Genomic DNA, 57,671 nt, shown 5'->3' on the forward strand with positions numbered 1-57,671 from the left:
GGAAGTGAGCCGTGCCATTCGGACATTGGAGATTGGCCGTGACCGTCCCGATGAGCAAGAAGGCTTGCCGGAAGAAAAACTGGCAAATCTGACGGAAGAATTGGGCGATGTACTGGATAACTTATTTATTCTCGCCGATAAATACGATATTTCTCTGGAAACAATCATGCAAAAACACAAAGAAAAGCTTTTGTCTCGCTATCAAATGAACCAAGAGACAGAAAAAAACAGCTAACGGGCTACTTGTTGCGTAACGGGCAGCGGCAAAGGTTGCTTTTCCCAAATACAAAAAACCAACGTTTCTGTGGTCAATCGGCCAGTGAAACGTTGATTTTCTTCTATTATATAAAAAGTTGGTTCTCCTTTTTATGGGAATAGGAGGTGTTTATTGTGCCATTTGCTCTACCAGTTCTTCCAAACCAGTCAAGGCTTGGTAGCCGTAGCCAAAGAGATAATTGTAGTCCATGCTGTAGACTTGTTTGTTTTTGATGGCTTTCATGCTAGAGAGTTTGTCGTTTTTGTATAAGCCTTCAATGATTTCTTGACCGGAAACACTGCCTTCGATCGTTGACCAGTCGCCGACGATCAAGACATCGGGATCCGTTTCGATCAAAGTTTCGACACTGACTTCCCCTGAATAGTCTTGAAACACATTGTTCAGTTTGATCATATCAAAGTTGCTATTGAAAAAAGACTCATCTTGAGCGGCATAGACACTGACAACACTAGGATCAGACATAAAGAGATGGGCAAAGGTTTGCTCTTCTTTGTCTGCTACTTTTTCTTCCAAAGCACTCTGGCGATCCTTTAATTCTTTTTCAAAAGCAGCGGCTGCCTCGGGGACATTGAAGAGCTTGCCAAGGTTTTCAATGTCTTGATAAACGGAATCAAATGTTGCTCCAGTGACAGAGGTTTCTTGGACATAAGTCGGAATGCCCATCTCGTTCAAGGAATCAACGGTGCCGACGCCCCAATCTTGGTTATCGAAAAGTCCCCCGCGACCAAAAATCAAATCTGGATCCACACTGAGCGCCGTTTCTTTACTGATATAGTCACTGCCCAGGTCGTTGAGTTCTGCATAATCAGCAGCAACTTCCTCATCGGCGGCACCAAAGGTTGCACCGACACCCGCAATCTGATCCTTGAGGCCGAGATGCAGCAGCAATTCCGCTGCTGGTCGTGTGTTGGCAACGACTTTTTTTGGTGCCTCATTAAAGGTTTGATCCTTGGCGGTCCATTGCGTGCCGCCTTCTGCTTTGGTGTAGTTGCTGATGGTTAAGGGATACGTACTTTCTGCCTGTGAGGAAGAAGCCGAAGTTCCTTCATCCTTCGTATTGCCGCAAGCGCTTAATGTAAAAACTGCCAATCCTACCCCAATCATTTTTCCCCATTTATTCATCTGTTTGCTCCTTTTCAAAATAATAATGAAACCCTAATCCGCCTGTGATCGGATGATGGTAAATACTGCATTTCACGCCATAGATTTCTTCGATCAGTTCCTCTGTCAGCAGCGTTTCTGGTTCGCCATACCCTACGACCCGACCATCTTTTAAGGCATAGATGATGTCGCAATAGTTGGCTGCTTGTTCCAAATTATGCAGCGCCGCCAACAAGCCAATCTTCAGATGCTTGACGGTCTCTAAGGTTTCCAGCTGGTAACGGATATCCAAATGATTGGTCGGCTCATCGAGAATCATAAATTTCGGTTCTTGGGTGATGGCACGAGCAAGGACGACCCGCTGTTTTTCGCCTCCTGATAATGAGAGGTAGCTGCGTTTTCTGTAGGCACTTAACCCTGTTTTGGCTAAGGCTTCGGTGACCAGCTCATGATCGGCTTTGGTGTCTTGTTCCAACAACCCCTTGTGGGGCGTGCGGCCTAAAAGCACCATCTGTTCTACTGTTAAATCAAAGCTCAACTCATTGAACTGACTGACGACGCTGACTTGCTGGGCGACTTTTTTTTCGGAACTTTTCAAAATATTCATCTCACCCAGATAAATTTCGCCGCTGTCTGGTTTCAACGTTTTGTAGATGGCTTTTAACAACGTGGACTTACCACTGCCATTAGACCCAATCAAACCGACAAATTGCCCTTGTGCGGTTTGAACGGAGATGTCTTTTAGAATCTGCTGATCCCCGATCGTCAGATTGAGCTTTTCAACTGCCAATTTCATCTCGTCACCCCCCAAAGTTGTATTGTCGTTTGACAATGATATAGATAAAGATCGGTGCGCCAATCAGCGCTGTAATGATCCCGATCGGCAGTTCGACTCCTTGCAGGGTCGAGCGGGCGATCACATCCGCCCAAATCAAAAACAACGCGCCTGTCAAAGCGGTCAAAGGCATCAACAGGCGATGATCCGAGCCGCTGACTCCACGTACGATATGAGGAATGATCAAGCCGACAAAGCCGATCATCCCAGAATTCGCAACGATGATACTAGTTAATAGCGCTGCTAGCAGCATGTAAAAACGCCGATAGAAGGTCAGCTTGACCCCTAAGGTGGAAGCAACTTCATCCCCCAGCAAAAGCGTATTCAAAACACGGTATTGCGTCAGGAAGAACAGCGTGATCAAAGAAACCAGAACCACGATAAAGCCCAATTTGTTCCAAGAAGCCGAGGCTAGGCTGCCCATCGACCAAAACGCTACGGTCTTCATCCCTTCTGCATTGCTAGCCAGATAGATGATCAAGTTTGAAACAGAGCTACATAAGGCACTGACGATCGTCCCCGACAGCACAAGTTTTGTGGAAGTCATTTTCCCACCGATACTGGCAAGCAGCAGCACCAAAATAGTCGCAATCCCCGCTCCTGCAAAGGCGCCAAACGATAAGCCCAGCTGCAAGACTAGCGCCGAGCCGCCAAAACCGACTAAGATGGCAAAGGTCGCCCCTAAGGATGCGCCGGAAGAGATCCCTAGGATATATGGATCTGCCAGCGGATTTTGGACCACTGCCTGCATCACCGCCCCACTGATCGCTAACCCCATACCCACAAAAATAGAGAGCAAGACCCGCGGTGCCCGAACAAACCAGACGATATTGATGTTTGCGTCTGAAATACCTGAAAGATCACCAACCAACCCATGGCTGATTTTATAGAAGAGAATTTGGTAAACTTCGCCAAGGGTGATATTGGCTTGGCCGTTTGCCAAAGCAACTCCTACAGATAAGAGAATGGCGACAACTAAAACACAGCAAATGATTGTCGACACCATCCAACGATTTGATTTAATCAACCCTACCGACATGTGATTCTCCTTTATTCAGCACGACTCCCTCCTGATTTCACAGCAAAAACAACCTTGACTGTTGCCTCGCCGCCATCATAAAAGAAGCATCTGTGCGTTTTTTCGCTTATAACAGTTCTTCTCATGAAAAGCGCCAAAGCCATGTGCTACTTTGACATCTATTTGCAAATGAGAATCACTCTCAATGAATAGAGTCATTATAAGGAACCTTTTGTGAAATGTAAATAATTTTCTGAAAATTTCCTTAAATAAGAGTTATTCTAATGTTCGGGATTGATTGGGCGTTTTCCTCTCCATTGACCTATCGAAAACACGGTACCCTTGAAGAAGCGAATCCTTTGGTAAAATGATCCATTTTTTTTAATGATGAAAAAAAGACAGACTTCATTTTGTACGAAGTCTGTCTCCAGTATGAAGCCTATGCTTAGGCAGGCTTGTTCTTGTAGCTTCCCTTTGTTCGAACGTGAAACCTATGCATTGCCAAGGATTTGCTGATTCAACGAAATCATCTCCAAAAGACCTTGAGCGGCTTCACTGCCTTTATTGCCGGCTTTGGTTCCCGCCCGTTCAACGGCTTGTTCAATCGTTTCAGTCGTCAACACACCAAACATGATCGGAATGTCGGCATTCAGACCAATTTGGGCTACGCCTTTCGCCACTTCATTTGAGATCAATTCATAGTGGGTCGTTGCTCCGCGAATCAAGGCACCTAATGTCACGATCCCATCGTATTGTTTGTGGTCAACGATTTTTTTGGTAATATACGGAATCTCATAAGCCCCTGGTACCCAATACACATCGATGTTTTCTGCTTTGACTCCATGACGCACCAAATTGTCTTTGGCGCCTTCCACTAACTTGGAAGTGATAAACTCGTTGAATCGTGAAACCACGATCCCTACTTTGACTGCCTCTCCCTGAAACGTTCCTTCAAATACTGTCATCGCTCATTCTCCTTTGGTTGATTAAATAGATAGGTAATGGTGAAACTTTTCTTTCTTCGTTTTCAAGTAGCTGCTGTTTTCTTTATGCGCGGGCATCTCCAGCGGAACCCGTTCTGCTACCTTGATCCCTAAGCTTTCTAATTCCTTCACTTTGTCAGGGTTATTGGTCATCAGTTGAATCTCCTGCACTTCTAAGGAACGTAAAACATCGGCAGCAAACGTGTAATGACGAGCATCTGCTGCAAAACCCAATGCAATATTTGCTTCATACGTATCCAATCCTTGTTCCTGCAACTGGTAGGCACGGAGCTTGTTCCGCAAGCCAATACCGCGGCCTTCTTGGCGTAGATACAAAATCGCACCACGGCCTTTTGCTTCGATCTGCCGCATCGCTTCTTGCAGCTGTTCGCCACAATCACAGCGATGAGAGCCGAAGACATCGCCTGTTAAACACTCTGAATGGATCCGTAGTAACAGCGGCTCGGTAGTATGTTGAATCTCGCCTTTGGCTAGTAAAAGGTGTTCATTGCCGAATTCATCTTCAAATAAGGTCAATTGGAACGCCCCATAAGCCGTTGGCAGATCCACCGTGATAGGTGCAGTTCCTCGTAGATATTCCGCCATCTCATCAATGGTCAAAAACGGCAGCTGCCATTTTTCTGCTAATTTTTTCAATTCTGGGACCCGAGCCATCGTGCCATCTTCATTTAAAATCTCACAAATGTAGGCTGCTTCCACGCTGCCAGCAAGCTTCGCTAAATCCACAGCCGCTTCTGTATGTCCTCTGCGTTCCAACACGCCGCCAGGTTGAGCGGTCAATGGGAAGATATGTCCAGGGCGATAAAAATCCGCAGCCTGTGACGCAGGATCAGCCAACTTTTCAATCGTCACTGCCCGGTCTTTCGCAGAAATTCCTGTACTCGTCATCACGTGATCGACACTGATGGTAAACGCGGTACCAAAGGCATCCGTATTATTGGCGGTCATCTCAGGCAATGCCAGCTTTTCAGCGATCGCTTGTGAGATGGGTGCACAGATCAAGCCACGGCCATAAGTCGCCATAAAATTGACAGCTTCTGGCGTTGCGTATTCAGCAATCCCAATCAAATCTCCTTCTGATTCCCGATTTTCATCATCGGCGACAATCACTAAGCCGCCTTTTTTTAACCATTCCACTGCTTGTTCTACTTTATGCATCGTCTGCCTTCTTTCATTTTCGTTGGTATTTGACATATTTCCCAATCATATCCGTCTCGATATTGACCCACTCCCCTTGTTTCAACTGCCCCAGCGTCGTCTGGTCTTTGGAATGGGGAATCAAGCTAACGGAAAATGTCTGTGCCGTCGTCTGGGTGACCGTCAAACTGACGCCATTGATCGCAATCGACCCTTGCGGAATGATTTCCCCTTGCACACTGACAGGGTAAGCAAACGTCAAGATCAAGGCATTTTCCAACTGCTTTTTCTGGATCAAACGGGTCGTTACATCAATGTGGCCTGCGACAAAGTGGCCTTCAAAACGCTGCGTTGCTGCCATCGCTCGCTCCAAATTGACTTCGGCACCCACCGAGAGTTGTTTAAAGGTCGTTCGTTGAAAGGTTTCCGGCATGATATCCACCGTAAACGTCGTCGCTTGTTTGGCGATCGCCGTCAAACACGTCCCGTTGATCGCCATGCTGTCTCCGATCTGGTAATCCGCCAGCAAGCCTTCCGACGCACTGCAGGTTAGCTGGATCGTGCGGCTTTGCTTGCGGATCTCTTTGATGCGGCCTTTTTCCTGAATCAATCCTGTGAACATTCCTCTGGTCTCCTTCCTCGGATGCAAACATCTTCCCCAACTGCCGTCACCGTCACCTCTGTTAGCTGCTGCAGCTGTTTCGGGGTACGCTCACTGGCAAAACTAGCGAGACTATTGCCCCCAAGAAATTTTGGCGCCACATAGGTAATGCTTTCTTGCCACAGTCCGCTGGCTAAAAAGGCATCATGGATCGCAGCGCCTCCCTCCACGTAAAGCGATTGGACCTGTCGTGCGGCAAGCTCCTTCAACAATGCAGCGATCGTCAATTCTTCCAGTTGGATCACTGAGACATGCGCTGGCAAATCATTGACAGCTGCCTGCTGCGTAAAAATCCACACCGGTGCCGAATCGTCGGCAAACAGTGCCAATTGGGGTTGCGACAGCGTTCGTCCCCGACGGTCTACCACGATGCGAATCGGCGGAAAGCTGGTTTCAATCGTGGTCAATAAGGTGGGATCATCCGTCAACACCGTCTGACTGCCCACTAAGATCCCTTGGTAGTCCCCACGTTCTTGATGAACGTTTTGCCAAACCGCTGAACCAGTGATCGCACTGCGGGTCTGCGCATCATGAGCGATCCGACCATCTAAAGTGATCGCTTGCTTCAATGCCACGTAAGGTAGCTGATGCTGATGGTAAAAATTATAGTGTGGATTCAAACGGCGCACTTCTGTTTCTTCGATACCCACCAACACGTCGATGCCCTGATTTTCTAAAAAGCGCTTGCCTTGTCCAGCCACGATCGGGTTAGGGTCTAACTGGCCGACGACTACTTTTTTGATGCCGCTGTCGATGATCAGCTGGGTGCAAGGCGGCTGTTTTCCTTGATGGTTGCAAGGTTCTAATGTCACGTATAAAGTCGAATTGATTAGGTCTTCGGAGGAATGGCATTGTTCGATGACGTTTCGTTCCGCATGGGGCTGCCCATAGACTAAGTGAGCCCCTTTGGCAATGACCCGTTGCTCTTTGACGATCACGGCGCCCACTAGCGGATTAGTAAAGGTTTGGTAACGCCCTTTTTTGGCTTCTGCGATCGCCAAACGCATGTATTCGTTATGCATCTTCCTTCCTCCTTTCAATAAAAAAATGCCTCGTGAGAATCTCACGAGGCATAGACAAACAAGACCGGCAAAAAATCAGTTTTAGACGCACTGCGCCCCTTGAAATTTTGTGGTTTTTCTTCTCCCATCCAGACTTTCACTGTCGGTGCCAGATTCACACTGGCTCCACCGCATAGCTATGCGGGTCACGGACTTCAAGCATTGTACTTGTCACCGTCGGTCGGGAATTACACCCTGCCCCCGAAGAATACTATTCAATTCATGTGCATTTTAGCCCGACCATTTTTGTTTGTCAATAGGCCTGATTACAAGCCAATAGGAATTCCTCTTGGTTTTTTCTTTTGGCAACCCCAAAACAACGACAGCAGAAATCCCTTGTCGTTCCGCCATTTTCCTAAGCTGCAGCAAGGCGATTTTGCCTGAAAAAAAATACAAGAAAACCTAGGTTAAATATTTTTTCTTGAGCGAAGCCATTTATCGAACTCCGTCACGAGTAAGACGACCATCCCGGAAGCTGCTGAGATGACCCAGCCGATCAAGGACATGTCCTCCGTATGAAAGGCGCTTTGCATAAATGGAACATAGGTCAATAACAGTTGCAGAACCAGCATCACACCAATGATCACGAACGCTTTTGGATTGGTGAAGGAAGCTTTAGAAAACGCTGGTGCACTGGTACGGATGTTGAACAAATAAAAAATCTTACTTAAGACCACGATATTGACCATCATGGTACTAGCAACGGCTTCGCTGACGCCTTGCAGCAAGAGCCAGTCATGAGCGATCAAACTGATGACTGCCATCAAGATCGATACATACGCCATCTGCCAAATATCGTGGCGATTCAACAATTTATTGCCTGTCTTTCGCGGTTTGCGGCTCATGATCCCAGACTCTGCTGGTTCAAAGATAAACGCAAACTGGATCGTAATAGCAGAAACCATGTTGATCCACAGCAGTTGCGTCGCCTGCAACGGCAATTCTTTTTGCATCATGATCGTAAAGGCAATGATCAGCCCTTCGGCAAAAGATGTCGGCAACAGAAACAGAATGCTCTTTTTGATGTTGTCATAGATTCTGCGTCCTTCGCGAATCGCTAAGGACATGGTACCGAAATTGTCATCGGTCAAGATCATATCAGCAGAGTCTTTGGCTACATCCGTGCCGCTGATCCCCATCGCTACACCGATATCCGCCCGCTTCAACGCAGGGGCATCGTTGACCCCGTCCCCTGTCATCGCCGTGACTTTACCTTTGGCTTGTAGCGCTCTGATAATGTCCAATTTATTTTTCGGCGTGGTTCGTGCAAAGACTTGATTCGTCAAGGCAGCATCCTGAAATTCGGCTTCACTCATCTGATCCAACTCGGCACCAGTCACGACGTGAATCTCATCCGCTAAACCAAGCTTTTCCCCAATCGCTTTGGCAGTCAGAGGGTGATCCCCCGTGATCATTTTTACTTGAACACCGGCTTGGTTCATTTCCTTCAGGGAAGCGATCACTTCTTCTCGCGGCGGATCGATGATCCCGGCGATCCCTAGTAATTGCAGCCCTTGCTCAAAAATCGTTTCATCAATGTGATCAATCGAGACTTTCTGATAGCCCACCGCTACCACCCGTTTGCCTTCTGCCGACAAGCGGCGGACATGGCCTATCCAATAGGCTTCATCAAAAGGCGCCGCTTGTTTTTGCACCATTTCAAACAATTTATCTGGGGAGCCTTTAACAAATAACAAGCGCTCCCCCGCAGGGTTTGCCACTAGTTTCGCCATGTAGCGGTTGTCCGAATCAAAGGGCAGCATATCCAGTTCTTGGTAAGCGGGTGCTTGCGGATAGGCAAATTGCTTATGATACAGCGTCAAAAAGGAGCCGTCTGTTGGTTCCCCATTGATCGTCCAGTGATTTCCTTCTGGCACCAATACCGTATCGTTGGCTTCGTAGCCAGCTTCCAAAAACAACTGCAAGATGTCTTGCGTGCGAACGTCCTCCTGCTTTGGACGAATCACGCCCACCGGCGCATAGCCGTCACCCGTCACTTCATATTCCTGCTCAGCCAATACGATGTCTTTGACCGTCATTTCATTTTTGGTCAGGGTACCGGTCTTATCCGTCGCGATCACATCCACTGAGCCTAGCGTTTCAACCGCCGGCAGTGTTTTGATGATGGTGTGCTTGTTTTTTGCCATGTCGCTGACACCCATCGCCAAAACCACCGAGGTCGTTGCTGGCAATCCTTCTGGGATCGAGCCGACGATCATGGTGACGACGGCTAAGGACAAGACAGAGATCGCGTAGGTTTGCTGGAACAAACTGACGATAAACAGCAAGACCGCCACGCCCATGATCACATAGGTGATGCCTTTCCCCAGCCCATCGATTTCTTTCATCAACGGCGTTTTTCGTTCTTCCGTTTGATTGACTTCTGTGGAGATTTTCCCGATCTCAGTCGTGGCGCCGGTAGCGATCACGATTCCTTTCCCGCTTCCTGACGTCACGGAAGTCGAAGCAAACGCCAAATTCCGTTGTTCTGCTAATGGGGTTGCTTCATCCACTAAGGCATCTGTTATTTTTTCCACCGAATCGGCTTCACCAGTCAAGGCGGATTCTTGGATACGCAAGTTGTCGGCTTCGATGATCCGCAGATCCGCAGGCACATTGTCACCGGCTTCTAAGAATACAACATCCCCCGGAACGACTTCGGCAGCTGGAATGTCTTGCCGAATCCCATTCCGATAGACCGTGGCTTCTGCTGATAGCATCTCTTTGATCCGCTCTAACGCATCGGAAGCATTTGCTTCTTGGTAATAACCGATCAACGCATTGACCAGTACGACGATGCCAATGATCACGGCATCAGAGAAATGCCCCATCAGCAGCGTTAAGATGGCGGAGAAAATCAAAATGTAGATGATGGTGTTATGAAATTGCCGCAGCAGCAACCGCCACTTGGCGGTTTTTTTGATCGCTAATTGGTTCAATCCGTAGGTTTCTAACCGCTCGGTTACTTGTGCCTCAGTCAATCCTTGATCGATAGAGGGCACCTGATACTGTTCGATTGTTTCTGACACTGATAACTGAAACTCTTTTTTATTCATTTTTTTTCTTCCTTTTCTTTTTCATTGATGGATAACACAAATAAGCCCCTTATTTAGAAACTGCTCCTAAATAACGCGCTGTTGTTGGTCTCCTATTCAATTAAAAAGTAAGGCAAGTCAAAATAGTGTTTCTGCTCACCGTCACTCGAGTCGCTTGACATTCGTTTACCACCCCCTCTAAAGTTAGCAATAAGCGTAACAAACTATTTTTCCAAAGTCAAGAGTCATCGCTTTCATAGAAATGAAGGGGCATCTCAAAGTTTTTACGAAAAAAAGCCGCACGACAACGATTCGCTGCCGTGCAGTTCCTTCAGTACATTCTCTTCAAGCCCAAAGGCACGCCTTAAAGCTGATCCAGTGCCTCGCTGATCGGTGTTTCTCCTGCTTGGACTTTGATGACTTTTTGATAAGTTGCTGGACGTTCCAGCATTTCACCTAACAAGACGGCGACATCCTCGATCGGGATCGCACCAGAGGTCGTTTCACTGATCTCGATCAAACTAGATCCTGGTGTTTCTTTCAACGCACCCGGCTGCAAAATCGTATAGTCTAGTGCGGTATTGTCGATCAGCCAGCGATCAGAGAAAAATTTGGCGATCGTGTAATCCATCAATGACGCCATGCCTTCCCTTTGCCACTGTTCAGGTTCTAAGGCATAGGCTGAGCTAAGGTGGATGTAGCGCTTGATTCCTTTTGATTCAGCGGCTTGCATCACTTTGACCGCACCATACAGATCAGATTGCAGCAAGTCTTTGCCTCGGGAACCCGCCACGAAGTATACCGCTTCCGCATCTGCGAATTTGGCCGCCATCTCTTCCGGTTCCGTGTGTAAATCAAAGAACACGGGCTTGATATTCTCCGTTTCTGTGATTTTCTCACTGCTGCGCGCACCAGCATAAACGATGTGTCCTTGTTTTTCTAGAAAGGCGATCAATTTTTGGCCCACCCGTCCGGTAGCACCAACGACAAAAATTTTCATTTTCTTTACTCCTCTCGATTCTTTTTCCAACTCTTGCTAGTATCATCGTAGGACAAAAACTTAGATCCAACAACTATTCTGTTTCTAAACGAAGGAGAAAAAGGCACAGCACAAACCAATTCTTGCTATTTTTCCCCATAGAAACTCATGTTTTTAAAAAAACACCCAAAAAAATGAAAAAAATTTTCTCAAACGATTGACAAAGCCTTGACTCTTTTGTAGACTAGGTAGAAATAATTTAAATATTTAGAAAATTCCAAATAAAGAAAAGGACGGTGGCGTATATGACCCGCACCAATGTTAGCAAACGAATTATTTTATTATTATAGTCGGGACTGTTTGATTTTATACATTCAAAGAGTCCCTATTCACATTGCATCCAAAAAGAAGATCAGCTTCTTGAGATGGAGTGTTTTTTTATACCCATTTTCAAGGAAGCGGCCTTTTGCAAGCTGACACATTGATGTCAGATAGATCCGAAAACGCTCGTTGAACAACTGCTGCCGATTCCCCACGGTTATGCACTGCACTTATTCTAAAGACCCCTTCTGTTTGAACACTTGATTGGTCATGCAGAAAAAGGAAGGATGATTTTTTCTTATGAAAACCGTCAACACGATCGCTGCTTTTGTAAACAAGTATTTGATCTATATCATGATTTTATTGATGATCGTCTCTTATTTTTTCCCGCAACCCTTCTTATGGATTCCGCCTCGTACAACGATTCTTCTGAGCATCATCATGTTTTGTATGGGGATGACTTTAAACGTTGCTGCTTTTAAAATGGTCGTCTTACAGCCTAAAGCATTCATCTTAGGAGTGCTTTTCCAGTTCACCATCAGTCCTTTGGTGGCTTACGGCTTAGCGCAGCTGTTTGGTCTTTCTTCCGGTTTGATCATCGGGTTTGTCCTACTAGGTTGCGTTTCTGGTGGAACCGCCAGCAATGTCATGACCTTTATCGGCAAAGGCGATGTCGCCCTCACCGTTTCTATGACCACGGTATCGACCTTGTTAGCGACCGTCGTTACACCCTTTTTGGTTTACGTCTTGGCTGGTCAGTATACCGAGATCTCCTTCTGGGAAATGCTCTTGTCTGTCTTGCAGATGGTGCTTTTGCCGATCATTTTAGGGGTGATCGTCCACAAACTCATTGCCAAGCACATCGAGCGATTCCTACAATCATTTGTGTTGATTTCTTCCGTTAGTATCTTATTGATCGTTGCCGGCACTGTCGCTCGCAACGGTGCCGTCATCGTCCAATCTGGCTTGATCGTGATTTTCTTAGTCTTGCTCCATAACTTGATCGGCTACGGTGCAGGCTATGGTCTGAGCCGTGTGATGGGCGTCAGTGCCACCCAAGCCAAATCCATCATGTTTCAATTAGGAATGAAAAATACCGGCCTAGCGATCTCGTTAGCCAATGCCCACTTTGCCGCCATTGCTGCAGCCGTTACCCCTGCCGCAGTCGGCATGGTGATCCATCAAATTACCGGACCAATTTTAGCCAATCTCGTGGCCAAGAAAGAAGGAAAACAGTATGAGTCAAAGTATCTTTTTGCCAAACTACACAATCGGGGCGGACGCCTACGAAAAAGTAAATGACATCGTAAAACCATACGGCACCAATGCCGTGATCATCGGCGGAAAAACCGCCCTTGAAAAAGCCGAAGACAAGATCAAAGCCGGTTTAACGTCAGAAGTCAAAGTGACGGATACCTTGTGGTACGGCGGCAACTCGACCTATGAAAACGTCGATCAGCTGTTAGCCAATCCAAGCGTCCAAGCCGCCGATGTTCTATTCGCCGTTGGCGGCGGCCGCGTTTGCGATACCGTCAAAGTGGTTGGAGAAAAAGCAGGCAAACCAGTCTTCACCTTTCCAACGATCGGCTCCAACTGCTCACCAGTCACCGCGGTCTGTGTCATCTATAAAGAAAACGGCGAGATGCAAGGGCTGTTTTTCCCTTCGCAACCACCGACCCATGCCTTTATCGACAGTGAGATCATCGCCCAGGCCCCCGATAAGTACTTATGGGCAGGAATCGGCGATGCCCTCTCCAAAGAGATCGAATCGACGTTTTCAGCGCGGGGCGATGAGTTAGACTACACCGATGGATTAGGCATCCAAATCGGCAAAATGTGCACGGAACGATTATTGCAATACGGCACACAAGCCTTGAAAGACAGTGCCGCCAATCAGCCGTCTTATGCCATTGAGCAAGTCGTCTTGGATATCATCGTGACCACCGGCTTAGTTTCCGTCTTAGTCATCAATGATTACAACTCCGCCCTTGCCCATTCCTTTTACTACGGAACGACCGTTTTGGAAAAAATGGAAGACTATTTACACGGCGCATCCGTTAGTTACGGCGTTTTGGCCTTGTTGCAGCTCGATCAGCAAGATGCCCTCTTCCAGCGCATCTACGCCTTTATGAAGGAAAACAAACTGCCGGTTTGCCTAGCGGATATGGGCCTTAACGACACCAGCGATCTTGAGGCAATCTTAGACAAAGCAATGACCACCAATGACATCGTCCACGTGCCTTATGAGATCACGCGAGAAATGTTTAAACAGGCAATCCTAGACGTGGAAGCCTATCATGCCAAACAAAACCAAGCAGCATTGGCAACTGCGAATTAAATGAAGCCCTCCAGCAATTCGTTGCTGGAGGGTTTTTGTATGGCCTTTTTTTCTCTTACGTTTGATTGCAGTCGGTTTGGATTTCATAAAAAATATTCATAGCAAGTTCATACGATACTACTCATTATCTAGGTCTTTAGAAAATATTAAAAAGCACAATCAGCCTATGATACGACTGAGAGACTGCTTACCTCCCTAATTATCTACTTGTGAATAAAAGCGCATGAAAAAGCAATCCTTGTTATACTTATAAATAACACGAAGTCCTTAGGAAAAGGAGGAACCCTCATGACCCGTTACCAACGATTTCGCTTTGCTCATTTAGGCGCTCTTTGGATGCTAGGCTTACTCCTCACTGGCTGCAGTGCGGATACAGCACCGATTGAAGAACAACCGACTACCAACACCGCCACTTCTTCTGAACCTGCGGTTTCCTATGAAACCTTTCCACTGCCGCAACCGATCTTAGACGGGGAAACCAGTGTGGCGGAAGCTCTCTTCGAGCGGCGCTCGCAACGAGATTTTCAAGACACTGAGCTAACACAAGAACAGCTGGCACAGCTTTTATGGGCCGCTGCCGGTCTCACTACAGAAGATGGTCGCCGGACAGCGCCTTCGGCTGGTGCCTTGTATCCCTTAGACCTCTATGTCGTGGTCACACAGGTAACGGGGCTTGAGCCAGGGCTTTATCTGTATCAACCTGAGCAACATGCCTTAGAAAAAATCCTTGCTGGTGATTTTCGGACCTCATTGGCGGAAGGTTCGTTGGATCAGCAAGCGATCCAACAGGCACCTGCCACATTGCTTTATACAGTGGTTTATGAACGACTGATTGAGCGCTATGGGGACCGAGGAATCGAACGCTATGCCTATATCGAAGTCGGTCATTCCGCCCAAAACGTCCTTTTACAAGCCCAAGCGTTAGGCTTAGGCGCTGTGCCGATCGGCGCCTTCACGGATCATGAACTCAAAGAATTATTACAACTGCCGACGGAAAATGAACCCCGCTATTTGATTCCAGTGGGGGTTATTGAGTAGCGCTACTGAATAACAGAGCCCATTTTCGTGGGATTGTCAGTCTTTCATTAGAAAACGGCGACTGGCAAGGTTGATTTTCCCAGCAAAACCAGTAGAATTGAAAAACCACCTGCAAAAACAGCAGGTGGTTTTCCTCTTTGCTTACAGCTTGTATGCTCGGACTTCTTCTGGTATTTCTTCTAGCGGTAGCTCTTTTACTACCGCTTCGGTGCCTGCTTTCATCGCCGTATCGTAGTACCAGCATTTGTATTTGATCGTATTCATCGTTTCTTGCAAGGCTGCCATTTGCTTGGTGACTTCTTCCAAACGTTCATGAAACAGCTGCTGCCGTTTCTGCAAAGACGCATCGCCTTCTTCGCCCCAATCCAAGAAATTCTTGATGTCTTTGATGGGCATGCCGGTATTCTTCAAACAATCGATCACTTTGATCGTCGCCACTTCTTTTTCTGAAAACACCCGAATGCCGCCATTGCTTCGGGCCATATTCGGAAACATTCCTTCTCGATCGTAGTAACGTAGTGTCGAGATGGGGATGTTAGTCGTTTTTGATACTTCACCAATCGAGTAACTCACTTGCATCGCTCCTAAAAAAGTTTTGTTTATCGCTTGACCTAAACCTAACTTCAGGTTCTACAATTAAAATACACCGCAAGCACTGTACTGTCAATCACCCGTCATCTCGCAGGTTTGGGTTTGGCAGCAGCAGGATTCGATGAAAAAATCATTCACTGGAGGAAAGACAAATGACAGAAATCAAAGAAAAAGTTATCGTAATTATGGGAGCCTCTTCAGGAATTGGGGAAGCAACCGCCGTTAAGCTAGCCGAACAAGGGGCAAAAGTAGTAATCGCCGCCCGCCGCGAAGAGCGCATCAAAGCACTGGCTGAACAACTAGGAGAAAATGTCTTGTATCAAACAGCCGATGTCACGAATCGCGAACAAGTCCAACAAGTCATTGATTTAGCCATGACCTCCTTTGGTCGGATTGATGTCCTTTTCAATAATGCTGGTATCATGCCTCAAGGAAACTTAGCAGAGTTGAACTATGACAGCTGGCAAAAAATGCTGGATATCAATATCATGGGGGTATTGAACGGGATCGGCGCTGTGCTGCCCATCATGCAAAAACAACAAGATGGCTTGATCATCGCCACTGACTCAGTTGCTGGACATGTCATTTACCCGGGATCTGCCGTGTACAACGGGACAAAGTTTGCGGTTCGTGCAATCATGGAAGGCTTGCGCCAAGAAGAACGTGAACATGGCATTCGCTCCACCATCGTCTCTCCGGGAATGGTCTCCACGGAATTGTTTGAAACCGTCGGCAATGCTCAACTAGAAGCAGCCTTGAAAGAAACCTCTCGCGTAGAAGGCAACAGCCTAACGCCAGAAGATGTAGCAAATGCAGTGGTTTATGCCATTCAACAGCCCAAACATGTGGCGATCAGCGAAGTCTTGCTGCGCCCAGCAAAACAAACCGTTTAAGCTATTTCTACTAGCCCGTGAAACCTGCTATCCGCCTGAGGCGATCGCAGGTTTTTTTGTCGTCAAATCCCGCCGTTCCCCTAGGAAAAATTACTTGTTTTTCTTGTAACACCCGCTTGTCCGAGTAATGTAAACCAATCGTTGCTTTATGTAAACGACTAGGTTCTGTTGCTACGGGGGAAATTTTTTTATACTTAGTACAAAGCTTCCGTATAAAACGACCAATCAGAAACGAACCTACCGTATTTCTCTTATTTATGAATAGCCGAGCATGATTGATATCCCGCCTTCACCGTTGACTTGCAAGTATTATTAGCTGTCCTCTTTTAGTACTTGCTTTTTATAAAAGAATGGAGTGAGTGTATGAATGTGAAACAGCTGCTCGTCATTGCCGAGCAACGAAGAAATATCACGAATCAGAAATTGACCTATGCAGAAAACTTCTTGGCGGCCGGCTACTCCGCTGCCGAATTGCTGGCAGACGAAACCTTTCTCGAATTAGAGCGAAGGGAAACCCAACTGATTGCAGAACGCAACGCTATCTTTTACGAAGAAGTCACCCACAATTAATCTCCCCTGTCCAATTGTAGGCGACGAAAAAGCGAAGGATCAGCAGCACCTTCGCTTTTTTCTATCCCCCTCAAAGGCGTCCTTTGCCCTGAGGATAACGCTGCTTGATCGTCCAATAAAACAGCCCTGCAAAGAAACTGACGAGAATCAGGAAATTCAAGCCGTATAGACAGTAGAGGAAGAAAAAGTTCAGCTGCCCACTGCTCCAAAAGCCCGTGATTCCCATTAAAACCAGACTGTTGACGCATCCTGTCAACAGACAAACCATGCGACTGCACTCCAAACTTTGTAATAAGTATTTTGTGATTTCATATAACGGACTGACGAGCATTATCCCCAGCATGATTGGCAAAATAGCTGGCAACAAGTCTAAAACAGCGACATCTGTAGTAAACAACTGGAAAAAAGCAGAACGAAAGCCCCAGATCAGACTGGCGATTCCAACATAAGCCACGAAAGAAGAAGCGAAGGCACTTTTTCCCACTGCTAAAATCTTCTGACGATTTTTCTGACCATTCGCCTCACTCGCAAAGACGGTCACTGCGTTGCCATACATCAAAGCAGGCAACCGTGCGATCATCAATCCTTGGCTGCCGATCGCATAGGCGGCCAGCGTACTAACACCCAACCGTGAGACGAAAGCTTCAAAAGCAATAATAAAGACTAAGCCTTCAAAGCATTCCTGAATCATTAAGGGGATCGATTTTTTCAATAAAAAGGCGCGTTTTCGTGGTCTTTGTTTTAGCCCTCTTGCTAGACTTTCTCTTAAAAGAACCCCATAAATTCCCAGCAAGCACAAAGTCGCAAGCATATTTGCGATGCCACTGCCTAAGACCCCCATGGCGGGAAAACCGAGATTGCCGTTGATCAATAAATAGCTAAGCAACACCTGTACCAACGCACTAATGATCGAAACACCGAGGATGTAGTTCGTTTTCTTTTCAATTTTTAAAAGACTAGTAAAAACAAACGTGACTAACGTAAGTAAAATATAGGGGGACATGATTGCAAGATACAACGTCGCAGTTCCTAGCAGCTCCCCGCTAAATCCGTAAACAAGCTGTAAAATGTCTCGTCCAAAAAGCAGGAAAATCAGCAAAAAGCTCACACCGATCGCGACTACTAGAAAAAGAACCGACGACAGATAATCATTTAACTGCGTCTCTTCTCTTTGCCCGACTGCCTTTGCGCCATAAATATTAAAAGCCAGCCCAATCGCACCTAAGATACCCGCAAAAGCATAGAGAAACCCGTCGATCAGTGCGATCGCCGCCAGCGCTTCCGTGGATCTTCTTGAAATAATCGCTAATGAAACTTGTGCAATAATGATTTGAAACAAATTGGAAGCAATCAAAGGCAATGTAAAAGACTGTATTTTTTTGTTCAAGAAGCTCTCCTCTCTCCTTCGCCATAACTGCGCAACGCCCACCCGCTAATTGTGATTCACATCACAATATAAGCGATCGTTAATAGTCGCAAATACTCAACGACCCATCAGGCGTTTTGACGTTTCTCCCTCCATTTAACCATACAGCCTTCTCGGTGTATATTCCTTCATAATTAAAAAACAAAACATACCGACAATCTCCGCTTGTTTCCTCTATTGGTGTCGACAAGCAATCACTGATGAAGAATAAAAAGGTTCAGAAGAACATACTGCTCTTCTGAACCTTTTCTATGGGATGATAAAAAACGCGACAAACCTTTCAAAAATCCCGCTATTTCTTCACGATCAGCTGAACGGCTTGATCGATTTTCTGCTTTTGGGTTTCCGTGTCGCTGTCTGGATTTTCCAAACAATTTTTCAAATTCTCAGCGACAATGATCCCCATAATACGGTTGACGCTGGAACTAACGGCGGACAATTGCGTGATGACATCGACGCATTCTTTCTCGTCTTCGATCATTTTTTGAATCCCCCGCAACTGGCCTTCGGTTCGTTTTAACCGATTCAAAATATCTTTGTTGCATGCGGTCATCGTTTGATTTCTCCTCTCCATGCTGACATGCCGCCGAGGACATTGGTCACTTGAAACCCTTGCTGGTTCAAAAACTCAGACGCCATTTGCGAACGAGCCCCTGAATGACAGATGACATAGTAATTTTTATTCTTCTCTAAGTCGCTGGTTTGTTCCGTCAGCTCGCTCAACGGTAGGTTTTGTGCTGTTTTGATGTGTCCTTGTGCAAACTCATCAACTTCTCTGACATCAAGGATCTCAAGCGCCTCACGTTTTTCTTTTTGGGTAAATTCCTCCATAGATATGGCTTTAATCATGAATAATCATCTCCGGCTTAATAGTATTATACAACGAAAAGGCACCATCGAGGTTTTGACAATTGATGCCCGCTTGTTTTAAGATGCGTTCGGCAATGTAGCTTCTCAATCCGCTATGACACGTAACAACATACGAAACACTTGGATCCAATTCAGACAACCGATCTCTCAATTCATCTAACGGAATGTGGAGCGCCTCTTGAAAACGCCCATTATTGGCTAATTCCATCTCTGAACGAACATCCAACAACTGCTTACCGTTTTCTAAGGCCTCCGTCAATTCGTGCCATTGGATATTCTCACTGATTCCTTCTGCCAGATTGATCGCTGCATAGCCAATCATATTCACTGGATCTTTCGCTGAGCCAAAAGGCGGCGCGTAGGTGAATTCCAGTTCAGGCAAGTCAAAGATCGTTAAGCCACCTTTGATCGCTGTTGCTAAAATATCGATCCGTTTATCGACCCCTTTGGCACTGATGCCTTGCGCACCGTAGATGTTTCCAGTATCAGCATCAAAAATCAATTTCAAATAAATATCCGTCGCATCAGGATAATACCCAGCATGGTCTTTGCCTGAAAGATGAACCACCTGAGGATTTAGCCCCGCCAGTTTGGCGCTGCGCTCACTCAACCCAGTGGACGCTGCGGCAAGATCGAATACGCGCACGATCGCCGTCCCAATACTGCCTTTGTTTTTGCGAGTCAGTCCTCCCAATACATCAGCCACTTGCCGACCTTGGCGATTGGCTGGTGACGCCAAGGAGATCAGCGTGTCTTCGTTAGTGATTTGTTGTTTCACAACGATGGCATCTCCCACCGCGTAAATGTCTTTCTTGCTGGTTTGGTATTGCTCATCTACCAGGATACCCCCCCGGTGTCCTAATTGGATACCGGCACGTTTTGCCAAATCCGTTTCTGGTTGGACACCCACCGAAAGAATCGTGATATCTGAAGCCAGAACCGTTCCATCCTCCAGAACGATTTCTTGCCCTGCTTTTTCAAAAGCGGTCGCTGACTGCGAGGTCAAAACATTGACCCCTTGCTTGATCAATTCATTTTTGACATACGCCGCCATTTCTTCATCCAAAGGTGGCAACACGTGTGGTGCTTTTTCCACGATCGTTACTTGTAGGCCTTTTTTATGTAAATTTTCAGCGACTTCTAACCCAATAAACCCAGCGCCAATGATCGTCGCTTTTTGAGGCTTTTTGTCTTCAAGATGTGCCATGATTTGGTCTAAGTCAGGAACATTGCGCAAAGAAAAGGCGTTGGTTGCTTCTTCTAGCCCTTTGATCGCTGGTACTAGCGGTTTTGCCCCCGGCGATAAAATCAACGCATCATAAGATTCCGTGAAGACCTGTTCGCCATGTTTGACCGTGACCGTTTTCTCCTGCGGATCGATCGCCAGTACCTCATGAAAAGGCCGCACATCTAGGTTAAACCGTTTTTTTAATGCCTCAGGTGTTTGGACCAATAAGGCGTCTCGCTCTTCGATCTCACCAGAAATGGCATACGGCAGTCCACAATTCGCAAAAGAGACAAAAGGACCTTTTTCAAAAATAATGATCTCCGCTACTTCTTTAAGCCGACGTAAGCGCGTTGCTGCCGACATTCCTCCTGCTACCCCACCGACAATAACTATTTTTTCCATCGTTACTTTCCTCCTTTGGTTGTTCCCCGCCATTGATTCATGCCACCGCGAACATTGACCACATCAAACCCCTTTTTATTTAGGATTTTGGCTGCTTGTTTGCTTCGCATCCCTGATTGGCAAATGACTGCCAGTTTCTTGTCACCTTTTTGAGTGAAGCCCGCAATCTTGTTTAACGGTACATTTTTGGCGTAGGCAATGTGCCCGCTACGGTACTCCGCCGGCGTGCGAACATCCAGAACCGTCCATTCTTTGGCTCCTTCTTTTTGTAAATCTGCTGTTGACATACTTGGTATGCGTTTAAATAATGAAAACATTTCTTGCTCCTTTCTTATACCCCTCTGGGTATATTAAACAAGATGTTTCCCTTTTTGTCAACTAAGTGATTTTCTTTAAGAAAAGAAACTTGCTGTTGCGTTGCTCCCCACTCGATAAACTGTCATGTATCGAACATGTACCAATCAAGCAAGAGAAAAAACGAGCCACATATTTCCTTCCCCTTAGCCTCAGTGCTATAATAAACAAAATGATATGCAGTAAAAATAACATGCTTCAAGGTCACTTTGTCACAGACGTTTTTCACGACCTCAGAATGAAAACGATGCTCCTCTCAAAAAAACAGCAGATAAAAAACGACGCAAGCACCACTTTCCCTTGATTTATCAAGAAGCAAGCCCTGCTTTCTTGGAAACAACGCGGGTTTCGACTATGCTTAAGTCACATCAGCGAAAGGAAAAAAAGATGGAATTTGGCGAAAAAATCAAAGAAGTACGCACAAGAAATAACTTGACCCAAGAACAATTTGCCACTCAACTACACGTGACGAGACAAGCCGTTTCGAACTGGGAAAACAATCGCAATCTACCAGATTTAGAAATGTTGATTGCCATCGCCACGATTTTTCAACTCTCGCTTGATGAATTGATTTTAGGAGGAACTCAAGTGAACAAGATCACTGAAAAACTAATCAAAGACGGCAGCGAGACCCGACGCGCCAAACTCAATTTGATCACGACCTTGATCGGAACATTTTTACTACTATTCGGCTTTGCCTGCTTCTTCATCAAAGCAAGCTCCGTGGAATACATCGATCAATCCGGCATTTTACATGAAAATTTCTATCTAATCCCCGTAGGATTTTTGTTCCTATTGGCTAGTTTCGTAGTATTTGCGGGAACCGGGATCAATTATTTTCGAGCTGCTAGAAGAAAATGACGCGAAAAAACTCGATTCCAAATGATGGAATCGAGTTTTTAACTTTTGTTTAATAAAGAATAGTCCCTTCAATGAACACTGTCCTTCAACCAAGCAGCATTTCCAGACTCTAACGGATGAGCCACCCCTAAACGAAAATAGTCCCACAGTTAGCTATTCACCGCTTAAAAACACAATTTTCAGGCACAAGCTCCCCTTTCAGATATTCCGATACTTCAAGTAAGAGGCACGTAAGTTCTCAATGTTTTCTTCATAGCGTTCTTTAAAGAATACAGAGTAGATGGAATCAAACAAAAATTGAAAAATGATCGTAATCGCAAAATCAGCGATCTTGTCTTTTTCATGATCGATCGGGCCTACTACGAGGTTGCGATCGCCATGATGATTGAGTAAGTGGTCATCAGATGAGCTGATGACTACCATTTTCACTTGATTGCCTTTTAAAATCTTTGCTAGCTCCAAGTGACGCTTTTGAACAGGATGATAGGAAGCATATATCGCAATGTCTTGGGTGCCTGCCGATTGTGCAAGTGAAATTTTTTGATAGAGATTTGCAGGAACTGTGACTCTGGCACCACAGCTTTCCATTCGATCTTTAAAAATTTTTGCTACATGAAGCTGTTCATCATCGACAAACACAATAATATTGACAGCATGGATCAAGTCCACGGCAATCTGTTGCAGATCTTTGACACTGATAAAAGTCGTTGCCAAAAATAACGAGCGCTCGTATAAATCTCTTAAATTTGAGATGACGGTAAACGCAGAATCTGTTTTTCCAAATGGAATATTCAAATCTACTTTTTTATCTGCATGCTGTAATTGATCGGCATAAGAGGCAGTGACCATTAATTTCAATTCATTCAACCCGGAATACCCCAACTTTTTGCAAAAACGATAGATGGTAGCTTTAGAAACAAATGCCAATGAACTGATCTCACGAATGGTCATCTGTGTAAAAGCAACTGGGTCCTTATTAATCAAATCAATAATGTTGTGTTCTGTATCAGACAAATATTTAACACAATTCAGTTTTGCAAATAAATTCATGACTATATCTCCCAAACGATTTTGCACCGAACGATTTCTGGTCTTTTTCTAAAAGCAGAGTGTCTCCCATGCTCATATAAGGTTGTGTTTTACTTTTTTCACTTTATTTAAATGATGATTCATCAAGGCGCCAATCAAATTCGCGTCATTTCGAAACTTGCACGGAACGATCTTCGGCACTGCAAGATGATATGTGTGTTTCTCTTTCAACCGATCAATGCTTTTTTCGATTTCTTGGATAAATCGTTTTTGCTCACTGATTCCGCCCCCGATAGCAAATGTCTCGGGATCAAAAATATACTGCAGGTTGAACAAATGAAGGGCGATCGTATCACAATACTTTTCTAGAACGCCTTGCAGTTCTTTGTCGCCTTCCTCAATCAGTTGAAACAGCAACTCACCACTGAGCGTGCCTTTTTCCATCCCTTTGACTCGTTCTCCTTCACTAACCAGCGACAGAACACTGCCAGAAGCACCGAAATAAGCGGCTGGTTGATGGTACGCATCGGTTTGCTGGACAAAACTGAACTCGCCAGCGATCCCGCTGCTGCCGCGATGTAGGCGATTATTGATGATCAGTCCACCGCCGACACCAGTGCCAAAGACCAAGACGATGCCATGATCTGTATGCGCCAGCGCTCCGACCCACGATTCTGCCAATGCCGCGCATTTGCCGTCATTTTCTACCGAGATCGGCAAATCAGTGAATGTATGAAAGAGATCAACGATATTTGTCTGTTCTAAAAAGGTCAGCACACCAGCGGTATGGGCATAACCGTTGAAAACATCAATTTTCCCCGGCATACTGATGGCGATACCATCGACTTGCCCTTCGAATTGCCGAAAAATTTCTTCGACAGCGACTAAAAAGTAGGCTTTCTCTTCAAGAGGTGTTTTTACTTTCCCTTTGAAGAAAATCTCGCGATCCCCCGTCATTAAACAGTATTTGATGTAACTGCCTCCTATATCATAAACAAGATAATTCATTGTTTACCCAACTTTCTCAAAAAATATTTCACCTCGGAATATATGGTATCTTCCGAGGTGATAACCCATTATCGTTTTTGCTTTGCTAGCCAGTGAAACAACGACTGGGTTTCATTCGCAATCTCACCATTATAAACTGGAATCCATGCCCAATGATCATTGTAGCGATACGGTGCCCCCGTACCGTCCTGATAGCAGCCTGTTTCGTCCGTTATCGCTTCAAGTGCAGTCACGTGAAGATTCGGATGGTTCATCGCTTTTAGCGTTTCATATAATGACTGACTATGCTCGTTAAAGGAAACGACTTGATCGTGAATGCCATGAGTCAACCAAAGTGGGACCTCCTTGAGGCCTTCAAGTTGTCTTTGATCGAGCCATTGTGTCTTATAGGCCTGACAAATAGGAAAAGCTGCCGCGAAAAAATTGGGCTTTCTTAAAAGCAGATTGATGGTCATAAAGCCGCCATTGGAGCCGCCGCCTAAATAGATCCGCGTTGGATCGATCGTTTCAAAGGTCTGAACTGCTTCATCAATCAAACGGCTGACAGCTCGGGTATACTTGCTAGTGCCATCTTGAGTGTAACCGCCGCTTCCATCGTTCATCCACATATCTGGCACTTGAGGAACCAGAACATAGGCGCCACCAAACATCGCTTGTACTTCGGGATCAGCCCAAGCAACCACTTTATTGCCCAAAAGCGCAATTTCAGGATCGGTTCCGCCTTCGCCCGCGCCGTGCAAAAGAATGATTAGGGGATGCTTCTCTTTATCCTTCGGTTCAAAAAGTGCATGGTGTAAAGTGATCTCACCAAACTCAGCATCTTCATAAAAAAATTCTTTTTGCAGAAATTGCTCGGTCCCTTCATAAACGGTTTCTTCAAACTGTTGGTTCGTCAAAACGAGCGCGTTCAAAGAAGAACCATTAATACACAGAGGCTTCTTTAGCGTGATCGTATACATCGTCTGTCGCTTTTGATTCAAAAACAGCTGTGGATTAAAGACAAAGGGTGATGTCAAAGGGGCATCAGGATGAACCTGCAACGCCAATGTAACGCACGTCGTCGGCAGATCGACGGGTTGCTTTTGTCCTGTCGAATCAGATAAATAAGCCTCTTTGAGTTCAATCTTGCCTTTTATCTGCTTTGGCATTTTCGTCGACCAATCAAAGCCTTCTTTTTCTCCTAGTACTTCAAAAAACGAGGCATCTACTTGCTCATCGATCACTTGTCCAAAATCAATCACAATTTTATGGTTTGCCGGTCCCCAATCGTATCCTTGGCAATGGACGGAATACGTGATCTGGGTAGGTGTATCAGTCTCTGTCTTTGTCATAAAAAACCTCCAGGTTGAATCAAGACTTTGCTTGGATCGAGGTGCCATTAGATTCAATCACTTTTTTGTACCAATAAAATGATTTTTTCTTTTTGCGGGCAAAAGTCCCTTTTCCAGTATCATCCAAGTCTACATAAATGAACCCATAACGTTTTTTCATTTCCCCAGTTCCTGCCGATATGATATCAATACAGCCCCACGGTGTATAGCCCATTAGTTTCACGCCATCATGTACAACCGCTTTGATCATCTGCTCAATATGGGCACTGAGGTAAGCGATACGCGCATCGTCAATGATCTCTTTTTGTTCGTTAAAAGTGTCAAGTGCGCCTAAGCCGTTTTCTACAATAAACAACGGCAGCTGGTAGCGATCATACAATTGGTTCAATACGATCCGCAAACCTGTCGGATCAATCGGCCAACCCCACTCCGATTCCTCTAAGTAGGGATTCTTTACCGCTTCCATCATATTGCCACGGCTCGTTTTTTCTTGTTCTTTTGTGGAGATGACCGCTGAATTGTAGTAGCTGAAAGAAAGAAAATCGACCGTCCCTACGCGTAAAAGAGCAAGATCATCTGATTCCATGACCAGCTGCCAGCCGTTTCGTTCATACTCCTTCAAGGCATATTCAGGGTAATAGCCACGGCACTGAACATCGCTATACAGATACTTGAACATTCTAGAAATTTCGATTTCCCGCATACTGTCGTTTGGATTACAGGTTTCTGGGTACATACCAGCACTGGCAAGCATTATTCCAATTTGAAAATCGGGATTGATTTTTTTCCCTTCCATCACGCAGCGGGCACTAGCAAGAAAGACATGATGCAATGCTTGCGCCCTTTTTCCTAAGTCTTTTCCTTTGATCCCTAAAAAAACATAGCCATTCAAAAAATTGATTTCATTGAAGGTGATCCAGTACTTCACTTGCTCTTTAAAACGCTCGAACAACAAGACTGCATAATCGAGAAAATCTTCAATCGTGCGCCGATCCAGCCATCCTTCACGGCTTTCAGCTAAAGCCAGCGGCATATCAAAATGATTTAAGGTAACGATTGGTTCAATGCCGTATTTGAGCAGTTCATTGAAGATCCTTTCATAGAAGAGAATTCCTTCTTCATTAAGTGATTCTTTCGTTCCATCAGGAAAAATCCGTGTCCAGCTGATCGACATCCGATAAGCCTTGTAGCCTTGTTCAGCAAATAAAGCAATGTCTTCTTGCCAATGATGATAAAAATCTGTGGCGCGATGGCTAGGATAATACTGATTTTCGTCTAAGTATCCTTGGCAATTCTCTGGCATTCCTTCATACATAGAAATGTTGTGGATTTTGCCTTGCGCATCTTTCACGGTAAGCTGACGGGGCTGTTCCTGACTGCCGCTGGTAACAATATCCAATGTGGATAGTCCTCTGCCGCCTTCATCAAAGCCACCTTCATATTGATTGGCAGCGGTAGCGCCGCCCCATAAAAATCCTTCTGGTAAACTCATGTTAATGACTGATCCTCCTGTCTTTCTTTAGACCGCCTCTGTGACTTTCTCTGCCATAACCTCATCTTCAAGCGCTTGCTCTTCCGCCAATGCCAGCTTGTCGGCTTTTAAGAAAAACGGCAAGTAGATCAACCCATTGATACAAATCGCAATGACTACCGCAATCACACCTTTGATCCCGATGGTCAAGATCGGTCCAATGAAGGCTGGCATGATCCAAGGCAGTGAGATCGAAGGGTTCAGTGTGTCATACACCCCAAGATTGTAGCCGATGATCCCTATAATCCCATTTACCAAAGAAGTACTGACCATCGGAATAAAGAAGATCGGATTTAACATCAGCGGCAAACCAAACACTAACGGCTCATTGATGTTAAAGATCGCTGGTGCCAAGCTGAGTTTTCCGAGGGTTTTATAGCGCTGTGATTTTGAAATAAAGGGAATCAACAACGAGATTCCTAAGGTATTGCCGGCGCCTCCAAGTGAATAAAAAGCCATCACCGCCGAAAATGCCAAATGCGGCATCGGCTCCCCATCCATAAAAGCAGTAAGATTGGCAACCCCTGTAGCCATTAAGACCGGCAAGTAAATGCTGAGGATCGTATTGGGATGGATCCCAAAAAACCAGAAGATCGAAATAGTGATCATAAAAATAATCGCCGAAATCGGTGTTGCTCCCAAGTTCATAATCGGTGCTCCGACCACGCCATTGATAAAATCAAAATAATCGCCCCACGCAGTTAGACTAAAGCCGATGCGAGCTAAGCAAACAAGTACAAATATAATAATGGCAATAAAGGTCGGCGAAAGCGACTGGGCAACCATTGGCGGCACCGAGTTTGGCAGTTTAACGACCAAGCCTTTTTTGTCCAATACACAATATAGACTAGACACCAATAGCGCTACGATCATCCCGCCGAAAATACCATTACTGCCGATATAGTCAAAATTTAGTCCGGCTACTTCGCCCCCATCATAGGGAATCACTTGCGGCATCAAAACGAAAAACGAGGCCAAAGATAATATCCCACCGGTCACAGGACTTGAATCTCTTTCATTGGCATTATGATAACCAATCATAAACGTCATATACAACGCAGTAATTTCCATTGTCACCTTGATGGTGGCACGCATATGTTCATCGATCCCAGTTTGCGCTAACCAAGCCAACCAAGGCTCAACGGGCAGATTGACTAAAATAGCGATCAGACTGACCCCCAATGTCAATGGCATGGTAGACATCGCCCCATATTGAATCGCTCGAATCGCTTTTATCTGACTAATTTTCCCCATTACAGGCATTATTCGATCATTGATGATAGATTTTGATTCACTCATATTTTTCCTCCCTGAAAGAAATTGGCTTTCAATCACATCAAGTTTCTCCGGATAAAACTCTTGTAACCGATTTCAATATCTCGTAAATTATTGCTTATTTCAATAGGAAGGACTGAAACTGAGACGTTTGTTTCACGATTCGTCATGAAATAGCGCGGAACATGAAAAAGAGGTCTCATTGTTCCCCGCTTCTTCAAAAACGATCTTCTAAAGACACGAGCAGCTCCTATCCCTCTCACATAAAAACGGGGCATTACACACAAAAAATCGAATGATCGTAGACAGATTCAGGTGAACGCACCGTCTCACTCACCCCCATCGCTTAATCACTACAAATCCTAGCAATTCGCTAGACTCTCCATCCATGCAGCCAATAGATTAGCACAAACAAAAAATGATCCCTAGCTGAGAAGATGCTATCCGCTAGGAATCATAGGACAATCATATATGAGACTGATGGATCAGAATATTTCATTCCTTTGTTCACTATCTTCCTTCAAAGAATCGGAACAAACAAGCCACTGATTTTTTCTTTTGTTTTCGTCAAAAGGCTTCTGGCTTGCCATTCTTCTTTTTCTACTAATTTTGCATGAGCTAAGTCTTCCATAAATTGCTGATTTAACTCTGTGATTATTTTCGACGGCCCATAGATGAACATAGATAACTCATGGTTAAGGTAAAAACTACGAATATCAAAATTTGTTGACCCGATCGTTGCAGCAAACTCATCGACGATCATATATTTACAGTGAATAAAAGCAGTCTCATCATAGGTGTAGACTTCGACGCCGGCAGATAATAATTCATCAATAAACGAATTCGTGCCATGAAAAGAAATTCCTCGATCCCCTTTTCCCGGCACAATCAATTGTACGTTGATCCCACACCGTGCTGCTCTTCTAAGCGCACCTAAACTTTCTTCATCAGGAATAAAGTAAGGCATTGCGATCTTAATCGAATCCGTTGCCTTTCCAATGAGGTCATTAAAGGAATCCTTAATGATTCGCTCGCTATCATAGGGTCCGCCGTAGATTACCTGAACGATTTCCGAACCGCTTTGAACGTCGGTCTTCAACGGAAAATACGTAGCTGTCTGTGTCAAAAAATGAGTGACCGTTTCTTCCGTTTCATCAAGAAAGAGCCAATCATAAATAAAGCATTCTTGTACTTCTAGAACAGCAGGTCCTTCTATCCGGATGTTTGTGTCTCGCCAATAAGAAAACTTACTGCCTCGCCCACTATATTCATTTCCAATATTCATGCCTCCTGTATGTGCAACCTCACCATCAATAACGACCATTTTACGGTGATTGCGCCAGTTCGCTTTATTACTTAGCCAAGGCGAATTCAACAAATCATACGTGCGCACCTCTACCCCATTCTTTCGCATCAATAATAATAATTGATTAGGAAAGGCGATCGACCCCACGCTATCATACATAAACCGAACTTCCACCCCTTGTTTGGCCTTTTCGACCAGAACATTTGTCAGCTCCTCCCCTGTTTCATCCCCTTTAACGATATAAAAAAACACATGCACATGATGCTTGGCTTTCTTGATATCTTCCAGCAAAGAAGCGAACGCCTCAGCGCCTTCGTTTAATACAGTCAGATGATTATTAGTTGTGGGATACTTGCCCGAAAGATGAAAAATCTCAGTGGAGAGATCATGTTTTCCATGAATGATCTCTGAATGTTCTTGCAGAATAGCCGAAACCGTTCGCTGTACTTCCCGTTCATTTTGTATCTGCTGTTTGGGCAATTTCCTTAACCGAGGTTCACGACCAATTAAATAATACAACATGACTCCTACAATCGGTAAAAACAATAAAGCTAAGATCCAAGCAATCTTCGAAGTTCCATCCCTTTGATCAAAAACCACTAAGTAGCCACAAAGAAGAATCGCCAAAATTTCAATGGCCTGCCAAGCATAAATCATCTGATTTAAAAAGAGAATTAATCCAACCGTCACAAGTATCAGTAAAATCGTTAAAATTTTGTATTGCTGTAATTTGTTTTTGATCATCCTTCACTCCATCCAAATATGCGCTTATTAATAAACGCTAAAGTAAAAAGCCTCACTATATACTATGATTATATACGTTCTCGTTACGCAAATGTAACTCATTTCATCCCCTACTACTCATTTTTTACCTATTATTTATTAAGAAGAGACGATTTGCAGAAACGAAACGGTAAATGACAAGCGCCTATTCAAATCGGTGTACCAATTAAAACAAACCCTGTAAGCATCCCTCGACTTGCTGAAACAGCAATTTTCCTTACGCAATCGCCAAATTTGAATAAATCCCATCTTTCCTTTACTATAAACGAAATCCGATCGTTTTTTTAGCACGGTTATACTATCAAGGAGGTTGTTATGGCAATTCATGTGATGTGGTTTAGAAAGGATCTGCGCTTAGAGGACAATACGGCGCTTACTGAGGCGCTTTTGTCTCTTCAAGCAAACGACCAATTGTTGTGTGTGTTTCATCTCAATGAAAAGCAGTTTCTCCCCGATGCACCAAGCCATGATTACTTTTTTAGCGCGGTTGCTCACTTTATCGAGGCTGCCAAAAAGCAAAATCTGACGATCCACCTCTTGACGGGGACTTTGACAGAAGCCTTTGATCAGTTGTTCGCTCACTATCCAGAATGGAGCCAACTGTACTTCAACTTTGATAACCGTGGATTTGGTCGTAAACGCGACCTCTATATAAAAGAATTGGTCGAGAAAAAAGGCGTCACTGTCCATTCCTTTGAAGAACATCATCTGCACCAACCAACGGAAGTCACCAAAGAGGACGGGACGTATTACAAAAAATTTACGCCCTATTATAAGAAATGGATCCAGCTGCCCAAACCGGTCTATCAAAAGCAGGCCCTTGATTTTGAAAAAGCCGCTCATTTTAATGATGCCCCTCACTTCAAAGCAGGGACAGCGCTGCTTGCTAAGCTGCTAAAAAATAGAAAGACCGATTTTTCAACGATCGTTGGGGAAGACTATGCACATAAACAATTGCAGGCCTTTGTGCAAAAGCGTTTGGCCGCCTATGAAAAAGACCGTGATCTCCCTTCGATCAAAGGAACCAGCCGCCTGTCCCCTTTCTTGTCTTTTGGACAACTCTCTATTCGGAAGGTTTGGGCCGCTTGCCAAGGGATGCCACCCAGCACTGGCAAAGCGACCTTTTTAAAAGAACTGGCTTGGCGAGATTTTTATCATATGATCTACTTCACTCATCCGGAGCAAAAAAACTATGAACTCATTGAGAAATATCGAAACATGGATTGGCAAAAGGATGAAGAGGCGTTTAACAAATGGCAAGCAGGACAAACCGGCTATCCGATCATTGATGCCGCGATGCGGCAGCTGAATCAAACCGGTTGGATGCATAACCGTCTACGGATGATCGTCGCTTCCTTTCTAACCAAAGATTTATTGATCGACTGGCGGCAAGGAGAAGCCTATTTTGCTCGACAATTGATCGACTACGACGCTGCCAGCAATATCGGCGGCTGGCAGTGGGCAGCTTCGACTGGCACCGATGCGGTTCCTTACTTTCGAATTTTCAACCCCATCACTCAGGGGAAAAAATTCGACAAAGAGGGGACGTTTATCAAACAATTTGTTCCCGAACTCGCCCAGTTGCCGCTAAAATTCATCCACGAACCTTACCTGATGACTGACGAAGAACAAGCCGACCTAAAGGTAGTTTTAGGCACCGACTATCCGTTGCCTATAGTCGACCATAACGAAGCCAGGAAAAGAGCCCTCGATTTGTATAGTAAAATCGAGCCGTAAGCAGCTGTCATGGCCTGCGCTCAAACATTTTCAGTAGAAAAAAACCAGCAAAGACGCTCCGTAAGAGCTCGTCTTTGCTGGTTTTTTATTAAACTGATGCGCCGTTTTTCATCTTTCTATAGTGAAAAAAACAACGACACGTCTTATCAAATAGTCTGCTGGTGAGCATACAAAAAAGAAACATTTTCCATGCTGCGTTTTTTTATTAAGGTCTTTTCGCCTGATTCCGCACTTATTTCTAGTCACTCTAAGCAACAATCCCCTGACGATTTATAGATAGAACCCTTTATTAGCGGCGTTCCCCACTTTTCCACGACTGGCTAGTAACATTTCTCCTTGCAAAACTGTTCGTCTGTTGAAAGGTCATCTATAGAACCATTCTGTTATAATATCTCCATATTTGAGGATAAGGATGGTTTATATGAAAAAAATAATCGGATTCGTCTTAGTCGTACTTTTAGGGTTTGCCGGATACAAAGGCTATGAATATTATCAATCCACCTACTCAGGACAAACAGCTTACGCGTATGTCCCATCTGAGATTCTCCCTAAGGTAGAACATGAAAGTAAAAGCGGCATCGGCGACCAGTCGCCTTGGTATTCTTACGATTACACGTTAAACTTTGTAAAAGAAGATGGTAGCACACAAACACTCGAGGTTTCATTATCAGAAGATAACGCAAAACCCTTAACCCCAAATTCTTATGTAAAAGCGGTGATCAGTGAAAAGCGCACAATAAAAGGCCCGAATAGCGTTGAAAAAGATGCAATTCCCAAAAAGGTTCTAGAAAAATTAGAAAATCAGAACTAACGATTGCAGACTCACATCATTATGTGGGTCTTTTTTTTACATCCTTCCAAAACCAGCATTTTGAATCCCTTCTGTTATTTTCACGCTTGATGTCTTCTGCTCTGTTGCGATACGTTATACAAGGATACTGGACACATTATCTAGCAGAAAGCTGCTTGACTGATCCCTGTTTTCATTCCGTCATCAATGATAAGAGCAATTCAAGCGCCTTTTCCTTTCCCTACTTCGCAGATAATTGAAAAAGCAGCGAATCACCTATCCGTTGACTCGCTGCTTTTTAACTAACAAGTGATGGCTCACACCACAAAAGAATGATACTTAGAATAAGCAATTTGATCGACGATCGCAGAAACCTGATTGACGTCTAAATCGGCACCAATGGCGGTCACTTGATAAAATTGGTCATAATTGTTCCCTAATTGGGGGAGATTGGCATTGGAAATCAACAAGTCAAACGTCTCGTCCGGAGTATAGGGTAAAACAACAACATTTTGCTTGCCTTTTAGTTCATTTTTTAACAAGTAAATCGAAGCATCCGCCAAAAGACTAGAGCACATATTTAAGACCCCGATCCGTACCCGATATTCTTCTTTAGGCGATAACATATAAATTAAAAAGACTAGGCGTTTCTTGAGATAGTTGAGTTTCGTGGGCGTAAACAAGTTGGTCGGTGCAATAATGTGTTCCAGAATGTCTGAGATCACTTGATCCCGCAAGGAATTGTGAAACATTTTGTGGTAATAATTTAGCGTGACTCGATCGATGGAATAATTCACTCCATGAAAGTAATAAACTTGTGCGATTAAGGAAAAGACATTGGCTTTGATATCGATCGTCGTATGCGAGGCATCAAGACGATAAATGGACTGGATTGCTGCCATGACTTCATCGGTGATCTCAAAGACGGGATTTTTATTGGTGTACAATCCTAAGCGAAGTTCCTCGTAAGGAATCCCGCCCACCGTAATGAGGAAGAGACAGATAAAGAATGGCACGATCTTCGCTTCATCTACTGAGCAGATACATTTTTTAGAAGCATAGATCTGTCGAATAAAGTGACAGAGGGGCATCTCTTGGCAGCGCTCGATTTTGGTTTGTTCTTCTGGACTTAAACTTCCCAAGGTCGTGTGAGACGTGACTTTTTTCATAATCACATACAACCAGATCTTCAGCTGCTTTTGTTGGGCAATCGATAAGGTTATTTTTTTCGCTAACTCCGCAACCAGGTCATCGATCAAAACAGAATCGATCGTTGTCGCACCCATTTTGAAAAAATTATAGTAAAAATAAATGCGTTGTGTCATCGTTCCAACTAGTTTTTTGTTTCTGATCTTTAATTCAAAATGCTGCAACAACTGATTGCACTCAGCAATCAATCGATTGAGGGTCCCCACACTTATGTTTAATTCATCAGCCAAGACGAAGGCATCATAGCCTGCATGTTGAAACAAATAATGGATGATTTGATATTTAGCAGATTTTTTCAATAGCGTGTCGGTCAAATCATCCAGTGAGACACTATCGGTTACTTGCAGTTCCAACGTATAACGATTGATGATAAATGAGACCTTCTCATTTTTTAGTTGCCGTTGAAGGCTCTCTGATAATTTCGTCAAGGTCGGCATCGTAATATCTAATTCCCGACACGCATCACTTTTTTTGATATGACCGGTCGATAAATACAAAAATTTGAGCAAGATATACTCTAATTTTAAGTCCTTATCCAGTAAGTCTTCTTTATACATGACTGTTTTTCCTCCAGTGTAAATCTATATTCATTCAGAATAGTTACAACCAATTTACAGAAAAAGATAGCAGTACGTTACTTATGAAACAAACAAGCGCAGTAAAAACAGGCCCTTTCTACACATATTTTTCCTTCACTTACTCCCCAACAAACCATGACTGACAAACAAAAACCCTCGATGCAAGACGAATTTCCCTAAGAATTCCCTCACGACAACGTTCTAAGATTTCCTTTTCGTTTATGTAAAACGTTCTTCTCTAAAAAAATATATTTAGACCATAATAATTAATACTATCACAAGTCAGAAATGTCAATAAATGAAATTATCAAGCACTGTTTTTTTACTTTCTCTTAAAAAACGACACTATCAAGTGCTTACCCGTTCTTACAAACAAAAAAATCAAAGGCAGTCGATGCAACCGCCTTTGATTTTTCTATAAACCAAGGTTCATTCAGTCTTGCAAAAAACGTTTCATAAAGGGACTTTTTATTCATTGAAAAAAGCAATGAAAGGGTTTCTAGCGATACCGTTTCTTAATGTGAAAAGCCATAGGTTTGATCGGATGAAACATGACGGCTTGGTCGCTTGTTCAAGCGCTCGATTCCTTCTTTCATGTCTTGCACCAGATCCATTGCCATTTGCATACTTAAATCTGCCCGGCAGACAAAGCGTTGGATATTGATATGTGATAGATTATCAGGTAATGGATAGGTAGGGACTTGCCAGCCTTTCATCGCAAATTCATCCGTCAAATCATACAGATTCCAAGAAATATCGGCATCTTCTTTTAATTTGTAGCAGACGATCGGCAACCGTGAACCATCATTATAAATATCGAAGTAACCCATGTTTTCAATCTCTTTTGCTAAATATTGGGCAACATCGCTGGTCTTTTTGTGGATCAAGCGGTAGCCTTCAAACCCATTGCGGATAAAGGTGTAATATTGTCCGATGATTTGGCTGGCGCTTCTTGAAAAGTTGATGGCCATCGTTGGCATTTCACCGCCAAGATAACTTACTTTAAAGACCAACTCTTCTGGTAAGAAATCTTTTTCTTTCCAAAGCACCCAACCGATACCAGGGTAGACTAACCCATATTTATGTCCAGACGTACTGATGGAACGAACGTTTTTCAAACGGAAATCCCATTCAAGTTCTGGTTCCATAAATGGCGTGTACAATCCCCCACTAGCCGCATCCACGTGGATGTAGACTTTGTAGTCGGTGTGTTTGTTGTATTCCTCTAATTTCTTGTCTAGTGCTTTGATATCATCGTATCGTCCAGTGTAAGTGATTCCTAAAATACCAACGACCCCGATCGTATATTCATCTAAATAGTCCGTGACCTTTTCAACATTAATGCTGCCATGTTCTTCATCGATAGGGATCGTTCGCATTTCAATGTCCCAGTAGACACAGAATTTTTCCCAAACGACTTGATAGGCAGAAGAAATCACTAAGTTTGGTTTTTGTTTATTGATATCTAAGCCAAGTTTTTTTGCCCGATTGCGCCAAGCAAATTTTAAGGCCAATCCACCTAACATACACGCTTCACTTGAGCCTACCGTTGATGTACCGATAAAATCGGACGCTTCTGGGGCATGCCATAAATCAGCGATCATATTGACACAGCGGTTTTCAATTTCTGCTGTCCGTGGGTACTCGGTTTTATCGATGGCGTTTTTATCAAGGGTTTCACTCATAATTTTGACTGCTTCTGGTTCCATGTAGGTTTGACAGAACGTCGCCAAATTTTGTCTTGAGACCCCTTCATCGATCAATTGATCTTTGACTAATTCATAGGCATCCCGCGGTACCAAGGACTCTTTTGGTAATTTGTACATAGGGATCGCTTGATCCATTGCCTCATTCCCATAGATAGGCTCCAAATATTGGGCTTCTTTTCGATTTTTTTTACTAAATAACATGCAGCTCTCCTCCTCATAGGTTGTGCTTTTTATTTTTTATCGCTTGCTTTTTCACCTACATATTTATAGATGACAAACGGTATCACGACAATAATCAGCCAACTGATGATCAAGATGGCTAAATAGGTTCCGCCCTTTCCGGTGCCGATATCGCTCGGTGGAAAGAAGGAAATAAAGAAAGAAAAAATAGAAACAAGCAAACCAACCATCGCAACACCAATTTTCACATTTTTCCCACCAGGAATATGATACGTTCTTGTTAAGTCGTCTTTTTCTTTGACTAATTTAATATAGGAAAGAAACAAGAGGACATAAGCCACCAGATAGATGCAGACCGTCAACGCCATCGCAACGAAGAAGGATAGATTGGCGCCTCCACCGCCTAATGTCAAGACAACCGCCCAAATGGAAACAATGATGCCTTGTACCAAAACGATATTGATTGGGACATTGTGTTGATTGACTTTGGCCATTTGTTTTGGCAGCAAGCCATTTTCAGCTGCTTCAAGCATCGCAGTCGATGGGCCGACCACCCAAGCAGCAATTTCTGCAATGACACCTAAACAGATGACCACGGCAATCAAACGAACCAGCCATTCTCCGCCGCCAAAATGATGGATCAAATAAGAATAGGCTTGAATCACGCCAGTATCAAGAGACAATTGATTTTGGGGAATCGTGGCAGCCACCGTTGCCCCACCTAACGTATCCAAAAGAATCGTTGCTACAACTAAAATCAAAATAGCTTTCGGGTAATTCTTTCCAGGATTGTCCATATCTTTTACGTGACTGGCAGAAGATTCAACCCCTGCATAGGCTAAAATAAAGGAAACAAAAACGACCAGCGTATTGATTTTCGTGAAATCAGGAATCCAAGCGCCTGATCCAAAAGAAACTTTGACGGGATTCCCTTGAGCAATGTAGACAATTCCTAAGATAAAAAGAATGATCCCTGTTGCGACGATCCCCACAAAGAACCCTACTTTGGCAATCTTCGCAGTATTTTTTGTTCCGCCAAATTGCGAGATCGTGATCAGCCAAAAGATCACTAAAGTGGCAATCAGCTTCAGCCAAACATTCGTATTAAGAGCCGGCCAATTTAGGGCATAGGAAAGCGCCCCGACAATAAAGTAAATCATCGTAATAAAGCCTACCGTGATTTGGAACCATTGGAAGAAAATGGCAGCAAAGCCCCATTTTCTCCCTAATGTTTTTGAGACCCAGGTATAGAGTCCCCCTTTTTCCCATCCCTTTACAGTAGCCATCTCCGCAGAGCAAAGGGCTACAGGGATAAACCAGAGGAAACCGCCGACGAGTAAATAAAAAACTAAATTCATCTTCGATGTCGCAAAGGTTGGATACTCATATACCGTCATCACCATTGAAGCAGTTATTGCAAAAAAACTCAACAATGATAGTTTTTTCTTGCTAGTATCCATTTTTTTTACCTCCTATCGTTAGATACTATTTTTCAGCAGCGGAAGATAGATCAATATGGTACGTATGTGTCAAATCTCCATCTGCTTTAAATTCGATTTCGACCGCTTTGATCGCTGGCAAACTTTGTTCTTGCGCCACTTTAAAATGAATAAAGCCATCTTTATGTTTGTCATGGGTCAAAATCTCATCATCTAAGTAGTCCACAAACACTTCCGCTTCTACTTTTTTGCCATCATTCAACACCAAATAGGCTTTGTCAGGTTTGATTTTTTTGTCTTTCGAATCTTCATTAAACAATTGATATTTCAGTGAGAGCAATGTTTTGTATTCTTTGTCTTTGTCTTTGAATTCTTCTACATTCACGATTTTTACATGATTCACTAAAAAGCGAATGTGATCCCAACCAGCATTTTCATAATTCGTTTCATACCAAACGACGTCTTTGATTTTCGGATCGATTCCCTTAGTTACGATTTCTTCAAAATACCCGTCATCACTCAATTTTTCACTTCCCACAACTACTTCATCTGACGAATCGCTGATCAACGTTTCCGTTCCAGACCCAGAGACCACTTCCCCTGATTCTTCCACTGTTGAGCATGCACCTAGAGTAAACAAAACGCCTACACCTAAAACGAAACCTGCAACTAATGATGTTTTCTTCATTGTAAATCCTGTCCTTTCTTTTATTATTTTTATTCCATCTCAGGTATACCATTTAACCCAAAAAAGCGAATACCTAATTTTTTATTTTAAAAACAAAAAAACGCGAAAAATAATTCGCGTTTCGGTGCTATCATGAAGTGCAGATAAGAACAATGACCATTGAAAAGAAAGGACTGAGTTTTTTTGAGAGCGCTTGTGGTCGTCCTAACTGCCGTTTTGTTAAGTATCAGCCCTCTTTCAGCTGACTTTTATCTGGAAAAGACGGACAGACATACTTCTAACGCAATGTTTTCTCGGATAGAAGTTGCCCAAAATGAGTGGGCGACTACTGGATCAAAAAGATTTGTTGGAACGCTGATGCTTCCTGATGCAAAAGGCAGCCTGTTGACAGCTGACGGGCATTTTATGAGAAGACCTTCCAAGCTTGCGACGAATAGACGCGTAGCAATAGCAGCTTGTAGGGTTCAAAAAACACCCAAAATCGCACGGGGCAGTCATCTGTCTCAGCGCTGTAGCTCTTTAGCCCCTACGACTTTGCGGTTAGAAAAAGCGTGTCAGGCACGGCAATCAAACGTCCTTAGCTCTCATCCGAGTATCTGGTGTCGTACATGACGCCTTCATCCACAGGGTTTCCGCAGTGATGGCACATAGGTAAGTCAAAAACAAATGATCCTCAAAACGTTTATCCTCCGGCGTATCCTAGACAAATCTACTTCCCCATCCTGAACAAAAAAATAGCCACTACCTACTTTCCACTTACTTGTGCCATCCTCTGCTTGATAAAATGATCAAAATTTTTTGATTGAAAAGAAAAAATTGCCTATTCTGTTTTGATCATTTTTTTAGTGATCGATCATTACTTAGCTAGCTAAGCCCCCCAAACCTCAAGCAGCCCCCGAAAACAGTTTCGGAGGCTGCTTGGGGTGAGCTTTGCTCACTATTTAGTTTTCTTATAAAAATTTTAATATGAGAAATCATTTATTACAATATGAATGAGAAAATTGAGTTACGCTTTCTATTTTCATAAGTAAGTATAGATTCTATTCACAATGTAACATAGTAACCTTATTTAACTAAGCTATTTTTTTAAGAAGACCTTATCAATCTTCTGAAGCAAAAATATTCCACCAGATTATATTAGTCTTGCCGAAGCCATTTTTATATGCTCTTCAATATTGTACTTATAGCTAACGCACTTCGACTCACCTGTATTCATTCGAATTAACGGACAGCCTCCTAAACACAAAGGTTGAACTTTACAACTTGAACATTTCGCTTTCGAAAAAAATTTGTACTCTGTAAATGTTTTATGCACACTGTTCAATTGTATTCCTGTATAGATATCTCCAACTCGTCCAATCGTTTTACCAATATGAACCCAGCATTTATATAAAAATCCATTAGGGTCGATTACATAGTCATCTCGATTGATAGCTTCGCAGAACCCAATCGTTGTCCGTGGTATGGCAACAATATTTATCCCTCTTTCCAAAAGACTTTTATAAACCATTATTTCTTCTTTCGAAAACTCTTGGGATGTATAACATGTGGGTGTTTTGTAGGTATCAAAATCCTCTACCGGCGCAAGATAAAAGCCAACTTTCTTAAGTAAATTAAAATTATCCAGCGAGTTCATCAAACGAATAACATCTTCATGATTATTCTCCCTATCTATATTTACTCTTACAGTTACTGGAATATATTTTAGAGTTTTAACTATATTCTGTAATATTCTTGCAAATGTCCCTTTCCCATTTGTTAAACATCTTCTAGAATCATGATTTATCTGATCCCCATCCAGAGTAATTTGAGCATAATTAACGTGATAACTTTTTAAAAGTTGTGCAACTTTTTCTGTTAGCAAATAACCATTGGATACAATTTCTGCGTTGAAATTTTTATATTTTTTTTCGTTTTTCATTATTATTTCACTTATAACTTTAATAGAGTTCAATCCCATCAAAGGCTCTCCTCCATACCAAATTACTTTCAATGACTGATGGGGTAATACATTTTTAAGAATAAACTCAGCTGTTTTCTTAGCAGTTTCAGTAGTCATAGTATGTTGTCTAAACCCTTGCTCGTAACAATAAAAACAGGAAAAATTACAGTTCATCGTAGGGGCAATTGTGAAAGTTACTTGACTAGGATTATATCGTTTTTCATTTGCCACAGACACTAATCTTGCTTCTTCATCAATCTCATCGGAAACAATGATATTTTGATTTTCTAAATAAGAGAATAATTCTGTTTTCTCAAAGTTATCGTTATTAATAAAAGTCTGTAGATCATGGAACTCGCTTTGAGTTAGTAAAACGATAGCAGAGTATACCGAATTGTACAAAAGTATTTCATTATCCACTTCTTCAACAATCGTATATTGCGATAATTTCATAAAATCACTCCTAATTAAATTGGGTAAAAAATTTTCTGTTACCTAGATTTGTATGCTTTACAAAAGAACGTATGAATGTTTCTCTATCAATTGAATAGTTGGGGTTACATGAAGTATCACACTGTACCTTTCCTCGACACACTGCAATTAATTCACATGAATTACACTGATTGTTGCTTTTCGGAAGAACACTCTTTTGGTCATAAAGGCTATATTGAACATCTTCTGCAAAAGAAGATGATTCTGTAAAACTTTTTATTATTCTACGTTCATAAAAATTTGTTGCATTACATAACCCTATAGATCCATCAGAGAAAAACTTTACAGACCAAGGATTATACGCATCGCACTCAAAGCGATACGAAGAAAATGGAGAGACATTCACCAGGAAACCGTTTTCAATTAGGTGATCAATTGCAGTTGAAGATACCCACTTTAGATATTTTTCATAGGATAATGCATTGAAATAATTTTCATTAAACTCATAGTTATTAATGTAATAGCAATTGATATGGGCTTTGATATCACTTTGGCGGATCGTAACGAGAAAAGACTGAAACTCTTCTGTATTTTTATCAGATGTATTATAACCAATATGGATTTTAACACGTCCGCTCTTAGATGCTACCGCTAGATTTTCAAAAATCTTATCATACGTTCCGCTTCCACTCTTAAGAGATCTATTTCTATCATGATCTTTTCTAGATGTTAGTGTAGTATCGACAATTAAAGAATCAAAATGATTTATAAAATCTGGAGTGAGTAGATAGGCGTTTGTTCCTAAACCATAAGAAATTGAGAGTGATTTCTCTGACGCAATTTGATCAATCTTACTTTTAATTGCGAGAATTCTTTTTTTATAAAGAAGTGGCTCGCCCCCGAAAAAATAGATATATAGTCTCCGAACGCCTAGCTGAGCAATGTCTAAAATGTATTGCATTATATTATTTATCGTCTGATCAGTAATAACATTTTTAGAAAGGAAATCATTCTGGTAACAATAAGTACACGAAAAGTTGCAATCTTCTGTGATATTTATAGTGATAGTAACTAAGTCTCTCTTTAAATTGATTGTTTTCTGTTTATAACTTTCCAAATCACCGTGTATAAATCCATTTTCAAATAAATATTTTCGTTCACCTTCACTTATTTCGCTCGAAATCTCCGTTTTACTTTTCATTTTTTTTGAATCAATAGTAACTATTTCTTGCGTTAATGTATTGCAAAGAATAGTCTCGTTACCGTTCTCAATGATATCGACATACCGTGAAAAACGCATCACCTAACCCCCTTTTTCAATAATTATACATTTCACAAAATAATATTTCAATTTTTTTTTAATTTGTGATATAGTTTTTACATAGGAGGGAGAGAATGAAAAAAATATTAAAAAGAAACCAACCACTTTTCTTTTTGCATGTGATTTTATGCGCAATGGCAGCGCTCATTCAAGTTGGGGTTGCTTTGGTGTATAGACAAATCACCGAGGTTGCTATGTCAGGAGATGTAAAAAGACTTTTATTTATTGGTATATTCGCCTTCTTTTACATCTTATTGAACACGATGAGCGATTTTATTCCAAGAAGAAGTAAATCCGTCTTAGTTCAATCAATAATGAATCAACTGAGAGAGAGTCTCTCGCAGAAAATCGTTCGAATGAATCCGGTACTATTTCTTAAAAATGAGAAAAACGAGTATCTCTCAAAGTTGGCAAATGAAATGAAAGTCGTTGAATTAGAATTTTTAAAGCCCGGATTTGGACTGATTTTAAGCATTTTTACCTTTCTATTCTCTCTTTTATTCACACTAAAATTAAACACTTCTTTTTCATTGATTATGCTGCTCTTAGCTTTTAGTCCTTTGCTAGCCCCTTATTTCGCTAAGCGAATCCTTAGTGATCGTCGCAAGTCCGTTGTTCTGGAGCAAGATCGTACACTTAGTTTATTTGACCAACTTCTCTCAGGATACCTGACCTTACGTGTCGGCAAAGGTTTTCCAACATATACGAAAATTTTTACTAACAGTAGTGAACGATTAAAAAAGGAAAGTATCACTTTTGAAACCTTACAAGGACTGACTTATGCAATTTCTTTTGGACTTGGGGATCTTGCCTATTCAGGGACATGGATCGTTGGTGGTTTCTTTGTTGCTGCCAAAATAATCACCATTCCCGATCTTATTGCGATGACTACACTAATGAGTACGATTGCCGGTCCGTTAGAGTATTTCAGTACTTCAGTTACAGATATTTTAGCGAGCAAGAAGGTCGCGGACGATCTTATAGCTTTCATTGATGGTACCGATGATGATGAGCCCAATCGCTCACTTGAACTTGCAGAACCAATAAATACTTTATCGATTGAAAATCTGCATTTCCATCATGGAAATCGTTTGATTTTTAATGGTTTTACTCAAACATTTGAGCGTGGAAAAAAATATGCTATCACTGGCGCAAGCGGTAGCGGGAAGTCGACACTATTGAATATTTTAGCGGGAATTTACCCTATCGACGATCATCAAGTATTGGTTGACCAGCAAGAGATGAATCAGCTATCTAGAGACTCCCTTTATGAGAAAGTTGCACTTGTCCAACAAAAAACTGCTATCTTCCAGACGAGTATTGCTTACAACGTTTCTATTTTTAGTGAATACGAACTTGAAAAAATCGTTGATGTTTTAAAACGAAGTGGATTAGATGATCGCTTTGATAACAATGATTTAACCGATACGCAAGATAATACATGGATAAACTTTCTTTCTGGCGGCGAGCTTAGACGGCTTGAGATTGCTCGGGCAATCTTTAAAGATTCCGATGTTATTCTTTTTGACGAACCAACATCTGGTCTAGACAGTATAAACGAGATGATTATCAGTGACTTAATCTGCTCACTTACAGATAAAATAATCATTGTCGTTACTCACTCAACAAATCAGGAATTTCTAGGTTCATTTGATGAGCTAATTCAGTTAAATAAATCATGAATTTAGATGATATAGGCCTACCTTATGTCATCTGGAAATATAAAAGAAAGGAGAGGTATACAATGAAAGTAATCTCTGAAGCTTCAAAAGAACAAATCATCACCATGTGTGGAAGTAATCAGCATTCCCATCATCCACCAATCATCTTACCTGAAGAGACTGATACACCATTTTCAAATCAGAAAAAAGAAGAGATAAAAAAAGAAGAGAAAGCTAGTTAAGAGAAAATCATTTGATCCTTACTTTACTTATTAATAAGGATAATAGCAATCAAAGAAGGGGTCGTGACTAGCTATATATGTCTCGACTCCTTCTTACATATTTCCCGCAAACGCAAATAATTTTTAACAGCTACTTGTTATCAACTTTCTTCATATAAAGAATTGGATAAGGGTTTCCTTGTTCGTCTAACTCGCTTCTTTTGTATACCTCAAATCCCATATGCTCATAAAATCCTTTCGCCTGAGGATTCTGTTCATTTACTCCCAGTTCATTTACAGAATAGTTTTCCATCCCGTATGCCAAGAGTTTTCTTCCTAGTCCCTTGCCTCTTTGTTCATTTGCTATAAAAAGCATTTCAAGATTTCGATCCGAGATCCCCATGAAGCCAGCTGGCTCTCCATTTTCACTTTCTACGATAATCAAATGTGGCACATGATGCAATGCCTCTGGAATGTATTGCTTAATGGCTTGGATTTCGGTCTCTGACAAAAAGGTGTGCGTCGCCTTAACAGAACTCTCCCATACTTCAATTAATTGTTGCTCTAACTTTTGATTCATACTACTTACTTCTTTTATATTCATGGATAGTCACACTCTCATCAGCTTATTTTCGTTTTTCATAACAAGAATCGCTGTTTCATTGATCCAAGTTAAGAATTTTCAACATCATCATAACATGAGATGGATTTATTTAAAATCTATGGATAAAAACTGCCTCGCTCAAATAGATAACGAAACAATCAATTCTAAGAGAGTATGACTTGCTTTGAAACACACTAAGAAAGGAGCTTTCAATACTGATGATTTCTCAAATCATTCTGTTGAAATAAAAATGCTTGTAGCTTTTTCTTCCCGAATAGTCGCCATAACGAACAAAATATATTCTTTTCAATAAACGATTTTAAACCACTTGCCCTAGAGTCCACTTCAGGGTTTATGATTACTTATAGAAAAGATAAGGAGAACCAACGATGAATATAAAAAAAGCAGCGGAAATGTTTGATTTGAGCGTAGACACATTGCGCTATTATGAACGAGTCGGTGTGATTCCACCTGTCCAACGCAATGAGAGTGGCTATCGGGTGTACACAACAAATGATCTAAACTGGATCTATTTAGCAAAACATTTACGAAATGCAGGATTGTCGATCGAATCGCTAATTGAATTTGCTCAATTGGCACAAGTACGTGAAAGTCAAAACGTCGAAACAGCTCAGAAACAGATTTTAGCCGATCAACTCGAAGAATTAGAGAAAAAGTTAGCAGCAATGCAGGAAGTAAGAGACCTACTTATTTATAAGATAGAAACGTATGATGAGCATATCGCAAAATTTAAAGCAGGAAATATGACCCCTGATAAAGTGGAAAAATTATGGGAACGAAAAAAGTAACATCTTTCACTTGCTATGGACTTAACTCCAAGGTTTAGGATAGAACATGCAATGAAAATTAGAGGAGGAAACATTATGCAAACAATCACACTCAATAATGGTGTCACCATGCCGCAACTAGGATTTGGCGTTTATCAAATACCTTTGGAAGAAACAGCAGAAGCTGTTTACCAAGCAATCAAAGCTGGGTATCGACTGATCGACACTGCTTCTATTTATGGAAATGAAACAGAAACAGGCGAGGGAATCAAGCGCGCCATCACTGAAGGTCTAGTCACTCGAGAAGAACTTTTTGTTACCTCTAAATTATTTATTCTCCAAGCTTCCGAAGATAAAGCGAAAGAAACGATTGAACATTCGCTTGAAACAATGGGATTAACTTATCTTGATCTCTACCTTATTCACCAACCATATGGAGATATTTATGGTGCTTGGCGCTCAATGGTTGCTGCTCAAAAAACAGGAAAATTACGTGCAATTGGCGTTTCAAATTTCAAATCAGCTAAGATGATCGAGTTTGTCGGCTTGAATGAGGCGAAACCTCAAATCAATCAAATCGAAGTGAACCCTTGGAATCAACGAGCGGAAGATCAGGAATGGCATGAAAAATATGACGTCCAAGTTGAAGCTTGGGCTCCCTTTGCAGAAGGACGCCATGACCTATTTACCAATCCGACATTAGCAGAAATTGGCAAGCAATATGGCAAAACGGTTGGTCAAGTTGTTCTTCGCTGGTTGATGCAAAGAGGGATTGTCGCTTTAGCAAAAACAGTTCGTCCAGAACGGATGGCTGAAAACATTGCTATTTTTGACTTTGAGCTTTCCCAAGAAGACATTGAAAAAATAGCCGCTTTAGATAAAAAAGAGTCCGCATTCTTTGACCACGATGCCCCCCAACAAGTGGAATGGTTTATGGAGCGGATGTTAGATACTGAAAGTTAATAGGTTTTTATTGAAGAAAACCAATACAAGTCCGCTCACATTGCAAAAGGAAGCGGACTTGTATTAGTTCTTACTGAATTGTATGTCGTCACTTTTCTTTGTCAGTATGACAATGTTCTTGGAAATAGGGCCAGTGAGTCATCTTTGAACAAGGAGTTGCTTTTCATATTTAGCAGTGGAACCTAAATGATGATCTAAAAAATGACGAAGGACAGACATTCGTAGATAAGAACTGTACAAAACAACATGCCTAAGACGCTTCTCTGACCTCTCAAATGTACTTTCACCAAATATGTTTTAGAGATTCTATACGTACATAATAGATAAATTGCCCCCAATTCTTCTACTATTAAGAGGAAACATTAAGAAGAAATCTTTAGATCAAGATAGCTGCTGCCATCACAACGAAATTATAGAAGCTATGTGCAAAAATGGATTCCCAAATATTTCCCCTACGTAAATAGGTGATCGTCAAATAAAACCCTATGACAAAGTAGGGAAAAAGAGCAAAAAGATTCCCGTTCACATTTACGATATGACTTTCAGTAAAAAGCAAGAGGCTTCCGACAGCAGTGATGATTCTCAACCATCGTTTTTCTCCAACATAAATCAGTGTATAGCGATAAAGCATTTCCTCGAAAACAGGTGCTAGCAAAAGTACATCGAATACAAATGGAAGGGTTCTTTGATCGGAGAGATAAACAAAAATCAACGCATTGAGATCACGAAATAAAAGAATATTAATTAAACCGATAGTGAGGATAATACTAGTAGGTACGATGAGACCGATTTTTATTAGCGCAATTTTATTTATCTTTTTATAACTCTCTACTAAATAGTTACGGAAAAGAAGGATACCAAGTAAAACGAACAATAGTTTTACTCCGAAATGATTATAACTCATCAAATATCTTGCATAAAAAGAAGGAATGCCACGTATTGCTAGCCCCTTCCATAGGACATAAAACAATAAAAATAACCCTCTTTTCAACTTATCCCTCCTAATGAACGAAAGCTTTATACTCCAGATAGTTTTACTCTTCTTTCAGTTCTTCCTATCTCTAAAATAACAATAAACCAAATAACCACTCGAGCATACTAACAAAGGAAGTCCGACATAGAGCATACCAGTTCCTAATGGATAATTAATAGCAAGATCAAGTTGGATATTCTTAAGCTCTTCTTGGCTTATTGTGTCAAAATCTTGAATAGGAATCAAAATCGTTTGTAAAAAAAAGCCAACGACCGTGATAAAAAGACTGAAACAAAAAACGCCGAGTGCAAATTTTTTCATAAGAGACCTCTTTTCAGCATACACTTTATTGCTTTACCATCTTATTATACATATCAATCATTAAAAAAAGAAACTTAAAATATTTTTACACATTATACTTACAACAATTAACAAGGAAACCATCCTATAGAAGTCATTCCTTAGCTGGAAAAAGGAGTCTCCTCACTAATAATTCTTCCATCAAACAACATAGGAAGTGCTTAATTTCCTTCATTCGACTTACTTGAAATCTGCCTCTATGAAGACTAGAAACACGTATCCAAATCACCGCTATCCACCGTATTTAGAGTATCGATGTGCTTTTTTAAGACAGTGCCGAATTGGCAGACCTTTTCTCCGAAAAAATCAGAGGAGATGCTAACAAAAATACCGCTAGCAGCAAACGAATCATCGTCCTTACCAACGGCATTTTATTAAAGACTTCTGTCCTGGATTCTCTAAAAATTCCACTTCATATTTTTAGTCAGGCACTGTTTTTATTGTAAAAAGAACTTTCTTTTCTTTAACGTAGTAAAGGTGCATTGCCATTCTTTTCTAACACATGTTTTGTGGCCCATAGTAGAAAGACTCAGTACTTTTTAAACGGTTCTTTATCTCGTAAATGAATATTCTCATGATTGTCTTCGATCATTTCAATCACTCTTGGTTCACTCGTAGCGTACGCTTCCTTCAGCGCAGCATCTAAAGCTTCTTTGGAACGTACACGAACTGCTTTAATACCGTAGCTTTCAGCCATTTCTTTATACCCAATATAATCGATATCGACCCCTTCTTTTTGTCCGTTATAGTCTAGTTCTTGTTGGAATTCAACCATGTTGTATTCTTTATCCACCCAGATTACTTGCACAATATTCAAATTGTAATGGGCTACTGTAGCTAATTCTTGTGAGGAAAACATAAAGCTGCCATCCCCACCTGAAGACAAAATCTTTTCCTCTGGACGTAACAGTGCTGCTGAAATCGCCCAAGGAAGACCGACGCCTAAGGTTTGTTCCCCATCAGACATTAAGAAATGTTTTGGCCGATACACATTTAGGTACGAACCCAGCCACACTTCATGACTTCCTCCATCCATAACAACGGTCGTATTTGGATGAGCCTCGATTATTTTTTGCAAAGAGTCAACAATTTCCAATGGATGTAGTGCATCCTCAGGTGTTTGGCTGGGTACTTTTTTCTTCGCTGTCAATTTTTCTTGCAAGTCATGAACCACCATTTTCCACTCATCCGTAATGGCTTGTTCCGTTATGCTATTGGTAATATTTTTTAGATTTTTTGCGATATTGCCTAAGAGGATGGTGTCAGGGAGATAAGTTTCATCTAAATGATCCACTACAGTATCAATATCAATAATGCGCTTGTTATCGGTATTCCAAACAGAAGCCCAGTATTCAACCAAATTTAATCCCAATGTAATCACTAAATCACTGTTAAAAACCAGTTCATCCCCAGGCAGGTTATTAAACAGCCCCACTCGACCCACATAGTTTTGGGAAAACTCATGCGTCAATAGACCTGTAGCTTCGAACGTCTCCACGACCGGAATTCCCGTTTTTTTAACGAACCCTTGAATGGCAGCCGCCGCATTATCATCGGCTGCCCGAGCACCAACGATAATAACTGGGCGTTTTACCGCTTTGATTTTCTCAACTGCACTAAGAATGGCAGCTTCGTCACTAATCGTATTGTCCAATTGATTCACTAAGGTCGAAAAAGCCAAACCAGATTTAGTGGTCTCAGCTAACAGAATATTACCTGGAATATCCATAAAAACGGCCCCGGGATTGCCATTGATACTTGAGACATACGCATTCGCTACTTCATCCGCAAGGGCATCGGTATGCTGAATTTCCTTGGCATATTTAGTAATCGTTGAATCATTCATTACGCCAGAAATATTAGGATTTTGAGGATACGGTGTTACTAACTTCGCTTGTGGAACTTGTCCGGCAATAGCCAATACCGGGTCACCATCAGAAGTCGCCGTAGCTAAGGGCGTGACCAAATTCAAAGCCCCCGGTCCTGACGTAGTCATCACTACACCAGGTTTACCAGTCATGCGCCCAATTCCTTGTGCCATGAAACCAGCATTTTGTTCATGTCTTACCGTAACAACTTTAATCTCTTCACGTTTTTTCAAAGCCATTAATAACGGACCCAACTTGCCGCCTGGCAATTGAAAGACATATTCCACACCATTTTTAATCAATGTATCTACAATCAAGTCTGCACCGTTCTTATTCATAATAAATCTCTCCTAAATGTTTTTTGCAAGTTGTTTATTAGGATTACTTGAGATAACTGTAAAGGTAATAAATTTGCTTACTCGTGTACTATAGATTCAAAAGAAAGAGTTGTACATTAGGGAATTTTTTTATACGTCTATTTCTTATTGCCTTCTTACGATTAGGAGATGAATTGTTTTACAAATAGTAAGTAAATCCTTATGATACTCTCAGACATACGGAAAAGGAGACAACGGAAGATGACAAGAAAAATATACAATTGCGAACATGGCTGCGCGGTCGAATCGACTTTACAAATGATTTCAGGTCGTTGGAAAAGCGTTATCTTATATCATTTGATGTTTGATGGGTCACTTCGCTATAACGAACTACAAAAGCTGATTCCTGGCATCACTAGAAGAATGGTCTCTTTGCAGTTGAAAGATTTAGAAAAGGATGGATTGATCTATCGTAAGGTCGTTCAGGAAAAACCATTACAGGTTGTGTATGGAATGACCGATTATGGCTACTCTTTAAAAGAGATCATTGAATTATTGTATCGCTGGGGCGAAGATTTTAATCACAAAAACGCGGGATTACTTGAAGAAGAATGTTTAACTTGCAATTGATCGCGACTGCTAGTAAAAATGAGGTTTTTAACGTGAAAAAGATTGAAAATATTGAAGAATTATATGAAGCATTAAGCACATCAATGGAACATTCAACGTGGTGGGATACAGAAAATCCATGGGAAATCGTTGTCGGATCAATTTTGGTTCAAAATACCAATTGGAAAAATGTGGCCTATTCCTTAGCAAACATCAGAAGAGAGATTGGATTTTCTCCGAAAAGATTGGCAGAAATTGATCAGTTCCTTCTTCAGGATCTGATTCGGCCCAGTGGTTTCTACAAAAATAAATCCCGCGCGATAAAAGAAATCTTTTCTTGGTTTCAGCGCTACAACTATGATATCGGTATTCTACAGAAAAAAGAACAGGCTGAGTTACGAAAAGAGTTGCTAGCTATCTATGGTGTTGGCTATGAAACGGCAGATGTACTAATGGTTTTTGTGTTTAATAAGGTCGTGTTTATCGCTGATAAATACGCACAACGAATTTTTAGTCGCTTAGGCCTAAATGAGCCGCTTACTTACCTCACCCTTCAAAATATGATCGAATTACCAGATACATTTACCAATGAACAAGCTCAAAACTTTCATGGTTGGCTAGTTGATTACGGTCAAGTCCATTTGAAATCGGATAAAGACTGGCAAGCAGGCTTCTTAAGTCAGTTTACACTCGTTCACCTCTAATTGTGGTATAAAAAAATTCCCTAATTTACATTTCATTGACCGAGGATTACGCTATCCTTGTTACAAAAACACGTTTCAAGGAGGAGATAGTATGAACGATCCATTTTTAGGATTACAAGACGTGCCAGCGTTTCACGTGACCAGTAAGGACATTGTTGACGGGAAACTTATGGATAAAAAATTTATGTCTGGTGATTTTGGGATTGAGGATGGACAAGATATTTCACCAGAGCTTCACTGGACCGGTGCACCAAGCAATACGAAAAGCTATGCGGTTACCTTATACGACCCTGATGCACCAACTGGATCAGGATTTTGGCATTGGGCAGTCATGAATATCCCCGCTTCTGTAGAGGAATTATCACAAGGAGCCGGCAGTAGCGATAACGCAAAGCTGCCACCGGGAGCCGTTCAATTACCAAATGATGCCCGCATGAAAAAATATATTGGTGCTGCGCCGCCCAAAGGTCATGGTGTTCATCACTACTTCTTAACGGTTTGGGCATTGGCTATTGAGAAAGTTGAAATTCCTGAGGATTCTACCCCAGCTTTTTTCATTTTTAATACCTTTGGACATGTCCTAGCTCGTGGTGTTGTGAACTTTGAAGTCGAAGTGAAATAGGGAAAGCTCAGAGAGGAAGATACGTAATGAATGCTGCAAAAGAAAACTATTTTGGCAAACTAGAACAAGTCCATGAATTTTATGATGCGATGCCTACCGGCGTTAGCTTATCGGAAACCGGGAGAATCTTTATTAATTTTCCTGAATGGGGAGACCAAGTAACCGCGACAGTCGTTGAACGAGTAGACGGCAAATTAATTCCTTATCCTAGCCAAGAAGCGAATACATTTGATCCTCAAAAACCGGAAAACGGATTTCTAAGTGTACAAAGTATCGTTGCTGATGGTGCTGGTACTTTGTGGGTATTGGATACCGCTGCACCCAAATTCACCGTTCCTGTTAAGGGTGGGGCAAAACTGGTTGCTGTGGATTTAAGTACTAATCAAATTCGCAAAGTCTATACTTTTTCACCGGATGTCGTCCTAGACTCTACGTATTTGAATGATGTTCGAATTGATTTACGCCGCGGTTCTGAAGGGGTAGCCTATATAACCGATTCTTCTATTACCGGTCCTGGTGCGTTGATCGTACTCGATTTAGGTACTGGCGATGCATTCCGTATTTTAGATGGCACGCCCTCCACCGCGGTTGATCCAGCCTTTATTCCTAAAGTTGAAGGCGAGATTTTGTTAAATCGCTCGGCTGATGGAACAACTTCGCATTGGCAAGTGGCAGCTGACGGCCTAGCGATTTCTCCCGACGGAAAAACCTTGTTTTTTAGTCCTTTATCCAGTCGACATTTATACTCAATTGAAACCGATAAAATTTTCAACAAAGAAATTGATGATCACGCATTAGAAGCACATGTTAAAGATTGGGGCGAAAAAGGCGCCTCTGATGGCATGATTACGGCAGAAGATGGAACGATCTATGCTGGCGACTATGAAAACAACAGCATTCGTGTGATTCACACGGATGGTACTATGGAGACTTTGGCTCACGATCCGCGTATTTTATGGCCAGATACTTTATCTATTGGACCAGATCAATACTTATATTTTAACGCCAACCAGCTGCAACGGCAGGCTAGTTTTCACAAAGGAGAAGACCTGAGAGAGAAGCCTTACAGTCTGTTCCGCATTTTTATCGGAAAAAATCCTGCGAAAGCAAACTAACCGGTCTTGATCCAAAGGGAGGGCAATACGTAAAAGAACTAATGCGATTTTCTATCCAGAAAAGGAGGAATGAAGATGTCAGAACAGAAAACGATGAATGTAATAGGCTTTTTCGAAGGCCTGCCAATTGAATCTACGCATAGTTTTATTGACCAAAAAGAAGGAATCCCTGTTCCAGGCCCTCGTGATTTATTAGTAAAAATCAAAGCCGTTTCGGTCAATCCAGTCGACACCAAATTACGGCAAACGACTCGCAAGCGAAATGCCCTGCGTATCTTAGGTTTTGATGCGGTCGGAGAAGTGGTCGCTGTCGGAAAAGATGTCATGAAATTTACTGTTGGTGATCGGGTCTTTTATGCAGGAACCACCACTCGATCAGGAAGCAATCAAGAATATCAAGCAGTCGATGAACGGATCGTTGCCCTAGCCCCTAAAAATTTAACAGATGAAGAGGCTGCTGCATTCCCATTGACTGCATTAACCGCTTATGAATTGCTGTTTGAAAAATTCGGCTTGATTCCTAAAGAAAACGCCAATCAAGGGAAAAGTATTCTCGTCATCAATGGTGCGGGTGGCGTCGGATCGATACTGAATCAGTTGGCTCATTGGGCAGGTCTAGAAGTGTATGCTACCGCTAGTTCAAAAAATTTTGACTGGCTTCAAAAAACCGGGGTTGACCACCCTTTAGACTACCATCACGACCTAAGGGACAGCTTTCGAGAATTAGGCGTTCCGAATGTTGACTATATCGCTGTCTTGTTTGACATCACCCAATACTTTGATCAAATCAGCCATTTGGTAAAACCTTATGGTCATGTGGGCACGATCGTTGGCCTTCACGAGCCCCTTGATTTAAGTGTATGGAAAAACCTTTCTGTTAGCTTTGATTGGGAGTATATGTTCGCTAAAACAGACCACGACTATCAAATCGAGACACAAGGACAAGCGCTAAAAGTGATTGCTGATTTAGCAAATGAAGGGACACTAAAAACAACCTTAAGCAAAGTCTATTCGGATGGAATCAACGCGGCAAATTTGAAGCGCGCAACGAGAGATGTCGAAAGTGGCCATATGTTGGGAAAAGTCGTTGTAAGTGGTCCTTTTAATGGAAACCCTACAGGGAATTAATCGCCCGAGCCATTTAATGAACGCACCCTTCAACAGAATTCATCATATATTCTAATACACTATCACTGATTTTTCGCAACAGCCGGATTCTCAAAGAATGATTTGTAAATGAAAAAAGCATTCAGAAAACAATGGGTCTCTGGATGCTTCATTCATCAATATAATAATCTAATGGATAACATAGTTAAAACTGAAATCAAGGTAAATCCATATTCGTTTTTCATAAAATCATCATCCATTCATAACTTAAAAAATAGTCATTCTTAGTAAGTGTTTATTTTCAAGAAAATTCATTCTCTTTACTTAGTAAGATAGAAAAAGACAACAACCATTATGACAACAAGTACCCAAAAATACCATTTTTCAGAGTTTTTTTTCTTCATATCTATTCTCCCTTTCTATTCATCTCAATTTTGAAAGAAACATAATAAGCAAAATATCGCCTTCTTGAAGGGCAATCGCTATCTGATTCCCTATCCGATTAATTCTCGGTTAACTCATCCCTAAATTTCAGGAATAGGTCTTTCGCTTGTCCTGTACGCATGTTTGTCAGGACTTTAATTTTCTTGACCATGCCAATATCATTTTCGTTTTTCGAAAGAATTTGTCGTGCCATTTCTTCTTTGATCTCTGCTTCTTCTTCCTTCGTTAAATTTCTGACTTCTTTCTTTTTACCAAAGAATCCCACCCTGTTCTCCCCTTCTTATAAAATTTATGCGCTTTTCACACTAGCCAGACTGAGCATTCTTTTTATCTAAAATGCGTTTTTCTGTCCATGACTTGATTCCTATACTCTAATCTACCATTTCTGTCGAAACCGAGGAAATGGTTCGTTCTCTTTTTTATTTTTAGGGAAGATATAAAAATAAAACACGGAGCCAATGATGATCGCTGGCGGCACCGAGATGCTCAATAATTTTAAAGCAGTGTTTAAAAGTACACCAAATTTTTCTTGAATAGAAAGATTCATAATCGTGCTGAAGTCTTGATTGAACGAAGTAACGATCATCGTGACAAAAAAGAGCAAGCAAAAACTAATCACCCCATACTTGATACTTACTTTTAAATCATCATTGTCTTTCTTAGTTTCTTCCAAAAGTAATGTTTCTAATGAGATATCCAATTCTTCGGCTATTTTGATCATATTTTTTTTGCTAGGGTAGGTAGCACCTAACTCCCATTTTGAGATTGTCTTGTCACTTACTTCTAATAATTCTGCTAGCATACTTTGCGTTAGCTTGTTTTTTTCTCTATATTCTTTCAGCTTCATTGCTAATATCGTTTCTTTCATATTGACCACTCCTCATCGATTTCTACCTTTCATTTTGACATAAAACCTACCATTTAACAGGAATTCTTGAAAAAGAGAGTAGAATAGAGGGGATTTTTAGCTACTTCTGGTGATTTACCTGAAATATACTACCGAATCCTTCCTTACAACAATAGTTGTTGTGCATTCTGATATCTTCTAAATACTATCAAACCAGAAATCATAAGCATCTGTAAATAATTAAAGGAGACGCAAAAACTTCCCAGTTTTTGCCCTCCCTCATTTCTCAAGAAAATATGTTAATAGAAGATTCTCTTCCTATCATTCACATTAAAACAAGCCAAAGTATTTTTTCACTTCAATATACACTAAAGGAAAAATGGATAAGCCGATTACCCATAGCCAGTCAACTGCACGAAGAGAGACAAAGCCAAAAATGGTTTGCGTGAATGGAATCGTTACTAACAAGATAATGATCAATGCACCTATGAAGGTTGTCATTACTAACAACGGATTGCTCAAAAAACGCAGCTTCAGGATAGATTCTTTACTTCTACAATTAAACATATGCACAATAGTTGATAACCCCAATACAATAAATGTCATTGTCTGAGAAACCTCTATCGATTCTAGACGTCCAATTAGAATCGCGCCTAATGTGACGCCTGTAAAAACAATTGAAATTTCTACAATTTTTACCAATAATCCTTGCGCAAAAATGCTCGTGTATTTAGTGATAGGGGCTTCCTCCATTGCTTTTTTATCGACTGGTTCAATACTTAGACTCATTCCTGGGATTCCATCTGCAACTACTTTTATGATTAACAATTGAACCGCTGTAACAGGTGCTCCCCACCCAACGAGCAAGGAAATTAAAACGATCGTCAGTGCAGAAATGTTGCAACCTAGCATCGCATATAATGATTTTCTGATATTGCTGTATACCCGTCGTCCTTCTTCAACCGCCTGAACAATCGTCGCAAAATTATCGTCTACTAAAACCATATCAGAAGCTTCCTTTGCTACTTCTGTGCCACCTCCCATTGCGATCCCTACATCAGCTGCTTTTAATGCAGGTGCATCATTGACACCATCGCCAGTCATAGCGACAATCTCATCATTTTTTTGAAATGCTTTTACGATTCGAATTTTATCTTCTGGGGAAGTACGGGCAAAGACTCGATAGTCATCAATCACATGGGCTAATTTTTCATCGCTCATTTCATGTAAATCCGCGCCGGTCATTGCTTTTTTCCCATCGGTGAGAATTCCTACATCTTCTGCGATTTTTTTTGCTGTTAGTAAGTGGTCCCCTGTGATCATTACGGTTTGAATCCCTGCTTGTTTTGCAATAGAAACAGCCGTATAGCTTTCGGGCCGAGCTGGGTCGATAATCCCAACAAATCCTGCAAACTCTAACTGACTTTCAAGAATTTCTTCAGTAAGACGTGTAGGTTTTTCATCGTATCTTTTATAAGCAACGCCCAAAACACGGTATGCTTGATTGGCCAACTCATCATGCTTGTTCAAGTAGGCAGGGTTGTTCGCATCAATGAGATCCAAGCGATCAAAAGCCCCTTTTGTGACAGAAACATATTGGTCGTTTACTTTATATAAGACAGTCATCCTTTTTCGTTTTGAATCAAAGGGAACTTCATGAATCTGTTCAAAGGTTGAAGCGACTTTACCTAGTTCCTCTTTAGTGAAGAGCGATGCCAGTTTTTTTCTGATCGCCAACTCTGTTGGATTACTGGTTACTGTTGCATTTTCTTCCATCGAACTAGCAAGATAGAAGAGAAACAAGAGATTTTTTTCCTTCTCTTCTGTTATTTCTAAGCAGGAAGTCAGTCTATCCTTCATCATAATAACTTCTTTCACGATCATCTTATTTTCGGTAATTGTTCCAGTTTTATCTGAGCAGATGATTGAAACACCCCCAACGGTTTCTACTGTTGAAGGAGTCCTAACGATGGTTTTCTTCAGTGCCATATTCCTCATCCCAACAGCTAGAGAGATTGTTACTACGACTGGCAAAACCTCTGGAATAGCAGCAACAGCCATTGATATTGCAGTCATGATACTGGTCTCTAAAGACAATCCTTTGCTGATTCCTATAGCAATCGCTAGAAAGCCAGAGAGAATAGCGATTAGGCCTAGAACTTTCCCCAGTTTTTGCATTT

The 57,671-nt window shown here is 42.0% G+C and carries 52 protein-coding genes and 1 riboswitch (2 of these 53 only partly in view); of the genes, 18 read left to right on the top strand and 34 right to left on the bottom strand.

Going from position 1 to position 57,671, the window contains the following annotated elements; genetic code table 11:
- Nucleotides 1-235, top strand: partial view of a MazG nucleotide pyrophosphohydrolase domain-containing protein gene (locus tag IGJ74_RS16775; RefSeq protein ID WP_034872892.1) — the 3' portion only. Its footprint begins 107 nt before the window's first position; the window shows 235 of its 342 coding nt (coding positions 108-342); the start codon falls outside the window, past its left edge; its stop codon occupies nt 233-235.
- Between the two features lie 150 nt (nt 236-385).
- On the opposite strand, the gene IGJ74_RS16780 is transcribed toward IGJ74_RS16775, so the two are convergent.
- The 9 genes from IGJ74_RS16780 to IGJ74_RS16820 all read right to left on the bottom strand — a co-directional run bounded on the left by IGJ74_RS16780 (nt 386) and on the right by IGJ74_RS16820 (nt 11,129).
- Nucleotides 386-1,399 carry an ABC transporter substrate-binding protein gene (locus tag IGJ74_RS16780; protein ID WP_005233274.1) on the bottom strand — a complete coding sequence of 338 codons (1,014 nt, stop codon included), beginning with the start codon at nt 1,397-1,399 and terminating at the stop codon, nt 386-388.
- Nucleotides 1,392-2,174, bottom strand: coding sequence for an ABC transporter ATP-binding protein (locus IGJ74_RS16785; protein ID WP_087664536.1), 783 nt, complete (start codon nt 2,172-2,174; stop codon nt 1,392-1,394). The genes IGJ74_RS16780 and IGJ74_RS16785 overlap by 8 nt, the downstream gene beginning before the upstream one ends.
- Nucleotides 2,175-2,178: 4 nt before the next feature.
- The gene (locus tag IGJ74_RS16790; RefSeq protein ID WP_061053392.1) at nt 2,179-3,252 is read right to left on the bottom strand and encodes a FecCD family ABC transporter permease; all 1,074 of its coding nucleotides are present in this window, start codon (nt 3,250-3,252) and stop codon (nt 2,179-2,181) included.
- Between the two features lie 470 nt (nt 3,253-3,722).
- On the bottom strand, nt 3,723-4,196 hold the full coding sequence (ribH, locus tag IGJ74_RS16795; protein ID WP_005233264.1) for a 6,7-dimethyl-8-ribityllumazine synthase: 474 nt from the start codon (nt 4,194-4,196) through the stop codon (nt 3,723-3,725).
- Nucleotides 4,197-4,217: 21 nt separating this feature from the next.
- Nucleotides 4,218-5,429, bottom strand: a complete 1,212-nt coding sequence (ribB, locus tag IGJ74_RS16800; protein ID WP_087664535.1) for a 3,4-dihydroxy-2-butanone-4-phosphate synthase — start codon at nt 5,427-5,429, stop codon at nt 4,218-4,220.
- Entirely contained in the window at nt 5,407-5,994 is a 588-nt protein-coding gene (locus IGJ74_RS16805; RefSeq protein ID WP_218193085.1) for a riboflavin synthase, read from the bottom strand. The genes ribB and IGJ74_RS16805 overlap by 23 nt, the downstream gene beginning before the upstream one ends.
- On the bottom strand, nt 5,979-7,055 hold the full coding sequence (gene ribD / locus IGJ74_RS16810; RefSeq protein ID WP_087664534.1) for a bifunctional diaminohydroxyphosphoribosylaminopyrimidine deaminase/5-amino-6-(5-phosphoribosylamino)uracil reductase RibD: 1,077 nt from the start codon (nt 7,053-7,055) through the stop codon (nt 5,979-5,981). Before ribD ends, IGJ74_RS16805 begins: the two co-directional genes overlap by 16 nt.
- A gap of 112 nt (nt 7,056-7,167) precedes the next feature.
- Nucleotides 7,168-7,307, bottom strand: a riboswitch (FMN riboswitch).
- A gap of 194 nt (nt 7,308-7,501) precedes the next feature.
- A complete protein-coding gene (locus IGJ74_RS16815) occupies nt 7,502-10,150 on the bottom strand; it encodes an HAD-IC family P-type ATPase (RefSeq protein WP_087664533.1) in 2,649 nt (882 codons plus the stop codon).
- 343 nt (nt 10,151-10,493) lie between these two features.
- Entirely contained in the window at nt 10,494-11,129 is a 636-nt protein-coding gene (locus tag IGJ74_RS16820; RefSeq protein ID WP_008380239.1) for an NAD(P)H-binding protein, read from the bottom strand.
- 600 nt (nt 11,130-11,729) lie between these two features.
- Here IGJ74_RS16820 and IGJ74_RS16825 point away from each other — a divergent pair.
- The 3 genes from IGJ74_RS16825 (at nt 11,730) to IGJ74_RS16835 (ending at nt 14,805) form a co-directional block, all read left to right on the top strand.
- Nucleotides 11,730-12,731, top strand: coding sequence for a bile acid:sodium symporter family protein (locus IGJ74_RS16825; protein WP_008380241.1), 1,002 nt, complete (start codon nt 11,730-11,732; stop codon nt 12,729-12,731).
- Nucleotides 12,667-13,767: an iron-containing alcohol dehydrogenase family protein gene (locus IGJ74_RS16830; RefSeq protein WP_218193084.1), complete on the top strand. Its 1,101-nt coding sequence runs from the start codon at nt 12,667-12,669 to the stop codon at nt 13,765-13,767. Before IGJ74_RS16825 ends, IGJ74_RS16830 begins: the two co-directional genes overlap by 65 nt.
- 288 nt (nt 13,768-14,055) lie before the next feature.
- On the top strand, nt 14,056-14,805 hold the full coding sequence (locus IGJ74_RS16835; RefSeq protein ID WP_087664531.1) for a SagB/ThcOx family dehydrogenase: 750 nt from the start codon (nt 14,056-14,058) through the stop codon (nt 14,803-14,805).
- A gap of 141 nt (nt 14,806-14,946) precedes the next feature.
- Here IGJ74_RS16835 and IGJ74_RS16840 read toward each other — a convergent pair whose 3' ends face one another.
- Nucleotides 14,947-15,384: a MerR family transcriptional regulator gene (locus IGJ74_RS16840; protein WP_087664530.1), complete on the bottom strand. Its 438-nt coding sequence runs from the start codon at nt 15,382-15,384 to the stop codon at nt 14,947-14,949.
- Between the two features lie 164 nt (nt 15,385-15,548).
- Here IGJ74_RS16840 and IGJ74_RS16845 point away from each other — a divergent pair, with 164 nt between their 5' ends.
- The gene (locus IGJ74_RS16845; protein ID WP_087664529.1) at nt 15,549-16,289 is read left to right on the top strand and encodes an SDR family oxidoreductase; all 741 of its coding nucleotides are present in this window, start codon (nt 15,549-15,551) and stop codon (nt 16,287-16,289) included.
- A gap of 363 nt (nt 16,290-16,652) precedes the next feature.
- Complete coding sequence (locus IGJ74_RS16850) at nt 16,653-16,859, top strand: hypothetical protein (RefSeq protein WP_081119228.1); 207 nt, start codon at nt 16,653-16,655, stop codon at nt 16,857-16,859.
- Between the two features lie 70 nt (nt 16,860-16,929).
- On the opposite strand, the gene IGJ74_RS16855 is transcribed toward IGJ74_RS16850, so the two are convergent.
- The 5 genes from IGJ74_RS16855 to IGJ74_RS16875 all read right to left on the bottom strand — a co-directional run bounded on the left by IGJ74_RS16855 (nt 16,930) and on the right by IGJ74_RS16875 (nt 21,102).
- The gene (locus IGJ74_RS16855) at nt 16,930-18,246 is read right to left on the bottom strand and encodes an MATE family efflux transporter (RefSeq protein WP_218193083.1); all 1,317 of its coding nucleotides are present in this window, start codon (nt 18,244-18,246) and stop codon (nt 16,930-16,932) included.
- Nucleotides 18,247-18,577: 331 nt separating this feature from the next.
- Entirely contained in the window at nt 18,578-18,838 is a 261-nt protein-coding gene (locus tag IGJ74_RS16860) for a metal-sensitive transcriptional regulator (RefSeq protein WP_005230585.1), read from the bottom strand.
- Entirely contained in the window at nt 18,835-19,134 is a 300-nt protein-coding gene (locus IGJ74_RS16865; protein ID WP_086316652.1) for a rhodanese-like domain-containing protein, read from the bottom strand. Before IGJ74_RS16865 ends, IGJ74_RS16860 begins: the two co-directional genes overlap by 4 nt.
- A complete protein-coding gene (locus IGJ74_RS16870; RefSeq protein WP_087664527.1) occupies nt 19,127-20,785 on the bottom strand; it encodes an FAD-dependent oxidoreductase in 1,659 nt (552 codons plus the stop codon). The genes IGJ74_RS16865 and IGJ74_RS16870 overlap by 8 nt, the downstream gene beginning before the upstream one ends.
- 2 nt (nt 20,786-20,787) lie before the next feature.
- Nucleotides 20,788-21,102 carry a rhodanese-like domain-containing protein gene (locus IGJ74_RS16875; protein ID WP_008380263.1) on the bottom strand — a complete coding sequence of 105 codons (315 nt, stop codon included), beginning with the start codon at nt 21,100-21,102 and terminating at the stop codon, nt 20,788-20,790.
- Between the two features lie 424 nt (nt 21,103-21,526).
- Between IGJ74_RS16875 and IGJ74_RS16880 the strand changes: the two genes are divergently transcribed.
- On the top strand, nt 21,527-22,000 hold the full coding sequence (locus IGJ74_RS16880) for a DUF3955 domain-containing protein (RefSeq protein ID WP_052533231.1): 474 nt from the start codon (nt 21,527-21,529) through the stop codon (nt 21,998-22,000).
- A gap of 198 nt (nt 22,001-22,198) precedes the next feature.
- Here IGJ74_RS16880 and IGJ74_RS16885 read toward each other — a convergent pair whose 3' ends face one another.
- The 6 genes from IGJ74_RS16885 to cls all read right to left on the bottom strand — a co-directional run bounded on the left by IGJ74_RS16885 (nt 22,199) and on the right by cls (nt 30,224).
- Complete coding sequence (locus IGJ74_RS16885) at nt 22,199-23,050, bottom strand: MurR/RpiR family transcriptional regulator (protein ID WP_086372426.1); 852 nt, start codon at nt 23,048-23,050, stop codon at nt 22,199-22,201.
- A 72-nt stretch (nt 23,051-23,122) separates the two neighbouring features.
- Nucleotides 23,123-24,037, bottom strand: coding sequence for an ROK family protein (locus IGJ74_RS16890; RefSeq protein ID WP_087664526.1), 915 nt, complete (start codon nt 24,035-24,037; stop codon nt 23,123-23,125).
- 68 nt (nt 24,038-24,105) lie between these two features.
- Nucleotides 24,106-25,368, bottom strand: a complete 1,263-nt coding sequence (locus IGJ74_RS16895) for a prolyl oligopeptidase family serine peptidase (protein WP_430608616.1) — start codon at nt 25,366-25,368, stop codon at nt 24,106-24,108.
- 19 nt (nt 25,369-25,387) lie between these two features.
- Complete coding sequence (locus tag IGJ74_RS16900) at nt 25,388-26,860, bottom strand: glycoside hydrolase family 1 protein (RefSeq protein ID WP_087664524.1); 1,473 nt, start codon at nt 26,858-26,860, stop codon at nt 25,388-25,390.
- A 27-nt stretch (nt 26,861-26,887) separates the two neighbouring features.
- A complete protein-coding gene (locus IGJ74_RS16905; RefSeq protein WP_087664523.1) occupies nt 26,888-28,198 on the bottom strand; it encodes a PTS sugar transporter subunit IIC in 1,311 nt (436 codons plus the stop codon).
- Between the two features lie 496 nt (nt 28,199-28,694).
- Complete coding sequence (cls, locus tag IGJ74_RS16910) at nt 28,695-30,224, bottom strand: cardiolipin synthase (RefSeq protein WP_008380266.1); 1,530 nt, start codon at nt 30,222-30,224, stop codon at nt 28,695-28,697.
- A 354-nt stretch (nt 30,225-30,578) separates the two neighbouring features.
- Here cls and IGJ74_RS16915 point away from each other — a divergent pair, with 354 nt between their 5' ends.
- Nucleotides 30,579-32,000, top strand: a complete 1,422-nt coding sequence (locus tag IGJ74_RS16915; RefSeq protein WP_008380268.1) for a cryptochrome/photolyase family protein — start codon at nt 30,579-30,581, stop codon at nt 31,998-32,000.
- A 421-nt stretch (nt 32,001-32,421) separates the two neighbouring features.
- Nucleotides 32,422-32,811 carry a YxeA family protein gene (locus tag IGJ74_RS16920; RefSeq protein ID WP_035006924.1) on the top strand — a complete coding sequence of 130 codons (390 nt, stop codon included), beginning with the start codon at nt 32,422-32,424 and terminating at the stop codon, nt 32,809-32,811.
- 296 nt (nt 32,812-33,107) lie between these two features.
- Here IGJ74_RS16920 and IGJ74_RS16925 read toward each other — a convergent pair whose 3' ends face one another.
- From IGJ74_RS16925 to IGJ74_RS16950, 6 genes are all read right to left on the bottom strand, one after another.
- Nucleotides 33,108-34,556, bottom strand: a complete 1,449-nt coding sequence (locus IGJ74_RS16925; RefSeq protein ID WP_008380272.1) for a helix-turn-helix domain-containing protein — start codon at nt 34,554-34,556, stop codon at nt 33,108-33,110.
- 536 nt (nt 34,557-35,092) lie between these two features.
- Nucleotides 35,093-36,487: a glutamate decarboxylase gene (locus tag IGJ74_RS16930; protein ID WP_005233215.1), complete on the bottom strand. Its 1,395-nt coding sequence runs from the start codon at nt 36,485-36,487 to the stop codon at nt 35,093-35,095.
- Nucleotides 36,488-36,516: 29 nt separating this feature from the next.
- Nucleotides 36,517-37,926, bottom strand: a complete 1,410-nt coding sequence (locus IGJ74_RS16935) for an amino acid permease (RefSeq protein ID WP_005230559.1) — start codon at nt 37,924-37,926, stop codon at nt 36,517-36,519.
- Nucleotides 37,927-37,951: 25 nt separating this feature from the next.
- A complete protein-coding gene (locus tag IGJ74_RS16940) occupies nt 37,952-38,593 on the bottom strand; it encodes a hypothetical protein (RefSeq protein WP_005230557.1) in 642 nt (213 codons plus the stop codon).
- Nucleotides 38,594-39,725: 1,132 nt separating this feature from the next.
- Nucleotides 39,726-40,988, bottom strand: coding sequence for a radical SAM/SPASM domain-containing protein (locus IGJ74_RS16945; RefSeq protein WP_005233213.1), 1,263 nt, complete (start codon nt 40,986-40,988; stop codon nt 39,726-39,728).
- 10 nt (nt 40,989-40,998) lie between these two features.
- Nucleotides 40,999-42,267 carry a radical SAM protein gene (locus IGJ74_RS16950; RefSeq protein ID WP_005230552.1) on the bottom strand — a complete coding sequence of 423 codons (1,269 nt, stop codon included), beginning with the start codon at nt 42,265-42,267 and terminating at the stop codon, nt 40,999-41,001.
- A gap of 95 nt (nt 42,268-42,362) precedes the next feature.
- Between IGJ74_RS16950 and IGJ74_RS16955 the strand changes: the two genes are divergently transcribed.
- Together IGJ74_RS16955 and IGJ74_RS16960 are read left to right on the top strand one after the other, a co-directional pair.
- Complete coding sequence (locus tag IGJ74_RS16955; RefSeq protein ID WP_005233211.1) at nt 42,363-43,970, top strand: ATP-binding cassette domain-containing protein; 1,608 nt, start codon at nt 42,363-42,365, stop codon at nt 43,968-43,970.
- Between the two features lie 62 nt (nt 43,971-44,032).
- Nucleotides 44,033-44,191 carry a hypothetical protein gene (locus IGJ74_RS16960; protein ID WP_008380281.1) on the top strand — a complete coding sequence of 53 codons (159 nt, stop codon included), beginning with the start codon at nt 44,033-44,035 and terminating at the stop codon, nt 44,189-44,191.
- Between the two features lie 130 nt (nt 44,192-44,321).
- Here the strand turns inward: IGJ74_RS16960 and IGJ74_RS16965 are convergent, their stop codons facing one another.
- The gene (locus tag IGJ74_RS16965; RefSeq protein ID WP_005230546.1) at nt 44,322-44,774 is read right to left on the bottom strand and encodes a GNAT family N-acetyltransferase; all 453 of its coding nucleotides are present in this window, start codon (nt 44,772-44,774) and stop codon (nt 44,322-44,324) included.
- Nucleotides 44,775-45,163: 389 nt separating this feature from the next.
- On the opposite strand from IGJ74_RS16965, the gene IGJ74_RS16970 reads away from it, so the two are divergent.
- The gene (locus IGJ74_RS16970) at nt 45,164-45,583 is read left to right on the top strand and encodes a MerR family transcriptional regulator (protein WP_005233209.1); all 420 of its coding nucleotides are present in this window, start codon (nt 45,164-45,166) and stop codon (nt 45,581-45,583) included.
- 75 nt (nt 45,584-45,658) lie between these two features.
- Complete coding sequence (locus IGJ74_RS16975) at nt 45,659-46,525, top strand: aldo/keto reductase (RefSeq protein ID WP_008380285.1); 867 nt, start codon at nt 45,659-45,661, stop codon at nt 46,523-46,525.
- A gap of 376 nt (nt 46,526-46,901) precedes the next feature.
- Here the strand turns inward: IGJ74_RS16975 and IGJ74_RS16980 are convergent, their stop codons facing one another.
- The 3 genes from IGJ74_RS16980 to alsS all read right to left on the bottom strand — a co-directional run bounded on the left by IGJ74_RS16980 (nt 46,902) and on the right by alsS (nt 50,064).
- Nucleotides 46,902-47,516, bottom strand: a complete 615-nt coding sequence (locus IGJ74_RS16980; RefSeq protein WP_008380288.1) for a CPBP family intramembrane glutamic endopeptidase — start codon at nt 47,514-47,516, stop codon at nt 46,902-46,904.
- A gap of 54 nt (nt 47,517-47,570) precedes the next feature.
- On the bottom strand, nt 47,571-47,819 hold the full coding sequence (locus IGJ74_RS16985; RefSeq protein WP_008380289.1) for a hypothetical protein: 249 nt from the start codon (nt 47,817-47,819) through the stop codon (nt 47,571-47,573).
- Between the two features lie 568 nt (nt 47,820-48,387).
- A complete protein-coding gene (alsS, locus tag IGJ74_RS16990; protein ID WP_430608619.1) occupies nt 48,388-50,064 on the bottom strand; it encodes an acetolactate synthase AlsS in 1,677 nt (558 codons plus the stop codon).
- Nucleotides 50,065-50,304: 240 nt separating this feature from the next.
- On the opposite strand from alsS, the gene IGJ74_RS16995 reads away from it, so the two are divergent.
- The 5 genes from IGJ74_RS16995 (at nt 50,305) to IGJ74_RS17015 (ending at nt 54,221) form a co-directional block, all read left to right on the top strand.
- Nucleotides 50,305-50,673, top strand: a complete 369-nt coding sequence (locus IGJ74_RS16995; RefSeq protein ID WP_008380292.1) for a winged helix-turn-helix transcriptional regulator — start codon at nt 50,305-50,307, stop codon at nt 50,671-50,673.
- Nucleotides 50,655-51,356: an endonuclease III domain-containing protein gene (locus IGJ74_RS17000; RefSeq protein ID WP_005233189.1), complete on the top strand. Its 702-nt coding sequence runs from the start codon at nt 50,655-50,657 to the stop codon at nt 51,354-51,356. The genes IGJ74_RS16995 and IGJ74_RS17000 overlap by 19 nt, the downstream gene beginning before the upstream one ends.
- A gap of 91 nt (nt 51,357-51,447) precedes the next feature.
- Nucleotides 51,448-51,978: a YbhB/YbcL family Raf kinase inhibitor-like protein gene (locus IGJ74_RS17005; protein ID WP_005233187.1), complete on the top strand. Its 531-nt coding sequence runs from the start codon at nt 51,448-51,450 to the stop codon at nt 51,976-51,978.
- Between the two features lie 26 nt (nt 51,979-52,004).
- Nucleotides 52,005-53,093 (top strand): L-dopachrome tautomerase-related protein, encoded by a 1,089-nt coding sequence (locus tag IGJ74_RS17010; protein WP_005233176.1) that lies wholly within the window; start codon nt 52,005-52,007, stop codon nt 53,091-53,093.
- 75 nt (nt 53,094-53,168) lie between these two features.
- Nucleotides 53,169-54,221: a zinc-binding alcohol dehydrogenase family protein gene (locus IGJ74_RS17015; RefSeq protein WP_008380297.1), complete on the top strand. Its 1,053-nt coding sequence runs from the start codon at nt 53,169-53,171 to the stop codon at nt 54,219-54,221.
- 481 nt (nt 54,222-54,702) lie between these two features.
- Here the strand turns inward: IGJ74_RS17015 and IGJ74_RS17020 are convergent, their stop codons facing one another.
- The 3 genes from IGJ74_RS17020 to IGJ74_RS17030 all read right to left on the bottom strand — a co-directional run.
- Nucleotides 54,703-54,909, bottom strand: a complete 207-nt coding sequence (locus IGJ74_RS17020; protein WP_005233172.1) for a hypothetical protein — start codon at nt 54,907-54,909, stop codon at nt 54,703-54,705.
- 111 nt (nt 54,910-55,020) lie between these two features.
- A complete protein-coding gene (locus IGJ74_RS17025) occupies nt 55,021-55,512 on the bottom strand; it encodes a helix-turn-helix domain-containing protein (RefSeq protein ID WP_005233169.1) in 492 nt (163 codons plus the stop codon).
- Between the two features lie 309 nt (nt 55,513-55,821).
- A protein-coding gene (locus tag IGJ74_RS17030; protein ID WP_218193081.1) for a cation-translocating P-type ATPase crosses the window boundary here: on the bottom strand, nt 55,822-57,671 show its 3' portion. The gene runs 712 nt beyond the window's last position; the window shows 1,850 of its 2,562 coding nt (coding positions 713-2,562); the start codon falls outside the window, past its right edge; it ends in the stop codon at nt 55,822-55,824.

The organism is Enterococcus sp. AZ009 (assembly GCF_050548785.1).
Classification (GTDB): Bacteria; Bacillota; Bacilli; order Lactobacillales; family Enterococcaceae; genus Enterococcus_D; species Enterococcus_D entomosocium.

Excerpts from the sequence above, each read along its gene's own strand:
- IGJ74_RS16900 (WP_087664524.1), bottom strand. The coding sequence starts at position 26,860 with ATGAGTTTACCAGAAGGATTTTTATGGGGCGGCGCTACCGCTGCCAAT.
- alsS (WP_430608619.1), bottom strand. The coding sequence starts at position 50,064 with ATGAATAAGAACGGTGCAGACTTGATTGTAGATACATTGATTAAAAAT.
- IGJ74_RS16820 (WP_008380239.1), bottom strand. The coding sequence starts at position 11,129 with ATGAAAATTTTTGTCGTTGGTGCTACCGGACGGGTGGGCCAAAAATTG.
- IGJ74_RS16790 (WP_061053392.1), bottom strand. The coding sequence starts at position 3,252 with ATGTCGGTAGGGTTGATTAAATCAAATCGTTGGATGGTGTCGACAATC.
- IGJ74_RS16870 (WP_087664527.1), bottom strand. The coding sequence starts at position 20,785 with ATGGAAAAAATAGTTATTGTCGGTGGGGTAGCAGGAGGAATGTCGGCA.
- IGJ74_RS16815 (WP_087664533.1), bottom strand. The coding sequence starts at position 10,150 with ATGAATAAAAAAGAGTTTCAGTTATCAGTGTCAGAAACAATCGAACAG.
- IGJ74_RS16945 (WP_005233213.1), bottom strand. The coding sequence starts at position 40,988 with ATGAAATTATCGCAATATACGATTGTTGAAGAAGTGGATAATGAAATA.
- IGJ74_RS17015 (WP_008380297.1), top strand. The coding sequence starts at position 53,169 with ATGTCAGAACAGAAAACGATGAATGTAATAGGCTTTTTCGAAGGCCTG.
- IGJ74_RS16875 (WP_008380263.1), bottom strand. The coding sequence starts at position 21,102 with ATGTTTTCATTATTTAAACGCATACCAAGTATGTCAACAGCAGATTTA.
- IGJ74_RS16890 (WP_087664526.1), bottom strand. The coding sequence starts at position 24,037 with ATGAATTATCTTGTTTATGATATAGGAGGCAGTTACATCAAATACTGT.
- IGJ74_RS16850 (WP_081119228.1), top strand. The coding sequence starts at position 16,653 with ATGAATGTGAAACAGCTGCTCGTCATTGCCGAGCAACGAAGAAATATC.
- IGJ74_RS16985 (WP_008380289.1), bottom strand. The coding sequence starts at position 47,819 with ATGAAAAAATTTGCACTCGGCGTTTTTTGTTTCAGTCTTTTTATCACG.
- IGJ74_RS16950 (WP_005230552.1), bottom strand. The coding sequence starts at position 42,267 with ATGCGTTTTTCACGGTATGTCGATATCATTGAGAACGGTAACGAGACT.
- IGJ74_RS16905 (WP_087664523.1), bottom strand. The coding sequence starts at position 28,198 with ATGAGTGAATCAAAATCTATCATCAATGATCGAATAATGCCTGTAATG.
- IGJ74_RS16840 (WP_087664530.1), bottom strand. The coding sequence starts at position 15,384 with ATGCAAGTGAGTTACTCGATTGGTGAAGTATCAAAAACGACTAACATC.
- IGJ74_RS16965 (WP_005230546.1), bottom strand. The coding sequence starts at position 44,774 with ATGAATATAAAAGAAGTAAGTAGTATGAATCAAAAGTTAGAGCAACAA.
- IGJ74_RS16785 (WP_087664536.1), bottom strand. The coding sequence starts at position 2,174 with ATGAAATTGGCAGTTGAAAAGCTCAATCTGACGATCGGGGATCAGCAG.
- ribH (WP_005233264.1), bottom strand. The coding sequence starts at position 4,196 with ATGACAGTATTTGAAGGAACGTTTCAGGGAGAGGCAGTCAAAGTAGGG.
- IGJ74_RS16940 (WP_005230557.1), bottom strand. The coding sequence starts at position 38,593 with ATGAAGAAAACATCATTAGTTGCAGGTTTCGTTTTAGGTGTAGGCGTT.
- IGJ74_RS17010 (WP_005233176.1), top strand. The coding sequence starts at position 52,005 with ATGAATGCTGCAAAAGAAAACTATTTTGGCAAACTAGAACAAGTCCAT.
- IGJ74_RS16915 (WP_008380268.1), top strand. The coding sequence starts at position 30,579 with ATGGCAATTCATGTGATGTGGTTTAGAAAGGATCTGCGCTTAGAGGAC.
- IGJ74_RS16975 (WP_008380285.1), top strand. The coding sequence starts at position 45,659 with ATGCAAACAATCACACTCAATAATGGTGTCACCATGCCGCAACTAGGA.
- IGJ74_RS16835 (WP_087664531.1), top strand. The coding sequence starts at position 14,056 with ATGACCCGTTACCAACGATTTCGCTTTGCTCATTTAGGCGCTCTTTGG.
- IGJ74_RS16885 (WP_086372426.1), bottom strand. The coding sequence starts at position 23,050 with ATGAATTTATTTGCAAAACTGAATTGTGTTAAATATTTGTCTGATACA.
- IGJ74_RS17025 (WP_005233169.1), bottom strand. The coding sequence starts at position 55,512 with ATGAAAGAAACGATATTAGCAATGAAGCTGAAAGAATATAGAGAAAAA.
- IGJ74_RS17005 (WP_005233187.1), top strand. The coding sequence starts at position 51,448 with ATGAACGATCCATTTTTAGGATTACAAGACGTGCCAGCGTTTCACGTG.
- IGJ74_RS16930 (WP_005233215.1), bottom strand. The coding sequence starts at position 36,487 with ATGTTATTTAGTAAAAAAAATCGAAAAGAAGCCCAATATTTGGAGCCT.
- ribB (WP_087664535.1), bottom strand. The coding sequence starts at position 5,429 with ATGTCAAATACCAACGAAAATGAAAGAAGGCAGACGATGCATAAAGTA.
- IGJ74_RS16830 (WP_218193084.1), top strand. The coding sequence starts at position 12,667 with ATGAGTCAAAGTATCTTTTTGCCAAACTACACAATCGGGGCGGACGCC.
- IGJ74_RS16865 (WP_086316652.1), bottom strand. The coding sequence starts at position 19,134 with ATGATTAAAGCCATATCTATGGAGGAATTTACCCAAAAAGAAAAACGT.
- IGJ74_RS16935 (WP_005230559.1), bottom strand. The coding sequence starts at position 37,926 with ATGGATACTAGCAAGAAAAAACTATCATTGTTGAGTTTTTTTGCAATA.
- IGJ74_RS16805 (WP_218193085.1), bottom strand. The coding sequence starts at position 5,994 with ATGTTCACAGGATTGATTCAGGAAAAAGGCCGCATCAAAGAGATCCGC.
- IGJ74_RS16845 (WP_087664529.1), top strand. The coding sequence starts at position 15,549 with ATGACAGAAATCAAAGAAAAAGTTATCGTAATTATGGGAGCCTCTTCA.
- ribD (WP_087664534.1), bottom strand. The coding sequence starts at position 7,055 with ATGCATAACGAATACATGCGTTTGGCGATCGCAGAAGCCAAAAAAGGG.
- IGJ74_RS16920 (WP_035006924.1), top strand. The coding sequence starts at position 32,422 with ATGAAAAAAATAATCGGATTCGTCTTAGTCGTACTTTTAGGGTTTGCC.
- IGJ74_RS16970 (WP_005233209.1), top strand. The coding sequence starts at position 45,164 with ATGAATATAAAAAAAGCAGCGGAAATGTTTGATTTGAGCGTAGACACA.
- IGJ74_RS16925 (WP_008380272.1), bottom strand. The coding sequence starts at position 34,556 with ATGTATAAAGAAGACTTACTGGATAAGGACTTAAAATTAGAGTATATC.
- IGJ74_RS16955 (WP_005233211.1), top strand. The coding sequence starts at position 42,363 with ATGAAAAAAATATTAAAAAGAAACCAACCACTTTTCTTTTTGCATGTG.
- IGJ74_RS16880 (WP_052533231.1), top strand. The coding sequence starts at position 21,527 with ATGGAATTTGGCGAAAAAATCAAAGAAGTACGCACAAGAAATAACTTG.
- IGJ74_RS16895 (WP_430608616.1), bottom strand. The coding sequence starts at position 25,368 with ATGACAAAGACAGAGACTGATACACCTACCCAGATCACGTATTCCGTC.
- IGJ74_RS16995 (WP_008380292.1), top strand. The coding sequence starts at position 50,305 with ATGACAAGAAAAATATACAATTGCGAACATGGCTGCGCGGTCGAATCG.
- IGJ74_RS16860 (WP_005230585.1), bottom strand. The coding sequence starts at position 18,838 with ATGACCGCATGCAACAAAGATATTTTGAATCGGTTAAAACGAACCGAA.
- IGJ74_RS16780 (WP_005233274.1), bottom strand. The coding sequence starts at position 1,399 with ATGAATAAATGGGGAAAAATGATTGGGGTAGGATTGGCAGTTTTTACA.
- IGJ74_RS16960 (WP_008380281.1), top strand. The coding sequence starts at position 44,033 with ATGAAAGTAATCTCTGAAGCTTCAAAAGAACAAATCATCACCATGTGT.
- IGJ74_RS17000 (WP_005233189.1), top strand. The coding sequence starts at position 50,655 with ATGTTTAACTTGCAATTGATCGCGACTGCTAGTAAAAATGAGGTTTTT.
- IGJ74_RS16825 (WP_008380241.1), top strand. The coding sequence starts at position 11,730 with ATGAAAACCGTCAACACGATCGCTGCTTTTGTAAACAAGTATTTGATC.
- cls (WP_008380266.1), bottom strand. The coding sequence starts at position 30,224 with ATGATCAAAAACAAATTACAGCAATACAAAATTTTAACGATTTTACTG.